Raw genomic sequence first — 56,265 nt, 5'->3', positions numbered from 1 at the left:
GCGGCGATGAACTACACCGACCCGGTCACCAAGATCACGATCCTGCCGCGCGGCAAGGCCCTCGGCTACACGATGGTGCTGCCGCTCGAAGACAAGTACTCCGTCACGCGCAACGAGCTGCAGGACCAGCTCACGTACGCGATGGGCGGCCGCGTCGCCGAGGAGATCGTGTTCCACGATCCGACCACCGGCGCCTCGAACGACATCGAGAAGGCGACCTCCATCGCCCGCAAGATGGTCATCGAGTACGGCATGACGACCGAGGTCGGTCCGGTCAAGCTCGGATCCGAGGGCGGCGACATGTTCGTCGCGCGCGACATGGGCCGCGGACGCGAGTACTCCGAGAAGGTCGCCGAGCGCGTCGACGCCGAGGTGCGCGCGCTCATCGAGCAGGCCCACGACGAGGCCTACGAGGTGATCAGCGCGAACCGCGACATCCTCGACCGTCTCGCCCTGGCGCTGCTCGAGGAGGAGACCCTCGACCACAATCAGATCGCCGAGATCTTCACCGAGATCCGCAAGCTCCCCGAGCGCCCGCTGTGGCTGTCGAGCAGCGACCGCCCGGTCTCGGACGTGCCGCCGATCGAGGTTCCGAAGAAGGTCGTGCCGGTCGCGGCATCCGTCGAGGAGCCCTCGGCGACCGCCCGCGCGCAGGAGCCGTCAGGAGCCACGAACCCGCGTCCCGCGACGGCCTGATCGTGGGCGTCGACAGGACGCGGATCGAGCGGCTGACGCGTGAGCTGCTCGAGGCGATCGGCGAAGACCCGGATCGTCCGGGACTGCGCCAGACGCCCACGCGCATGGCCGAGCTGTACGCGGAGTTCTTCGGCGGCGTCGGCGAGGATGCCGCGGCTCCGCTCGAGCGCACGATCAGCGTGACCCGGGGGCCCGCCCCCGACACGCTGCCCTCGGGCGCGGTGCTGCTGCGCGACATCCGCTTCCGTTCGGTGTGCGAGCACCACCTGCTGCCCTTCGCCGGCCGGGCCCACCTGGCCTACCTCCCGGGGGAGCAGGTCGTGGGTCTGGGTGCGCTGGTGCGGGTCGTCGAGATCCTCGCCGCCCGCCCGCAGGTGCAGGAGCGGCTGGGCGAGCAGATCGCCGACACGATCGCCGAGAACCTCGACACCCGCGGCGTGCTCGTCGTGCTCGACGCCAGCCACGGCTGCGTGACGATGCGAGGCGGACGCCAGCCCGAGGCATCCACCCTCACCATCGCCGCCCGCGGCGTCTACGAGGACCCGATCGCGCGCGCCGAACTCATCGCCCTCATCGGTCCGTCGTCCGGCGCGCTCTCGTGACCGGCATCTGGGGCATCGTCAACGTCACTCCCGACTCGTTCAGCGACGGCGGACGCTACCTCGACGTCGATTCGGCGGTCGCGCGGGGACTGAAGCTGCGCGCCGACGGCGCCACAGTGCTCGACATCGGCGGGGAGTCGACGCGTCCCGGCGCGGAGCGTGTGGATGCGGCCACCGAGCAGTCGCGCGTGATCCCGGTCATCGAGCAGCTGGCCGCGGCCGGCGTCGCCCTCAGCATCGACACGATCAACGCCTCGACGGCGTCGGCGGCGGTGCGCGCCGGGGCCCGCATCGTCAACGACGTGTCGGGTGGGCTCGCCGATCCCGAGATGCGCGCCGCCGTCGCCGAGTCCGGTGCCGACTACGCGATCGGGCACTGGCGCGGTTTCTCCGACGACATGTACGCCCGCGCCGACTACCATCGCATCGCGCGCGAGGTCGCCGGAGAGTTGCAGGAGCGCCTGGGCGAAGCCGCGGCGGCTGGCATCGCACCGTCGCGGGTGATCCTCGACCCGGGCATCGGATTCGCCAAGGCGGGTGCGCAGAACTGGGATCTGCTGCGGGGACTCGACGACATCGTCGCCCTGGGACCCCGCGTGCTCATCGGCACCTCGCGCAAGCGGTTCCTGGCCGAGACGTTGGGCCAGGCGGATGCCGACGTCACCGAGCAGCGTCGCGACCTCGCGACCGCCGTGACCAGCGCTCTCGCGCTGCGCGCCGGCGTGTGGGCGGTGCGCGTGCACGACGTCGCCGCGACCCGCGACGCGCTCGCGATCGCGCACGCCTGGGAAGGGCGCTGAGCGCCGGCCGCTGCGTCGTCGGTGCTCCCGCGTACGCTGGGGTGATGGACTCCCTCGATGAGATCGTGCTGACCGGGCTGACGGTGTTCGGCCGGCACGGTGTGTACGACCACGAGCGCGCCGACGGGCAGGAGTTCACGATCGACCTGCGCCTGCGTCTCGACCTCGCCCCGGCCGCGGCATCCGACGACGTGGTCGACACGGTGCACTACGGCGAGTTGGCCGAGAAGGTGGCGGCGATCGTCGCGGGAGAGCCGGTCGACCTGATCGAGACGCTCGCGTCGCGCATCGCCGACGCCGCCCTCGGCGACGAGCGGGTGCACGACGTCACCGTCACGGTGCACAAGCCGCACGCCCCCATCCCCCTCACGTTCACCGACGTCTCGGTGGTCCTCACACGCGGGCGCATCACGGCAGGAGGCGTCGCATGAGCCGCAACCTCACCCGACCGCCCGAGGTTCCGCTGCCGGGTCCCGGTCGCGAGCCGGTCACCGCCGTCGTCGCCCTCGGAGCCAACCTCGGCGACCGGCACGCCACGATCACCGCCGCGGCCGAGCGCATCGCGCGCCTTCCCCTGGTCACCGACGTACGACTCTCTCCGCTGCACGAGACCGTCGCCCTGCGCGTCGACGGGCCCGACCCCGACGCGCCGGGCTACGTGAACGCGGTCGCCCTGGTGACCACGCGTCTCGCCCCCGAGATCCTGCTCGGCATGCTGCATGCGATCGAAGACGAGAACGGGCGCGAGCGCCACGAGCGGTGGGGCGACCGCACCCTCGACCTCGACCTCATCGCGTACGGCGACGAGGTCTCCGACGACCCGCGCATCGTGCTGCCGCACCCGCGTGCGTTCGAGCGGCTCTTCGTGCTCGACCCCTGGCTCGACATCGACCCCGACGCCGAGCTCGCAGGTCACGGCCGCATCGCCGACCTCGCCGCCGCGCTGCGCGCGCAGGGGGAGTGATGCAGCGCACTTCCGCCGGGCTCCTCGTCATCCTCGCCGTCGTCGGCGCCGGTCTCGGGTTCCTCCTCGATCAGCTGCTGACGGCGATGGGGCGCGCGACCTTCACCCCTTCGATCTTCCTCCCCGTGCTGCTCGTGCTGATCGCGGCGGCGGCGCTCGCCGTCGCCTGGCCGGTGCGGCGCAGCGTGCGCACCGGCATCCGCATCGATCCGTTCCGTGCGCTGCGCGCCGCGACGCTCGCTCGCTCCTCGAGTCTGCTCGGAGCCCTGCTCGCGGGCTTCGGCGCCGGCCTCCTGGCCTTCCTCCTGACACGGCCGATCGATCCCCCGGTAGGGTCGACAGTGGCGATGATCGCCCTGATCGCGGGAGCAATCGTGCTCGTGGTCGCCGCCCTCGTCGCCGAACAGTTCTGCACCCTGCCGAAGGATCCTGATGACTCAGAGCCCAGAGAACGCGCCCCTGAACCCGGCCGAGGGCACTGACCTCGCCGCCCTCGACCAGGGGGTGTACACCTCTCTCCGCACGGCGCGCAGCGAGGCCCGCCTCGAGCTCGACGGCACCTGGCACCAGATCTCGCCGCGCTACGCCGTCTCGCAGCTGCTGCAGAACGCGCTCCTGCTCGTCGTCGTGATCGTCGCCGCCGTCGTGCTCGCGCTCGTGCTGCACCAGAGCTGGGTGTGGATCCCCGGCGCCGCGCTGACGCTGCTGATCGTCGTGACGATGATCATCCTGCCGCGGCAGGCGCGGGCGATCGGCTACATGCTGCGCGCCGACGACATCGTTTTCCGCAAAGGCATCCTCTGGCAGCGCATGATCGCCGTGCCCTACGGGCGCATGCAGCTCGTCGACATCACGCAGGGTCCTGTCGACCGCGGCTTCGGCATCTCGCAGCTCAAGATGGTCACCGCCGCCGCCACCACCGGCGTCCAGATCCCCGGCCTCACGCAGGCCGCGGCCGAGGCGCTGCGCGACACGCTCATCGAGGTCGCCGAGACCCGCCGGACCGGCCTGTGAGCGAGCCGCAGTTCCCCGCCCCGCCGACGCCGGCGGACGCCGCGCCCGCCGGGAAGGCGGATTCGTCGAACCTCGCCGACGGCGAATGGCATCGGATGCATCCGCTCACGCCCCTGTTCAAGGGCGGGCTGGTGCTGCTGATCGTCGCGGGCATCACAGTCGCGAACCTGCGCGACCGGGTGATCGCCTGGTTCGTGAACATCACGACGCCGAGCGACACGCACTACAGCGACTACTCCTCGGGCGACCCGGTCGACTGGGTGCTCGAGAACAACCTGATCCTCATCGCCCTTCTGGCGGTGCTCGGGCTCCTGATCGTGCTGGTCGCGATCTTCTGGTTCGTCTGGCGCTTCCAGCAGTTCCGCATCACCGGCGACCACGTCGAGGTGCGCAAGGGCATCATCTTCCGCTCGCACCGCCGCGCCCCGCTCGACCGCGTGCAGGGAGTCAACCTCACGCGGCCGTTCCCGGCGCGCATCATCGGCCTCGCCAAGCTCGAGGTCGTCGGCGCCGGAACCGACGCGAACGTCGAGCTCGAGTACCTCGCCACCCCGCGGGCCGAGGCCGTGCGCGCCGACATCCTGCGCCTCGCGTCGGGCGTGCGTGCGGCGCGGCAGGCCGCGGCATCCGGTGCACCCGCCGGGCCGACGACCACCCGCGCCCAGCTCGTCGACTCGATGAACCACGGCGTCACGGGACTCATCGCCGGCGTCGATCTCGAAGACGTGGCACCCGAGAGCGTCGTGAAGATCCCGACCGGCCGACTGGTCGGCTCGCAGCTGCTCGCGGGCGTGCTGTGGTTCGTCTTCTTCGCGCTGATCTTCGGCATCACGATGGGGTTCATGTTCTTCGGTGCCCTGCTCGACGGAGACGTGGGCGGGAGCTTCATCTCGCTGGGGCTCGCGCTCGGCATCGGCATCCCCCTCGTCATCGCGGTCGTGGGTATCACCTGGGCGCAGATCTCGAAGTCGCTCCGGTACTCGATCGCTCCGACGCCCGACGGCGTGCGCATCACCTACGGTCTGCTCACGACGGTCACCGAGACGCTGCCCCCGGGCCGTATCTTCGCGGTCGAGGTCACGCAGTCATTGCTGTGGCGCCCGTTCGGCTGGTGGTCGATCAAGATCAACCGCATGAGCGGCAAGAGGTCCGCGCAGCAGTCGTCGGGCAGCGCGCAGCAGTTCAACATCGTGCTGCCGGTCGGCAAGCGGGCAGACGTCGAGCGGGTGCTCGGGCTGATCCTGCCCGACGTGCCGGCGGCCGACATCCCGCTCATCTGGGAGCACGGCATCCTCGGGCCCGTCGAGGGCGACCCGTACCGCACCATGCCGCGTCGCGCCGGATGGCGTCGCCCGCTCTCGTGGAAGCGCCACGGCTACACGGTCACCGACTTCGGCCTGATCCTGCGTCGCGGCGTCATGTGGCGCAAGCTCGCGGTGTTCCCGCTCGCGCGGCTGCAGGGCGTCTCGCTCTCGCAGGGACCGATCGATCGTGCGCAGCGCGTCAGCGGCGCGCAGGTGCACACGGTTCCCGGTCCGATCCACGGCATCCTCTCGGGCCTCGATCGCGACGAGGCCCTCGCACTGATCGGCGACGTCTCGAGCCGGGCCGCTGCCGCGGCTGCGCGCGACACCTCGCACCGCTGGAGCGAGCATGCAGGAGAAGCGGATGCCGCGGCCGCGGGTGCGCCCGTGCCGCCGCCGTATGCGCCGGTGCCTCCGCCGTATGCGGGGCAGCCCGGTGCGGATGCGGGTGCACCGCCGGTTCCGCCGCTGCCTTCGGGTGCGCCGCCTGCTGCTCCGGCGCCGCCTGCTGCTCCGGCACCGCCTGCTCCTCCGGCGTCGGCTGCTCCTCAGCCGCCGGCACCGCCCGCGCCTGCCGCCCCTCCCGCACCTCCTGCGTCGACGGAGGAGTGACGTGGTGGAGCGCGACGGACGCCTCGGCGTCGGCATCATCGGCGCGGGTCTCGTGGGGCCCGTCATCGGCGCGGCCCTCGGTGGCGCCGGGCATGCGGTCGTGGGGATCACGAGCGGATCCGACGACGAGCGGGCTTCGGCCGTTCTGCCCGACGTGCCCGTGCTCGACGCACTCGAGGTCGTGCGCCGCGCCGAGCTCGTGGTGATCGCGGTGCCGCACGACCAGTTGGAATCGCTCGTCGCCGGTATCGCCGAGGTCGGCGGATGGCAGATCGGCCAGCTCGTGCTGCACACCGACCCCGCCTTCGGTATCGAGGTACTGCGTCCCGCCGCCGCGAAGGGGGCGATCCCGCTCGCCGTACACCCGGCGATCACGTTCACCGGAACCTCGATCGATCTGCGTCAGTTGCGGGCGGGGTTCGCGGCGGTCACCGCTCCCGCGGCCGTCCTGCCGATCGCCCAGGCCCTCGCCGTCGAGATCGGTTGCGAGCCGGTCGTCGTGGCCGAGGCGGATCGCGCCGCCTACGCCGATGCGATTCAGACGGCCACCGAGTTCTCGCGCTCGATCATCGGACAGGCCACGGGTCGCCTCCGCGAGATCGGCATCGACAACCCCGGCGGCTACCTCTCGGCCCTCGTGCAGTCCACCGTCGAACGGGCGCTGCGCGAAGCATCCGATCCTCCGCCTTTGCTCTGACGGGCGCCCGCGAACGCGTGAGGGGCCACAACACGCCGCGAGGGGCGGGTGGGGCAGGGCGTGTCTTGACCCCTCACCCCAGGGAACGCGCGCTTCCGAAAGCCAGGGCGACCACCTCCCGAGCGCGAGGGGCCACAACACGCCGCGAGTGCGGCGTGCGGTGCGGCGTGTCTTGACCCCTCACAAGTGAGGGGAGTGAGGGGAGCGCGAGGAGCGGGTCAGCGTCCGCCGGAGAACCCGCCTCCGCCTCCGCCGCCGGAGAACCCGCCGCCGCTCGAGCCGCCGAAGCTCGACGAGCTGCCGGTCGACGGGGCCGTGTACGACGATGCCGATGCGGTGGAGACGGCGAAGGCCGCGAGTGAGGTGCTCAGGTACGGTGAGCGACCGTCGCCGATCCAGCCGGGACCCCGCTGCTCGTATGTGTAGGCGTGCTCGAGCACCTCGCCCCATTCGTCTTCCATGCCGAAGAGCATCGCGTAGGGGAGCAGACGCTCGTAGAGCACGATGACGTTCGCGCTGCCGTCCTGCCGGCGCTCCGCCCCCGTGTACGACTGCAGCATCTGCAGACGGTCGGCCTCGGCGACGCGGATGAACTCGCGCACCCCCTGCAGATACTCGTACTGCCGGGCACCCTCCGCGGTGAGCATGACGTGCTTCGAGAATGCGTAGAGGCTCGCCAGGAGCACGAAGAAGGCCCCGAAGGCGACGACCACGAGCGCCGGAATCGCTCCGACCCGACCGGTGGCGACGCCCCAGATCGCCACCGCCAGTCCGATCGCGGCGACGGCGATCGCGATCCACTGCAGGATCACGGCGCCGCGGGCGCGCTCGCGCACGGTGAGCCCGCGGGTCTCGGCCTGCTTCTTGCCCAACGCCTGCAGCACGCCCATGCGCGCGGCGAAGGTCTCGCTCGCGGCGGGGATGTCGACGACGCCGGTGTCGTCGGTGCCGAGGAACAGGTTGTCGACCGCATCCGCGTCGAGCTGGTCGGGGAGACGTCCGTCGGGAAGGCGTCGCAGCCGCGGCCGCTCGGGCTCGGCGCCTTCCTCGATCCGGAGCACGCCGCGGACGGCGAGGTGCACGATCTCGGCGGGGATCACGGCCTTCGCGCCGGGAAGGATCGCGGCCGCGAGCAGCGGGGGCATCGCATCCGGCACGTCGTACTGGGCGACGACGATGCCGGTGGCGGTGCGTCGCCTCTTGCGCACCGCCGAGACGGCGAACCAGCTCGCGACCGTCAGCCCCAGGCTGCCGACCGCGGCGAACATCGGTGCGACGTCGGTGACCGGGTTCGGGGTGCGGGCAGCGGGTTGCGTGACGGTACCCGCGTCGAAGCCGATCGCGACGGTCACCCCGTCGCCGGCGGCGCGTTCGCCCGATTCGACGCGGAAGAGGGCGCCGTCGGCGGTGTCCGTCGGGCCTTCGAGCGTGCATGTCTCCGACGACCCGGAGTATCCCTCGTAGCAGCGGCTGGCGCCGGTGAGGGCGGCTGTCAGGGTGTCGTCGAAGAGGATGTCGGCACGGAAGGACTCGATCGCCTGCGTGCTGTCGAGGGGGAGGAGGTCCCAGTAGAACTCGTCGACTCCGGTCTCGGCGGCGAGGACGACGTCGCGCATCTCGTACTCGATCACGTAGGTCTGAAGCCCCTGCACGTAGTCGTCGTCGCCGGTGAGCACGTAGAGCACGCCATCGTCGGTGTCGGTCTCGTAGGGAACGTCGGCGCCCGTCTCGTCGGTGACGGAGAGGATGCGGGTGTCGATGCCCGCGTTCTCGTAGGAGGTGGCGAGGCCGCGGACGATTCCGCGGTTCTGGTCGAAGTCGGGGAATCGGGCGACGAGCTCCTCGGTGACGTGCATGGTGGCTCGGCCTTCGTCGTCGACGCCCACCGTGTAGGTGGCGTCCCACGACGCGTAGGAGAAATCGTCGACGTCGGCGGAGACGGATGCTCGGGCGCTCGCGGGGCTCGATGCGAGCAACACGAGGCCGGCGACGGCGGCGGTGGTGGCGAGGGCGCGGAGGATCCGTGGGGCGGCCATTCTTCGAGGCTACCCAGCCTCGGCCTCGGATCGGCCTACGGCCTCGGTAAACTGGAACGACTTTTCCAAGGAGCCCCGAATGATCGACGCGTCCGCCGCGCCCGCGCAGAACCCCACCGACCCTTCGAACACGGAGCTCGGCGAAGACGAGATCCACGAGCAGAAGGCCGTGCGTCTCGCCAAGCGCGAGCGTCTGATCGCGAAGCGGACGGATGCCGGTGGCGGGGCGTTCCCGGTCGGTGTCCCGGTGACCCACACGATCCCGGCGCTGCGCGCCCAGTACGGCGAGGGTGGTGCCGACGAGCTCGAAGCGGGAGCCGAGACCGGCGTCGTGGTCGGCGTCGCCGGCCGCGTCGTGTTCAGCCGCAACACCGGCAAGCTCTGCTTCGCGACCCTGCAGGCGGGTGACGGTTCGCGTATCCAGGCGATGATCTCGCTCGCGAACGTCGGCGAGGAGTCGCTGGCGGACTGGAAGGAGTACGTCGACCTGGGAGACCACGTCTTCGTGCACGGCGAGGTCATCTCGAGCCGCCGCGGCGAGCTGTCGATCATGGCCGACGGCTGGGAGATCGCATCGAAGGCGATCCTGCCCCTGCCGAACGCGTACGCCGGGCTGAGCGAGGAGGGTCGTGTCCGCAGCCGCTACCTCGACCTGATCGTGCGCGAGCAGGCCCGCCAGACCGTGCGCGCCCGCGCCGCGGTGAACGCGAGCCTGCGGGCCACGTTCACCGGTCACGACTACCTCGAGGTCGAGACCCCCATGCTGCAGGTGCAGCACGGCGGGGCATCCGCTCGCCCGTTCATCACGCACTCGAACGCGTTCGACACCGAGCTGTACCTGCGCATCGCCCCCGAGCTGTATCTCAAGCGTGCGGTCGTCGGCGGCATCGAACGCGTCTACGAGATCAACCGCAACTTCCGCAACGAGGGCGCCGACTCGACGCACAGCCCCGAGTTCGCGATGCTCGAGGCCTACCAGGCCTACGGCGACTACGACCAGATGGCCGCTCTCACTCAGGAGCTCGTGCAGAACGCGGCGATCGCGGTCGCAGGTTCCACGACGGTGACCTGGGCCGACGGCACCGAGTACGACCTCGGCGGCGAGTGGGACCGCGTCTCGATGTACGAGTCGCTGTCTGCCGCTGCCGGACGCACGTTCACCCCGCAGGACCCGGTCGACGATCTCATCGCCTTCGCCGAGGCCAACGGCGTCGATCTGCCCGCCCAGGCGACCCACGGCAAGCTCATCGAGGAGCTGTGGGAGCACTTCGTGAAGGGTGACTTGGTGCGCCCCACGTTCGTCATGGACTTCCCCATCGACACCTCGCCCCTCGTGCGCGAGCACCGGTCGATCGACGGAGTGGTCGAGAAGTGGGACCTGTACATCCGCGGCTTCGAGCTGGCGACCGGGTACTCCGAGCTCGTTGACCCCGTGATCCAGCGCGAGCGTTTCGTCGAGCAGTCCAAGCTCGCCGCGCGCGGCGACGTCGAGGCGATGCCGATCGACGACGAGTTCCTGCGGGCGCTGGAGCACGGCATGCCGCCGTCCGGTGGCATGGGCATGGGCATCGATCGCCTGCTCATGGCGATCACGGGTCTCGGTATCCGCGAGACCATCCTCTTCCCGCTGGTCAAGTAGTCCGCCCCGCGGTGCGTCGGAAGGTCCATTCCGGCAGCACTGCGGCGTGGATCATCGATCCCACGAGCGCGGCGAGTCCGTAGTCGGGGTCGATCTCGCGCACCAGGTCGAGGTAGTGCGCCGCGTGCGTGGACCGGCCGAGCGCCCACGAGAGCCACGCCGCCGCGGTGAGCGGGGCGGGGCGGGCGGCACGCGGTGCGCGCGACGCGGCGGTGCGCACGACGTCGAGGGCGAAGCTGAGCCGATCGGGGTCGGGTGTCGGACCGCGCCCGAGGAAGATGTCGCCGAGCTCGTCGGGGATCGACCGGCCGTGCTGGGCGAAGTCGAGCTGCGCCCCGAGCGATCGTCGACCGGAGGCGTGGTCCGACGCCCACTGCAGCAGTGCCACGTCTCGGTAGACGGGGCGCTCGAGGCACCACAGCAGCGCGGCGACCGCAAAGGGCGGCAGATCGCCACGGGAGTCGAGCAGCTGCTCGTAGAACGCGGGGACGTCGTCGAGGATCGCGAGGGCGGCCAGGGCCTCGGGGTTCTCGTCGTCGGACAGCGACGACGCCGGGCGCCCGAGCAGCTCGGAGAGGTCGCGCAGGGCCCGCCCGACGCGCTCCTTCTGCGCGAGATCGGCGACGGGGAGCACGGCACCGGAGTTCTGATCGCCCGAGACGTCTCCGATGCCGGGCACCCTCTCGGCGCGCACCGGCTCGACGGGATGCAGAAGAGGTTCCTCTTCGAGGTAGCTCGCCCATCCGCCGGGCGTGACGCACAGCGCGTCGACGATGCGGAGGCCGGCGTCCTCGGCGCAACCGAGCAGTTCGTCGAGGGCGACGGCGTGGGGGAGGACCCACCCGTCCGGTGTGCTCTGAGCCGCCTCGTCGACGTAGGCGACGACGGCGACCGCGTCGATCGCGGCCACGCGTGAGACGAGGCCGATCGCGGTATCCGCGTAGTGCTCGAGCGGCACGTCGTCGCGGGGGAGGTCGATGCGCATCGCGCCGTAGGCGCGGGAGCCCTGGAACGGGAGCATGACGATGCTGCGCCGGGGCGTGAAGCCGGCGAGGAGGGGGACGATGCCGAGGAACTCGGCGGAATCTGCGGCACGGAGGACGGTGTTCATGAGGCGAGTGTGCCCGGTGGCGGCATCCGCCCGTTCCGGAAAACCGGGCCTGTGGAGGGATTGCCCCGCCCTTCGGATCGGCGCAGGAGGAGTGAGGTCGCGTACCATGGGGGTATGGACAACTTCTGGGTCGCCGCCGCGTGGTCGATCCTTCCGACCCTCGGGGTCAGCGCCATCTTCTTCATGGTGCTCCGCGGCATCCTGCGATTCGACCGCACCGAACGCAAGGTGCACGCGCAGATCGAGGCGGAGGAGCGCGCGGCCCGCGGTCTTCCCCCGCGCTCCTGAGGCACTGTCCCACCCATCCGCTACTGTGAAGCGAACACCGCCGGACGGTGATGCGCGACGGAACCTTCATCGGTGAGGTCCGTCAGGAAGAGAGCAGTATGACCGCGGAGGGCGTCGCCTGGGCGATCACGGCGTTCCTCGTGGTGCTCGATCTGACCATCCGCATCACGGCGATCATCGTCATCCCGCGCAACCGCCGCCCCACGGCTGCGATGGCCTGGCTGCTGGCGATCTTCTTCATCCCGTTCGTCGGGGTCTTCCTGTTCCTCGTGATCGGAAACCCGCGACTGCCGCGCGCCCGCCGCCGCAAGCAGGACCAGATCAACGAGTACATCGCCGCGACCAGCGAGCACCTGCACTTCGGAACCCTCCGTCCCCACGCGCCGGACTGGTTCGGTCCGCTGGTCGAGATGAACCAGCGCCTCGGCGCTCTGCCGCTCTCGGGCGACAACGGAGCGCACCTGATCTCCGACTACCAGGAGTCGCTCGACGCGATGGCCGACGCCATCCGCGAGGCGAAGGACTACGTGCACGTCGAGTTCTACATCCTGCAATCGGACGCCTCGACCGACAACTTCTTCCGTGCGCTCGAGGAGGTCGCGGCGCGCGGCGTCTCGGTGCGGGTGCTGCTCGACCACTGGGCCAACCGCTGGAAGCCGCGCTACAAGCAGACGATCCGGCGCCTCAACGCCATGGGCGCCGACTGGCACCTCATGCTCCCGGTGCAGCCGTTCAAGGGCCGGATGCAGCGCCCCGATCTGCGCAACCACCGCAAGCTGCTCGTGGTCGACGGCGTGACCGCCTTCCTCGGCTCGCAGAACGTCACCGACTCGACCTACAACCTGCCGAAGAACATCAAGCGGGGCCTGCACTGGGTCGACCTGATGGTGCGCCTCGACGGGCCGGTCGTGCTCAGCGTCAACGCGATCTTCCTCAGCGACTGGTACAGCGAGACCGACATCGTGCTGGAGGAGATCGACATCGCCCACGCCGACATCGGATCGGGGGACCTCGACTGCCAGGTCGTGCCCTCGGGCCCCGGGTTCGAGGTCGAGAACAACCTGCGTCTCTTCCTCGGCCTGCTGTATGCGGCGAAGAATCGCATCATGATCGTGAGCCCGTACTTCGTGCCGGACGAGGCCCTGCTGCTCGCCGTCACCGCGGCCGTCGACCGCGGTGTCGAGGTCGAGTTGTTCGTCTCGGAAGAGGGCGACCAGGCCATGGTCTACCACGCGCAGCGCAGCTACTACGAGGTGCTGCTCAAGGCGGGCGTGCGCATCTGGATGTACCGCAAGCCGTACATCCTGCACACCAAGAGCCTGACGGTCGACGACGAGGTCGCGGTCATCGGCTCGAGCAATATGGACATGCGCTCGTTCGGTCTCAACCTCGAGGTCTCGATGCTCGTGCGCGGCGAGGAGTTCGTCGCCGAGATGCGCGAGGTCGAAGACACCTATCGGTCGCTCAGTCGGGAGCTCACCCTCGAGGAGTGGATGCAGCAGCCGCTGCGCTCGACCGTGCTCGACAACCTGGCGCGCCTCACCTCCGCCCTGCAGTGATCGCTCCCGACTTCCGATGGAATATCGCCACCGGTACCCTGGGGGCATGGTCACTCCCTCGCGCGTCGTCGCCGTCCTCTCCGCTTTCGCTGCGGCGCTGCTGATCGCCGGGTGCACCGCCACCCCCGGATCGACCTCCCCCACGAGCACACCCGGAGCATCGACCGCGCCCGGGGCCGGCGATGACGACTTCGCCGACGTCGAGGCCGCACTGCTCGACGAGGGCCGCATGTTCGCCGTCGTCACCTGGGGCTCCTCGACGTGCGTTCCGCAGGTCGACACGGTGACCGCCGAGGGCCAGAACGTCTCGGTGACGCTCGTCGACGGCGCAGCCGACCAGGTCTGCACCCAGGACATGGTGCAGCGCGCCAGCATCGGCGGCCTGCCCGCCGGAGTCGACCCGACGAAGGACATCACGCTGCAGGTCACCTACGGCGATATCTCGGATGACGCCGAGATCGGCGGGGCACCCGTCACCGGCGTTCCCGGGGAGTCGACCGAGTACCAGCCCTCCGCCGGATGGTTCGACGACGGCAGCCTCGTGCTGCTCACCTGGGGCTCGTCGGGATGCCCGCCGGTCGTCGAGTCGCTCGAGGGTTCGGGCAACGCGGGCACGGCGACCTTCGTCACCGACGACACCCAGATCTGCACCATGGACATGGCGCCGCGTGCGACGATCCTCTCGTTCGGCGACGACGCGGTCGATGACGACGGCTTCACCCTCACCCTCGTGGGCGGTGGCCTCGACGGCACGGTGTCGGTGCTCGCCGACTGACACCGCCGGCTGAGCGCATCGCCGGCGGAGCACCTCGCGGCGGAGCACCGGAAGGAAAGCCGCGTGTCAGAGCGCGTCGACCGGATGCCCCTCCGGTAGCGCGAGCAGCAGCGCGCTCGGATCGACCCGGCACGTGATGCGCACGGCATTGCCGAACTCGTCGCCGTCGAGCTCGACCGGCGTGGGCACCGACGTCGCAGCCTCCGCGGCGAGGCCCTGGAAGTAGTGCACCGCGGCATCCTTCCCCCGGCGCTCGAGGATGCGCCTGCCGGCGGCGAAGCGCCGCAGCACCGAGTTCTCCCACCAGATCCTGCGCCAGACGTTGAACCAGCCGAACGCACCGGAGGGCCGGATCACGGCGACGTCGAGGGTTCCGTCGGAGATCGAGGCATCCGGCACCAGAGCGATGCCCGCGGGCAGGGTGCCGCAGTTGGCGAAGAGGATGCTGTGCACCTTCGTCGAATGCAGGCGGCCGTCGTCGATCTGATACACCGAGCGGAAGGGCGAGGCGTTGGCGAGCGAGCGCGCGGCGCCGTCGACGTAGGCGATCCACCCGACCGACTTCTTGAGGTCCGGGCGGGTGTTCGCGATCATGTCGGCGTCGAGTCCGATTCCGGCCAGCACCACGAAGGCGTGCTCGCTCTCGTCACCGCTCTCACGTGTGATGCGCGCCCATCCGATGTCGATCGCGTGGCGGGATCCGGTCAGCGCCGCACGGATCATGTCGTCGGGCGAGCCCAGCGGCAACGCCAGGTTGCGTGCGAGCAGGTTGCCGGTGCCGCTCGGCAGGATCGCGAGGGGAACACCGGTGTTCGCGATGGCCTCGGAGACCGCGCGCACGGTGCCGTCGCCACCCGCGACGAGCACGACGTCGACCCCACGGGCGAGAGCCTGCGCCGTGGCACCCTGCCCGGCATCCTGGATTGTCGTCGGATAGAACGCCGGATGCTCCCACCCTTCGGCCTTCGACAGCTCGCGCACGGCAGCGCGCAGTCTCTTCTCGTCGACCTTGATGGGGTTGTAGACGAGCGCGGCCTGTCGTCTCGCGGCCGGGGGCTTCGTCATGGCGATACTCTATTCCCGGCATGTGTCATGCAGGTGACACGGGGACGGGTGCCCGAGCGCTCTGGGGAGGGGCCGGAATGGGTGCGCAGGCGAAGAGCGAGTCGATCGGCGATGCGCGTGCACTGCTGACCGAGATGATCACGGACGAGCCCGATCGGCTCCGGCGCCGCAGCATCTCGCTCGGCGTGCCCGTGGACGATGCCGACGATGCCGCCCAGATGGCGCTCTTGCGCGCCTGGAGATCGGTCGCCCACCTGGAGACTCCCGAGCCGGGAAGGGTGTGCTCGTGGCTCGACGCGATCGCGCGCAACGTCGCGATCGACCTCTCCCGTCAGCGGGCACGCCGCCCGCAGACCGAGCTCGACGACGAGATGCCCGACGCCGTGAACGTGGCCGGAGCCGCCGAGATCCGCGTGATCCTCGACGGTGCGCTCGCCGCTCTGCACGACCTCCCCGACTCGCTGCGGGAGCCATTGCTGCTCACCGCCGTCGACGGGTTGTCGGCCGGCGAAGCGGCGGAGCGCCTCGGCATCGACCCCGCGGCGGTCCGCCAGCGCGTCGCCCGCGCACGCAAGGCGCTCGGCGCCTGCCGGCAGAGCGGCATGGGCGCAGACTGACGGGTTCTTCTCGGCCCGGGGTGACGCCCTGGTCCGCCCGTCGAGACCCATCGAGCCCGCCGAGACCCACCGTCGTTGACGTCGGCACCGATGGGTCTCGACGCGCATGGTGGGTCTCGACGGGCTCGCAGGATGCCGCGCTGCGCGGGTCAGACGGTGCCGAAGGGGTTGTCGACCGCGTAGCGCCAGCCGTGCTCCTCATCGAAGACGGCCACGTCGGCGGTCGTGCCGGCGAGGGCGATCTCGGATCCGTCGGGACCCGTGCCCGTGATCGTCCAGTCGGCGATCGCGAGGCCGGTGCCGGCGCTCTCGAACACGTGGCGGACGGTCATCGAGATCGGCAGGTCGAGACCGAGGAACTGCTCGAGCGCGCCGCGGACGGCCGCCTCGCCGGTCACCGGGGTGCCGGGAGCCGGGACGAAGACGACGTCGGCGGTGTTCAGGGCCATCAGGCCGTCGAGGTCGCGGGCGTTGAAGCGGTCGGCGAAGGCCAGGTTCAGCTGGTCGAGCGAGGTGACACGGGTGGTCATGGGTATTCCTTTCACAGCGGCGATCGGCCGGATGCCGACCACCGAGGAGAAAGACGCTGCACGCCCCCGGGTGTGACATCCGGCGAGCCTGAGGGGGTGGGAGACACCCGTAGAATCGTGGAATGATCGACCTCGCTCTTCTCCGCGACCACCCTGATCTCGTCCGCCGCTCGCAGGCCGCGCGCGGCAACGACCAGGCCACCGTCGACATCGCACTCGAGGCCGATCGATCGCGCCGCGCGGCGCTCGCCGCGTTCGAGGAGTTGCGGGCCGAGCAGAACGCGTTCGGCAAGGTCATCGCGAAGGCGCCGAAGGAGGAGAAGCCCGCGCTCGTCACGCAGGGCAAGGAGCTCGCCGAGCGCGTCAAGCAGGCGCAGCAGGTCGCGAACGACGCCGGAGAGGCAGCATCCGCCGCCCTGGCCCGCATCGAGAACGTCGTGATCGACGGCGTGCCCGCCGGTGGCGAGGCCGACTTCGTCGAGCTGCGTCGCGTCGGCGAGGTGCCCTCGTTCGACTTCGAGCCGCGCGACCACCTCGAGATCGGCGAGATCCTCGGGGCGATCGACATGGAGCGCGGGGCGAAGGTCTCGGGCGCCCGCTTCTACTTCCTGCGCGGCATCGGCGCCCGTCTCGAGATCGCGCTCATGAACCTCGCGCTCGACAAGGCGCTGCAGAACGGCTTCGTGCCGCTCATCACGCCGACGCTCGTACGCCCCGAGATCATGCAGGGCACCGGCTTCCTCGGAGAGCACGCCGACGAGGTCTACCACCTCGACAAGGGCGACGACCTCTACCTCGTCGGCACCAGCGAGGTCGCCCTCGCCGGATACCACAAGGACGAGATCGTCGACCTGTCGGACGGCGCGCTGCGCTATGCCGGCTGGTCGACCTGCTACCGCCGCGAGGCCGGATCGCACGGCAAGGACACCCGCGGCATCATCCGCGTGCACCAGTTCAACAAGCTCGAGATGTTCGTCTACACGGAGGCGGAGGATGCCGAGGCCGAGCACCTGCGCCTCGTCGCGCTGCAGGAGGAGATGCTGACCTCGCTCGGCCTCGCCTACCGCGTGATCGACGTCGCCGCGGGCGACCTCGGATCGAGCGCCGCGCGCAAGTACGACATCGAGGCCTGGGTGCCCACGCAGGGCGCGTTCCGCGAGCTGACGTCGACGTCGAACTGCACGACCTACCAGGCGCGCCGCCTCGACGTGCGCCACCGGCCGGTCGTCGACGGGGCGGACTCCGGTTCCGCACCGAAGACCCAGCACGTCGCGACGCTGAACGGCACGCTCGCGACCACCCGCTGGATCGTGGCGCTGCTCGAGACGCACCAGCAGGCCGACGGCTCGGTGCGCGTGCCCGAGGTGTTGCGCCCCTACCTCGGCGGGCTCGAGGTTCTGACGCCGGAGAACACGAAGGCGACGTCGAAGGTCACCGCATGACCTCGCCCTGGCTCGTCGCGCTCGACGTCGACGGCACCATCCTGCTCCAGGACGAGACGATGAGCCCGGGCGTGCCCGAGGCCGTCGCGCGCCTTCGCGATGCCGGTCACGTCGTGACGATCGCCACCGGCCGCAGCTGGATGGCCACCCGTCGGTACGTCGAGCAGCTCGAACTCGACGCCGAGTACGTCGTCTGCTCGAACGGCGCGGTCACGATGCGCCGCGTCGGCGACGACTGGGAGCGCTGGAACGTCGAGACCTTCGACCCCTCGCCCGCGCTCGCCCTTCTGCGCGAGCGCCTGCCGGACGCCCGCTACATGGTCGAGCTCGCCTCGGGCCAGCGGCTCTTCACCGACCAGCTCGACGACTGGACGCTCGACGGCGGCCGGCGGGTGAGCTTCGAGGAGCTCGCGGCCGAGCCCGTGTCGCGCATCGTCGTGGTCTCGCCCGGCCACGACGAGGAGGACTTCCATCGGCTGGTGGCGGATGCCGGCCTGAACGAGGTCTCGTACGCGATCGGGTGGACGGCCTGGCTCGACATCGCCCCGCAGGGGGTCGACAAGGGCACTGCGCTGGAGCGCGTGCGCGAAGAGCTCGGCCTCGTCGGGGAGCGCGTGCTCGTCGCGGGTGACGGGCGCAACGACATCGGCATGTTCGGCTGGGCGCGCACGCTCGGCGGGCGCGCGGTCGGCATGGGGCAGGCGCCGGCCGAGGTGAAGGATGCGGCATCCGAGATCACCGACGACGTCGTCGATGGCGGGCTGGCGAGTGCGCTGAATACACTTCCAGCGCCCGCCCAGGTCAGCGCGGGAGAATAGAACTCGGCTAGACTCACGGCTTGTCGGCAGATCCGTCTGTCGGGAGGGTTGTCCGAGCGGCCGATGGAGCTGGTCTTGAAAACCAGTGGGCAGAGATGTCTCGTGGGTTCGAATCCCACACCCTCCGCTTCCTGAGCCCGGTGCCCCCTCACCGCAGGCAGAACCGAAAGGCACCGTGTGACCGAGAACACCCGACGCCGTCGAACGATCGCGCGCCACGGCCAGTTGCACTCGCCGGGACCCCTCAGCCAGCTGCTGAAGTTCATCGCGATCGGACTCGCGGTGGTGCTGGTGAGCGGTGTGGGCGTTGCGGCGTACGTCGTATACGACCTGCGCAGCACGCAGCTCGCGAACTCCGTCGAACTCGAGGGCCAGTCGGCCGATGCGGTTCCGCCGGACATCAGCGAGTACGAGGGTGGATTCAACTTCGTGCTCGCGGGTGTCGACACCTGCGAAGAGGCGTACGCCGGCTATTTCGGTGACCGCTGCAGCGGCAACGACTCGGAGGGCAACCTCAACGACGTCAACCTGCTCGTGCACGTCTCCGACAACCCCCGCCGCATCACGGTCGTCAGCTTCCCGCGCGACCTCATGATCCCCATCCCCGAGTGCACCGACGACGACGGCAACGTGCACTCCGCGATGAGCAAGCAGCCGCTCAACGTGGCCTACAGCGACGGCGGTCTCAACTGCGTCGCGAAGACGATCTCCGAGCTCACCGGTCAAGAGGTGCAGTTCGCGGCATCCGTCACCTTCGGCGGCGTGATCGAGATCACGAACGCGATCGGCGGCGTCGATGTGTGCCTCGCGAACCCGATCCGCGATCGTTACACGGGCCTCGACCTCACGGCCGGCACCCACACCGTGCAGGGCCTCGAGGCGCTGCAGTTCCTGCGCACCCGTCACGGCGTCGGCGACGGCAGCGACCTGGGCCGTATCGGCAACCAGCAGCAGTACATGTCGAGCCTGGCGCGCAAGCTCATCAGCGGCGAGACCCTCGGCAACGTGGGCACCATGCTGAAGCTCGCGAACGTCGGTCTCAGCAACCTCGAGACGAGCACGACGCTGAACGACCCGATGACGATCGTGCAGATCGCCCTCGCGGTCAAGGAGGTCCCGTTCGAGGACATCGTGTTCGTGCAGTACCCGACGGGCACCGACTCGCAGAACGCCAACAAGGTGGTGCCGAACTACACGGCCGCCGGCGAGCTCTTCGACGCGATCGAGGCGAACGCGCAGCTGCAGATCACGCACCAGAACACCAGCAACGACGGTGTGATCGTGCAGGAGCCCACGCCCGCCGAGACGACCCCCGAGGAGACGGCCCCCACCGAGGAGACGGCTCCGACCGAGGAGGCTGCTCCGACCGAGCCGGCGACGCCCGACAACGTCGTGGCGCTCCCCGACACCATCAAGGGCAACTCGGCCGCGCAGCAGACCTGCTCGAACGGCAACGTGCGCTGACCGACGTCGGGCAGTGTCCGGACCGACCGATCAGTCGCCGCGCAGCGATTCGACCATCCCGCGGAGCATGCGGAACGCCACGTCTTGATCGTGCGCGCTCATACCCGAGAGCATCCGCTTCTCGACCGCCCGCACCGCTGCGGTCGCGCTCTCGAGCCGCTCGCGGCCCGAAGGAGTCAGATCAGTCGGGAGCGCTTTGCCGACGGGAGCCTCCGTTGCCCGCACGATGAGGCCCTCGCGCTCGAGCTGCTGCAGCAGGACGTTCATCGACTGCCGAGTGACGAATGCTCCGCGCGCGAGGTCGGAGTTCGAGAGGCCCGGCCTCTGGGCCAGCAGCTCGAGACAGGAGTAGCGCGTGATCGTCATGTCGAGCGGTCGTAGAGCCTCCTCCATCGCGCCGCGCAGGGCGCTCGCCGCTTCTTTGAGCAGATACCCGAGCGAGGTCCGCAGGTCGATGCCATCTTGACTCATGTCAGCATTCTGACATAGAGTGATGTGTGTCAGAAAACTGACACACATCGAAGGAGTATCCCATGCCTGTCACCGGCCCCGACTTCATCTCCCTGCAGGTGCGCGACCTGAACGGATCCCGGGCGTTCTACGAGCGATACCTGGGTCTCGTACGCTCTCCCGCCGGACCACCGCATGCCGTCGTCTTCGCCACGGCGCCGATCGCTTTCGCGCTTCGCGATGTCCTCCCCGATTCCGGCCTCGTGGCGGCCCCGCACCCCGGCGTCGGGGTAGCCCTGTGGATGCACGCGACGGACGTGCAGGGGATCCACGATGCCCTCGTCGCCGACGGGCACAGGATCGTCACCGCGCCCATCGATGGCCCGTTCGGGCGCACCTTCACCTTCGCCGATCCCGATGGCTATCACGTGACTCTCCACGATCGCGCCTGAGTGATCGCGTCCGGTTCGTGGGATGCCGCGGAATCCGTTACGATGGCTAGGTGCATCCGAGCTTTCGGGCGAGGATGCCTGGAGACGTCGCATAGTCCGGCCTAGTGCACCACCCTGCTAAGGTGGAGACCTCTTTAAGGGGTCCAGGGGTTCAAATCCCCTCGTCTCCGCAGCGAAGCCCCCGAGTGATCGGGGGCTTTTTCGCGCTCTCCGGTGGAGTCGTGCCGCCGATCCATACCAAAGGGTACGGGCCGATCCTTTGGTATGGATCGTGGGTGCGACCCGATCGAATCCGTCCGGACTGATCGGGTGGGGGGAGCCGGACGCGCGGGATGCTGGGGGCATCCACAGAGGAGGAACGCATGATCGGCACGCTGAATGCTTTGGTCGACCTGGTCGAGAGCACCGACGTCGATGATCTCGATGTCGCCGGATTCGCTCGCGCGCGCGGCACCACGGAGTACCACCTGCGCCGGATGTTCTCGACGCTGGCCGGCATGCCGCTGTCGGAGTACGTGCGACGTCGCCGCATGGCTCGGGCAGGCGCGGAACTCGTCGCCGGGGCATCCGATCTTCTCGATGTCGCCGTGCGGCACGGATACGGCTCGGTCGAAGCCTTCGCCCGAGCGTTCCGAGCCGTGCACGGGATCGGACCTGCCGATGCGCGCCGTGACGGCGGACCTCTTCGCACACAACCCACGCTCCGGTTCCGCCTGAGCGTTGAAGGGAGCACTCCCATGCACGTCACCATCACCCATCACCCCGCGATCGTCCTCGTCGGGCACGCGGTCGACGTCCCGCTGATCCACCGCGGGGTCAACCCGCGCATCCAGGAGCACATCGCCGCGATCGCTCCCGAAGAGCACGCGCGCCTCAAGGCGCTGTCGGATGCCGAGCCCACCGGCATCCTGGCCGTCACCGCCGACGTCGAGCCCGACGCACCCGAAGGCAGCCCCCTCACCTATCTGCACGGCGTGGCCAGGAAGGAGTCGTCGCCCGTGCCCGCCGACCTCGATGCGATGCCGCTGCCCGCCGGCTCCTGGGCGGTTTTCGCGGCCGACGGGCCGTTCCCCGAGACGCTGCAGAACCTCTGGGCGGCGACGGCGACCGAATGGTTCCCCTCGAACCCGTGGCGACTGCGGCCCGGACCCTCGATCGTGCGGTACCTGGAGTTCACCGGCACGCACGCGTCGTGCGAGCTCTGGTTGCCGATCGAAGAGGCGTGAGCGGGTCTGCGCCGCGCGTCAGCGACCCGATGCGCCCAGCGCGGCGACCAACTCCTCCGTCGTCGTGACCTCGGCCAGCAGGGGAACGATCTGCGCGAGGTGCGCTGCACCGACGTCCGGGCGGAAATCCATGACGGCATCCGTCGGGAGCGCCACCGAGTAACCGAGCGCGTAGGCGTCTCGCGCGGTCGATTCCACCCCGATGCTGGTGGCGACGCCGGTCACGACCACCTGCGTCACCCCGCGGCGGGAGAGCTGGTCGTGCAGGTCGGAGCCGGCGAACGCGCTCCACGGTGCGCGACGGATGCGGATGTCGGCGGCATCCGTCACCAGCGAGGGGAGGGGTGCATCGCCGTCGGCGGGCACCGTCGATACCCCGTGCGCCTTGGTCATCTCGGTGCGCCCGGGCACCGACCCGCTGACCGTGGCGACGACCACCGGCTGACCGGATGCCCGGAACGCGGCGGCGAGCGTGTTCGTGTTCGCGACGACCCGCTCGAGGGTGTCCTGCTCCATGCGGGGCGCGGTGGCGACCTGGAGTTCGACGACGATCAGCGCGACGTTCTCGTCGAGGGGTGCGAGCGGCATCAGTCGTTCTCTCCGCCGAAGGTGACGACGACCTTCTCGGCCTGTCCGGGCGTTGCGGCGAGGGCGAGTGCGTCCTGCACGCGGTCGAAGGGGATCTCGTCGCTGATGATCTGCGCGTACTTCTGCCAGTTGTCGATGATGTCGTCGGTCACCTCGAAGATCTCGGTGGGGTACCCCATCGACAGACGGATGTCGAGCTCGGTGGTCAGGAGCCCGCCGAGGTCGATCTCGACCGGAGCCTTGTGCACGGCGACCACGCTGAGCACGGCGCGCTTGCCGGCGACACCGAGCACCGTCCGGATCACCTGCGGCGCACGCGCGGCGTCGATGTATCCCTCGGTGGAGGAGCGCTCGCCGCGCAATCCGATGCCCGTCGACCGGCCGTGCAGCTCGATCAGCCGCGCGGCCACGTCTTCGGCGCGGGAGTCGATGACGGCATCCGCTCCGAGCGCCAGCGCCTTCTCGAGGCGGTTGGGCACGATGTCGATCACGACGACGTGCGCGACGCCGCGACGCTTGAGGCTGAGCAGGGCCCCGAGGCCGATCGGGCCGGCGCCGAAGATCGCGATCCGGTGCTCCGGCGCGGGGTCGAGGCGGTTGACCGCGTGGCGGGCGACCGCCATCGGTTCGTTGAGCGCGGCCACGCTGAACGGCACGTGCGGCGGGACGACCCGGAACTGCTCACCCGGCTTCGCATCGAGCAGCACCACGTACTCGCTGAGCGCGCCCTGCGCGCCGCCGGAGCCGAGCAGGCCGTCGACGGTGGCCATGACGTTGATGACGACGTGGTCGCCGACGGTGACGCCCTCGACCTCGGCGCCGACCTCGACGACCTCGCCTGCCGGTTCGTGCCCGAGCGGCGTCGCGCCCTGGCGCGGAGGGATGCCGCCATAGGTCGTGTACATGTGGTCGGAGCCGCAGATGCCGCAGGCGCGCACGCGCACGAGCACGTCGCGCGGGCCGGCGGTGGGGGCGTCGACGTCGACGACGGTCGTCTCGCCGGGGCCGGTCACCAGTACTGATCTCATCGGGGGCTCCATTCGGGTCGGAAGTTCACGCGGCACTTATGTTACACATGTCACATAAGTAGCGGAACACCTTCGGTACTCTCGACTCATGGCGGAATCTCGGATCGGGCGGCCCCCGGATCAGCGCACCCGCGTGGCCGCGCTCCGCGCCACCCGCGAGCTCCTCCTCGCCCGCGGCTACGAGGGCGTCGCGATGAGCGACATCGCCGCTGCAGCCGGCGTGCCGCGCCAAACGCTCTACCGCCGCTGGCCGACGAAGCAGGCGCTCGTCGCCGACTGCGTGCTCGACGACGTGCTGCCGGTCGAACTGGTCGTCGTCGCCGCGACCGGCGACCTCCGCGCCGACATCGACCTCTGGCTGCAGAGCTCGATCGCCTCGATCGAAGCGGATGCCGACGCCGCACTGTTCCGGGCGCTGCTCGTGGCCTCGGCATCCGATGAATCGGCGCGGCAGCGCACGGTCGACCACTTCCTCGCTCCGCTGCGGAGTGCGATCGAGCGTTCGTTCGCGGCGGCGGGGCGTGAGGGGCACGAGCTCGTCGCGGATGCGCTGCTCGGGGCGATGGTCGCGGCGATCGTCTCCCGCGATGCCGAGGCGCTGCGCCGCGTGCGGGACCTCGGCGACCTGCTTACCCGCGGATGACGGAAGGACTCGCGATGCCGGCCACCGATCTGAAGAAGACGCTCGACGCGTACCAGGCGAAGCGCGGGGTGTTCCGGCTCGTCGACGTGCCGCCGATGCAGTACTTGATGATCGACGGCGCCGGCGATCCGAACGTGTCGCAGGCCTACGCGGATGCCCTCGCCGCGCTGTATCCGATCGCCTACGGGGTCAAGTTCGCGAGCCGCGCGCAGCTCGGCGTCGACACCGTCGTCATGCCGTTGGAGGGCCTCTGGCATGCCGAGGACATGGCGTCATTCACCTCGCGCCGTGACAAGTCGACGTGGCTGTGGACGATGATGATCATGGTTCCCGACCATGTCACCGCCGAGATGGTCGAGGCGGCGCGCGGCAAGGCTTCGGTGAAGAAGGATGCCTCTCCGAGCCTGTCGGCCGTGCGGCTCGAGACCTTCGACGAGGGGCTGTGCGTGCAGACGCTGCACGTGGGGTCGTACGACGACGAGGCGCCCGTGCTCGAGGATCTGCACCACCGCTTCATCCCCGGGAACGGGTTGGAGATGCGCGGCATCCACCACGAGATCTACCTCAGCGACGCGCGCCGGGTCGAACCGGCCAGGCTCCGCACGATCCTGCGGCAGCCGGTGGCTCCCGCGGGTCCCTGAGCGAGCGAAACGAGACGAAGGGCCACCGCCCGCGCTCACGCCGTCGCGGGCTTCTCGCTCCACAGCAGCAGGAAGGCGCCGAGCCCGATCATCATGCCGCCGCCCGTGGCCGACATGGTCGAGAGGCGGCGCGGTGAGCGGCCGAACCAGTCGCGCGCCGCGCTCGCGAGCAGCACCCAGATCGCGTCGCAGCTGACGCCGATCGCGACGACGATGACGCCGAGCACGAAGAGCTGCAGCGGCACGGAGCCCGCGTGCAGGTCGACGAACTGGGGGAGGATCGCGAGGAAGAACGCGATCGACTTCGGGTTGGTGAGCCCCACGATGAAGCCTTCGACGAGCAGCCGGGTGCCGGACTTGCGCGTGGCTGGTGCGGTCGCGGCTGCGGCGGCATCGTGCCGGTGCCGGATCGCCTGGATGCCGAGGAACACGAGGTAGCCGGCGCCGAGCACCTTCACGATCGTGAACAGGATCACGGACTGCGCGATCACCGTGCCGACGCCGAGGGCCACGGCGAGCACCAGCACGATCGATCCGACGGCGGTGCCGAGGATGCTGAGGAACCCGCCGACCCGGCCCAGAGCGATCGATCGACCGATGGTGAAGAGCACCGTCGGCCCGGGGATCACGACCATCACGAACGCGGCGACGACGAACGCGAGCAGCGTCTCGGGAGCGAACATGGGCCGATCCTAAAGGCATATCAATATGCTCTCCACAGATGCGGTTCATCTGTCTTCATCTGGGGTCGATCTGTCGTAATCTCACCTTCGAGATCGGAGGTTCGAATGGTTGATGATGGATGGTCGGTGTCGCCCGAGCAGGTATCGGTCGTGCTGCAGAACGTGGACGTGGCGGGGGAGCCTCTGGGGCAGGCGGTGAAGGATGCCCAGGCTCTCGCCGAGCGTCGCTCCGACCTCATCGTGACCGGGCGCACGACTCTCGCCGAGGCTTGGGACGACTTCCTCGAAGTGCGCGCACTGGTGCCGGGGAAGGCGATCACCGCAGTGTCGAATGCGGCGGCCGCGGTGGTGGAAGGCGTGCTCGCGATCACGGCGGGTGATGAGGTCATGGCTGAGACCTGGCGCTCAGAACACCCGGGGATCTTCGAGGGGCAGGTGAAGATCTCGTGAGCGCCTTCGTCTCGCACACGTTGCGCGAGGTGCCCTCCTCGACGGCGATGTCGGCACTCGGCACAAGCGCCGAATCGCTCGGAACCCTGGTCGTGGAGACGATGGATGCGGTCAGAACCCAATGGGTGGAGCTGGAAGGCGCGTTCACTCTCATTCCGGCAGGCGACACATCCGGAGCGATGATGACGCCGTCGGAATCCTCGAAAGGGTTCCGCGATGCGATGGACGCCGCGAAGAAGGCTCTGGCGGATGCTGCCGGCGACGTGTTCGCCGTGCTCGAGCAGACGCGCACCGAGCTACAAGGGACGATCCAGAATCTCAACGAGCGGCATTACTCGCATTCCCTGATCCTCGATCAGGAGATCGCGACGTTCCAGGCCGACCCTGGGAACGACCCGGTGATCAACGGGAGGAACCATCCGGAGACGGATGCGTACGACACGGCGAAGGTGAACCTCGGGTTGCTCGATCAAGAGGCGGAACGGCTCGCCTTGGAAGTCGAGATGTTCAACCGCTCGGTCGATCAGGCAGAGCAAGACCTTGCCGACAAGCTGCGCGGGATCGAGGGTGGCGATGAGATCTATCAATCCTCGGGGAAGGCGGTGACGACCGCGCAGACGGCTTGGGGGCTCATCCCACCCGGCCCCTCGTCGGGGCCCGGCACGGCGCCGGCCGTGGTGTCGCTCGGTGACTACCTCGATCTCGCCATCGCCCGTGCGGCAGCAGACCGCATCAACTGGTTCACGACGGCGGGGGAGAAGGACGTCTCTGACTGGTTGGCCGCCCACCCTGAGTTCTTCGCGGCTATCGGGTTCATCCCTCCCGCGAAGGCCAACGAGATCTGGGATCGTCTCCGGAACCGGTCGACAGCGGATGCCTCGGGCAAATGGGTCACCGGCCCGTTGGCCACCCTCTGGGATAGAGCGCCCGCGTCGATCGGGAATCTCAATGGTGTCAAGACGGCGGATCGCGTGCCGTGGTCGACGCGCGAGGTCGAGCGGTTGCTCGATGATCCGACGCTGACGGACGAACAGCGTACGAAACTCAACCTGCTCAAGCGTCAAACCGAGGAAGGACTGAGGATTCTCTCCACGTTCATCGATGAGACGGGCGATGTCCGAGCCTCCCTCGTTCGGGGCGACCCCGACACGGCTGACCAGGTCATTACGATCACGCACGGCATCCAGACCGATGTCGGCACACTCGGTGAGTGGGGCCAGATCGCGCGAGATGTGTATGACTACACGAATCAGCAGGTCGACTTCCGCCATATCGATTCGTCAACGGCGGTGATCCTCCAGATGGAATGGGACTCCGGCGACATGTGGTCTGTGTGGGCAGACGAATTGCCGAGTAACGGCGCCAGTCGCATCGCAGCCCTCGTCGAGGGGTTGCGCCACGTCAACCCGAGTGCCTGGCAAGAGGGGTGGGCTCACTCTCTTGGCACGACGGCGGTCATCCTGAGCTCTCAACAGTCGCCTGGTGTATTTGACCACATGACTCTTTTCGGGTCAGCGGGGCTGACTCCAGAAGGTAATGCTGCGATGGAAAACGCGATCGCTGAGGGAGACGCGACGGTCTCGGTTACTGGCGCCAGCGCCGACTGGGTCGCGATCTGGGGGAGGCCCCCGGTGCTATCCACGCACTCTGAAGACCCTGCAGGTAGCGAAGGGGTCGAGATCTTCGATTCGAACGGCGGAGTCGTGACCGACTACGTGACACCAGACCTCCGGCCTGTGATCGGCTTGCCGACAGGCGGGCATAACGCTGGTGCGTCTACGGAAATGCTCTATCGCTTCCACCGGGCTCCGGGCTTTTTCCTCTCGCTCGCCCCCGAGGACAGCGTTGGATACCTCGACCCACGTGGTCAATCGTTCCTTCAAGCCGTCGCAGACTATGCCGAGCGAGTTGAGGAACGGCAATGAGTGGATCACGAGTTCAATCTCGACGGGCCCGCGCACGGTGGTGCGTGGCCACGACCATAGGAGTTGCGATGATGACGCTAACTGGCTGTGCTCCGAGTGGGCCTGAGCTTTACCTAGAGGCGAAGGATGCCTACTCGTCGATGCGCGAGAAAGTCGCCGAGTTGCAACTACATGTTTACGACGGGGAGTGGGATCTCCCCGGGTGGGGGATAGCCCCCGAGGCATGTGGGTCTGGCGGGTATCGATTTTCGTTTACGCGAACAACTCCCCTTGAAGACGGGTGGTGGCTCCCGCAAAACACGACCGAGGGCAAAGTCGACGCGCTCATGCACTGGCTGGATCTGAACGGGTGGTCAGATGTGCGAATGCTCACCTACGGCGGCGGAGTCACCGCCGTCAACATCGAGGCGACGTACCCTGAAGCGCACGTACAGGACATCCTGATCACGGTGACCGCGGGACCCGCGAACGACATCGTGCACATCAAGGTGACCGGCACCTGCGAGCCTGGGAATGACTCCGAGCTCTGGGAGCTGATGTTCCCTGACGGCTACCCGGGATCGAACGCTCCGCAGTCTGTGCATCCGTCGGTGGAGCCTCCGTTCGGTGACGGAGCTCCGACTTCGACGCCCGAATCGTGATCAACAACAATGAGGCATCGATCATGATCTCTGCCACGACCCCAGACTCGCCAGTGCCGCCGATGAAAGCGCCGAAAAAGCGCGATAGGGCGGAGACCTTCGGTGCGATCGTGGTGTTCACACCACTGATCGTCACCGCGGTGTCGTTCATCATCCTGGCCGTGCCGGTATACGGCATCATCGGATTCGTCCTCTTCGGCTATCTTGCGATGGCCTGGTGGGTGTTCGGTGTGGCCTCGCTGTTGGTTCTGTTCTTCGCGCTGTGGGGCAACCGGCGGGCGGCGCTCTATGGGGCGCTCGGCATGCTCGAATCGATATCGACAGCGGTTGTCCTGTTCATGGAGTGGGATTCCGGTGCGTGGTACACCGTGCAGGGAATGAAGGAGCCCGTCTTGGGGGCGGATCGGGAGGCGGCTCTCGTCGCAGGGATGCGCTTCGTCAACCCGGATGCATGGCAGGAGGGGTGGGCGCACTCTCTCGGAACGACTATGGTCACGACCAATCAGATCCATAACCCCGGGGTTTTCGATCACCTCACGCTCTTCGGCTCGGCGGGTATTACCGAGAGCGCGGCAAAGGCACTAGCGGCCCAGATCGCCGACGAAACAGTCTCGGTCTCCGCCGCGTCTTCTGGTCTTGATCCGATCGCGTGGATGGGACGCACGGATCTCTCGACCCATCCTGTCGACCCAAAGACAGTGGAGGGAGTCACCGAGATCGGCTCGCACGGGGGAGCCGTCGAGAATTACCTCAACGCAGACGGGCGAGAGGTGACAGGAGCCGCGACACAGGGGCACAATGCGGGCTCTTCGACCGAGATCATCTATCGCATTCACCGGGCGCCGTACTGGCATCTGGGATTCATCCCCGAGGAAAGCGTCGGGTACCTGGATCCCCGCTCAGAAGCCATGATGCAAGCTGTGGCCGATTTCGCCGAGCGCGTCGAGGCGCGCCAGTGAAAAGCGGATCGCGGTGCCGACGTCGTCTTCTCGCAGCACTCACGCTTTTTTCGACAGGAGCAATTCTCACGATGACTAGTTGTGCGCAGACGGGCGTGACTCTGTACGAGCACGCTCGCGAAACCAATCTCACGATGAAGCAGGAGCTGTCCGAATTGCAACTCCACATCTTCGACGGTGAGTGGACGGTAGGGGAGTACGGCGACATACCTAATGGATGCGGGGCAAACGGATACAACTTCTACGTTCAGCGTGGAACGCCGCTCGAGAGCGACTGGCGGATGTCGGCACCGACAGCCCCGGACATGGCGGACGAGCTGATGGATTGGCTCGAGGGCCGTGGGTGGACGGGAATCGTCGGACGGACATACGCCGCTGGAGTCTCATCCGTCACCGTTGAGGCGGAGAAGAGATCGAGTTACATCGATGACTTACTCATCACGATCTCCAGTGGCGTGGAGAACGACATTGTCACGATACGCGCCACGAGTACGTGCGAAGCAGGAGACCGTTGGGAACTCAGAGAGCTCATGTTTCCGGATAATCTATTCGACTACGACGTCGTTGAGCGGGAGCATCCTACGGAGACTCCCAAGTTCGGCATGGCAACTCCGGCCCCAACCGCTTCGCCCGAATCATGATCGAGGACAACGGGGGTGCACCGCCGACTACGCCCGTCCAGTCGCCGACAGCGCCGAAAAAGCGCGACAGAGCCGAGACCTTCGGCGCGATCGTGGTGTTCACGCCACTGATCGTCACTGGGTTGTCGTTTGTCATCCTGGCGGTGCCGATCTACGGCATCATCGGGCTCGCCATCTTCGGCTATCTCGCGATGGCCTGGTGGGTGTTCGGTGTGGCCTCGCTGTTGGTCCTGTTCTTCGCGCTGTGGGGCAACCGGCGGGCGGCGCTCTATGGGGCGCTCGGAGTCCTCGAATCGCTGGTGCTGGGCATGATCCACTCACAGTTCCCGGGCGCATGAGCGACGACCTCGAACGCACCGCAGCAACCGAGCATCCCTACGTTCCGAACTCGGCGCAACGAGAAAGAGCACGGTCGGCGGCATGGGGCTCCATGCTCGCGGCGCTGTGCCTGTGGTTGGCATTCCCACTCTGGACGGCGTGGTCGGCGTACCTGAACTTCGTCCCGATCTGGCAGTACGTGCAGTACGGGGTGTCGATCGTGCTCGCCGCATTCATCTACAAGAACGTGCACTTCCGTACTCGATTCGGATCGCTCGCGACCAAGATCTTCGGCGCGATGGGAGCGCTCGCCATCGCGGCGCTCGGTCCCGTCCTGCTCCTCTACATGCTCGAGCATCCCTGGGGGTGGTCCTGAGCGGCTTGGATCGAGCTGTGGATAACTTCCGATGGTGTTCCCGGATCACAAGCACACTGTTTCGATGCGCATGACAGATCGGATTCTTGTCGTGTCCGCCAAGCGGACGGAGGTGCCAAGTCGGCGCGGCTTCCGCGGCCGGGCGATCATCGCTTTGTTTGGACTGTTGCTGGCGGTGCTGTCCATGGCGGGATGTGCGCCATCGGGTATAGCTCTGTACGACCAAGCGCGAAGTATCAACTCCTCAGTCAAGAAAGAGATCTCGTTACTGCAACTGAGGATCCTGGACGGTGAATGGGACGTGCAGAAATACGGCGACATTCCGAGCAAGTGCGGCAGCGACGGCTACCGATTCGCGTTCGGGCGCTCGACGCCCCACAGCGATGGCTGGCGCTTGCCCGACGGTTCACCCGACCAGACGATCGATGCCTTTTCCGAGTGGTTCGGTGAGCACGGATGGTCCGGAATCGGAGTGCGTACATTCTCCGGCGACGTGCAAGACCTCGTTCTGGAGGCGCGCAAGCCTTCTGCGCACATCGAACTAGTCGTCATCACCGTTGCGACTGGAAAGTCACGGGACTGGATCGACATCGACGTTACGAGTACCTGCGAGCCGGGAAGCGAGGAAGAGCTCGTCGACCTCATGTTCCCGGCTGGGCTGAACGGGCGGGACTGGTCACAGCCGGAGCATCCGTCGGCTGAGCCGAAGTTCGGCTTCGTCACTCCGACTCCGACTGCAACTCCATGATTCGCGAACGCCATCCGACGAACGATCCGTTCAACAGCGCTGCACTGCCGCCGCGGTCGCACCTCGCCGCCGCGTGGGTCGAAGACGGCCCGCTCCTCTTCGCGCGGATCGTCTGGTTCACGCCATTCATCGCGTTGGCAAGCGTCATCCTGATGCTGATCATCCCGGTGACCGGTTTCGTCGCGCTCTTCGTGCTCACGGCTCTCATCAAGACCTGGTGGATCGGGGGGATACTGGCGGTGCTGGTGATCCTGCTCGCGGCCCGCCGCGACGCTCCTGCCGCACGACTCGGCCGCCTGGCACTGGCCCTTTCGCTCGCTTTCGCCGCACTCGGCTTCCTCATCTTCCGGTGACGGCGCCCACCGAGCATCTGTCCGCCACGCGCCGCCGCAATCGCCCCACAGAGCGGAACCGAGACGAGCCGAACACGAGCGCATCGTTCCGGCCGGCGGCGGGCGACAGTGCGTCGGGCATGGTCTCCTCTTCTCCACGCGGAGCGCGGTCGCTCCACCCGTTCTGACCGGACACCGCGGCGATCTGTGACGCCGAGCGCGATGAAGAGAACTGCCGATGCTAACCGTTGGCATGCCGCTCTGGCAATGGCATTCTCCGATTCCCCGCGCGCGCCTATCGTCGACACCACAAACAGAATCACAGGAGCCCGCATGACTGCACAGACCCGCACATCCCCCGGCTCCGCATGCGGCGGTGACGAGCACGGACTCGTCCACTCGCCTGCCGCCGACACCCCGGCCACCGCAGACGCTCCGAGCGAGGTCTCGTACGAGCGCGTCGACCCCGACCGCTACGTCGTGCTGCACGACGGCCCCGTCGGCTTCGTCGAGGTCGTGCCGCCCGTGTTCGTCTGCTACGTCGGACACCCCTACGCCCAGGCGAGCGAGATCGCCCAGGTCCACGACTTCCACCGCGCCGTGGAGATCGTCGCCGAAACAGCCGCGTCACCGCGTGCGCCTAAGATCACGGCATGAGCCTCGAGATCTGGCCGGGAACGCCCTACCCCCTGGGGGCCACCTACGACGGACAGGGAACCAACTTCGCCCTCTTCAGCGAGTGCGCCGAGAAGGTCGAGCTGTGCCTCTTCGACGCCGATGGCAACGAAGAGCGTGTGGAGCTGACCGAGGTCGATGCGTTCGTCTGGCACGGTTACCTGCCGGCGGTGCAGCCGGGGCAGCTCTACGGCTACCGCGTGCACGGCCCCTACGACCCCACCGAGGGTCAGCGGTTCAACCCGAACAAGCTGCTGCTCGACCCTTACGCCAAGGCCGTCGCGGGTGAAATCGACTGGGGGCAGTCGCTGTTCGGCTACGACTTCGGCGACCCCGACTCCCGCAACGACGAGGACTCGGCCGCGTCGATGGCGAAGGGCGTGGTCATCAACCCGTTCTTCGACTGGGCGGGCGACCGGCTTCTTAAGACACCCTACGCGCAGACCGTGATCTACGAGGCGCACGTGAAGGGCCTCACCGTTCAGCATCCCGACGTGCCCGACGACCTGCGCGGAACGTACGCGGGTATCGCGCATCCCGCCATCATCGACCACCTCGTGCGCCTCGGGGTGACGGCGATCGAGCTCATGCCGGTGCACCAGTTCGTGCACGACTCGGTGCTCCAGGACAAGGGCCTCACCAACTACTGGGGTTACAACACGCTCGCATTCTTCGCGCCGCACAACGACTACGCCTCGAACGGCCAGCAGGGTCAGCAGGTGCAGGAGTTCAAGGCGATGGTCCGCGCCCTCCACGCCGCGGGCATCGAGGTCATCCTCGACGTCGTCTACAACCACACCGCCGAGGGCAATCATCTGGGGCCGATGCTCTCGATGCGCGGGATCGACAACCGGGCGTACTACCGGTTGGAGGAGGACAAGCGGTACTACACCGACTACACCGGCACGGGCAACAGCCTCAACGCCGGCAGTCCGCACGCGCTGCAGCTGATCATGGACTCGTTGCGCTACTGGGTGACCGAGATGCACGTCGACGGGTTCCGCTTCGATCTCGCCTCGACCCTTGCCCGCGAGTTCTACGACGTCGACCGGCTGGCGGCGTTCTTCGAGCTCGTGCAGCAGGATCCGATCGTCTCGCAGGTGAAGCTGATCGCCGAGCCGTGGGACGTCGGCCCCGGCGGCTACCAGGTGGGCAACTTCCCGCCCCAGTGGACCGAGTGGAACGGCAAGTACCGCGACACGGTCCGCGACTTCTGGCGGGGAGAGCCGCAGGCGCTCGGCGAGTTCGCGTCGCGCCTGACCGGCTCGGCCGACCTCTACGAGCACTCCGGCCGTCGCCCCGTGGCCTCGATCAACTTCGTCACCGCGCACGACGGCTTCACCCTGCGCGATCTCGTCTCGTACGACGAGAAGCACAACGAGGCCAACGGCGAAGACAACAACGACGGCGAATCCCACAACCGCTCCGACAACAACGGGGTGGAGGGGCCGACCGACGACGCCGACGTCAACCGCCGCCGGGCGCGCCAGCAGCGCAACTTCCTGGCCACGCTGCTGCTCTCGCAGGGCGTGCCGATGATCGCGCACGGCGACGAGTTGGGCCGCACGCAGGGCGGCAACAACAACGGCTACGCGCAGGACAACGAGATCACCTGGGTCGATTGGGATGCCGCCGACCGGCCCCTGATCGAGTTCACCGCATCCGTCGCCCGACTGCGGCACGAGCATCCGACGTTCCGACGCAGCCGCTTCTTCGACGGGCGCCCCGTGCGCGACGAAGACGGCGAGCGCGTGCCCGACGTCGTCTGGCTGCGGCCGGACGGACGCCCGATGAAGCCCGAGGACTGGGACTCCGGATTCGGACTCTCGGTCGGCATGTTCCTCAACGGATACGGCATCCGCGAGAAGGACGTGCGCGGGCGCCCCGTCACCGACGTGAACTTCCTCGTCTACTTCAACAGCGGGGATGCCGCGGTCGACGCCGTTCTGCCGCCGGCCCGGCTCGCGAAGGGCTGGGAGATCGTCGTCGACACGGCGGGTCAGTCGATCGAGGGCGCGACCCTGCGTCCGCGCGACGACCTCATCCTCGAGGCCCAGTCGCTGCTCGTGCTGCGCGAGCGCCCCGAGGCGGAGATCGACACCGACGACTCCGTCGAGGCATCGTTGCGCGCGCAGACCGAGCACGTCGAGGCGGTCGAGGCGGCTGCGGTCGAGGCGGCTGCGGCCGCATCCGCCGCCGAGGCCGATGACGCTCCGACCGAGGCACCGGACGAGGAGAACCCGTGACCCGTCGCCCCCTCTCGACGTACCGCCTGCAGATCACCTCGCGCCTCACGCTCGACGAGGCGGCGCGCGTCGCGCCGTACCTCGCCGCGCTCGGTGCGGACTGGGCGTATCTCTCGCCGTTGCTCGCCGCGACTCCGGGATCCGACCACGGCTACGACGTCGTCGATCACTCGCGGGTCGATCCGAGCCGCGGGGGAGCCGAAGGACTCGAGCGCTTCGCGGCCGCGGCGCACGGAGCGGGCCTGGGCATCCTGATCGACACGGTCCCGAACCACATGGGGGTCGGCGTTCCGCGCGCGAACCCGTGGTGGTGGGACGTGCTGCGCCTCGGTCGATCGTCGTCGCACGCGGTCGCGTTCGACATCGACTGGCGACGGGGCGACGACCGGGTGCGCCTCCCGATCCTCGGCGCGGCGCCCGCCGACGTGGTGGCGTCGGGCGACCTCGTGGTCGATACGACTCCGCAGACGGATGCTCCGGACGGCACCCTCTCCTACTTCGAGCACGTTCTCCCGCTGGCCCCCGGCACGGCCGCGCTCGCCGACGATCTGCCCGCCCTGCTCGCCGCGCAGCACTACGAGCTGCGGTTCTGGGAGGACCAGAACACCGAACTCAACTACCGGCGGTTCTTCGCGGTGCCCGAGCTCGCCGGCATCCGTGTCGAGCTCCCCGATGTCTTCGCGGCGTCGCACCGCGAGATCGTCCGGTGGATCACCGATGGCCTCGCCGACGGGCTCCGGGTCGACCACCCCGACGGCCTGTCGGATCCGGGTGGCTACCTCGAGAACCTGGCGGATGCGACGGGCGGGGCGTACGTGCTCGTCGAGAAGATCCTCGAGCCGGGCGAGGCGCTGCCCGACTGGTGGCGCACCGACGGCACCACGGGGTACGACGCCCTGGGTGAGATCGACCGCGTGCTCATCGACCCGGCCGGTGTCGCGGCGCTCGACGCCCTCGATTCCCGCCTACGCGCCGACACCGGCCTGCCCGAGGCGGAGTCGTGGCACGACCTGACGCACACGACGAAGCGGATGATCGCCGAGACGATCCTGCAGTCCGAGGTACGACGCCTCGTGCGCAGCCTGCCGTTCGGCATCGTCGACGCGGATGACGCGCTCACCGAGATCGTGGCGTGCTTCCCGCTGTATCGCCCGTATCTGCCCGCGGGGCGCGAGCACCTGGACCGGACGCTCGCCGAGGCATCCCGGCGCCGACCGGATCTCGCGGGGCCGATCGCCGAACTCGCCCCGCTCCTCGCCGACACGGCGCTCGAGATCGCCGACCGCTTCCCGCAGCTGAGCGGCGCGGTGATGGCGAAGGGCGTGGAAGACACGGCGTTCTACCGCTACACCCGCCTCGGTACCCTGACCGAGGTCGGCGGCGACCCGTCGATCGCGGCGCTGACCCCGGCCGAGTTCCACGCGGCTCAGCAGGACCGCCTCGCCGCCTGGCCGCACTCGATGACGACGCTCTCGACGCACGACACCAAGCGCTCGGAAGACGTGCGGGCGCGGCTGTCGGTCCTCGCCGAGATGCCGCAGCGCTGGGCCGATGTGCTCGCCGATCTGCGCGCGATCGCCTCGACCGGTCACGGCCCTCTCGACTCGCTGCTGTGGCAGGCGGCGGTCGGCGCCTGGCCGATCACCTCCGAACGTCTGCGCGACTACGGCCTCAAGGCCGCGCGCGAGGCGGCCGAGTCGACGACCTGGCAGCACCCCGACGAGGACTTCGAGCGGGGCGTGATCGCCATCGCGGATGCCGCGAACGGAGCCGCCCGCGAGACGCTCGAGGGGTTCGTCGCCGAGATCACCGGCTTCGGTCGGTCGAACTCGCTGTCGGCCAAGCTGCTCCAGCTCACCGGTCCCGGCGTGCCCGACGTCTATCAGGGCAGCGAGCTGTGGGATCTGTCGCTCGTCGACCCCGACAACCGACGCCCGGTCGACTTCGCCGCGCACGCGCAGCTGCTCGGAGCGCTCGACACCGACGTGGCGCACGGGCTCCTCCCGGCGGTCGACGGCACGGGTCTCGCCAAGATGCTGGTCACCTCGCGCGCCCTCCGGCTGCGACGCGACCACTCCGAGCTGTTCACCCGCTACCGTCCGGCCGAGGTCGTGGGCGACGCATCCGCCCATGCCATCGCGGTCGACCGCGGCCGCGTCACCGTCGTCGCGACCCGCTTGCCCGTAGGTCTCGCGGCGCGTGGCGGCTGGGGCGACACGCTCCTGATGCGCCCCGACAGTGCGGCCACCGATGTGCTCACCGGCCGCCGCATCGACCCGGGCCCCGTGCGCCTGGCCGAGCTGCTCGACACCTATCCCGTCGCCCTGCTGATGGAGGCACGATGATCGAGGTCTGGGCGCCGCGGGCGCAGCGACTGCGGCTGCGCCGCTGGGCGGATGCCGCGGCATCCCCCCACGACACCGAGCTGGCCTCGGCATCCGACGGCTGGTGGCGCGCCGACGTGGCGCTCGCCGAGGGCGACCGCTACGGCTTCGTGATCGATGACGCCGACGAAGCCCGCCCCGACCCGCGCTCGCGTCGTCAGCCCGACGGCGTGCACGGCCCGTCGGCGGCATTCGACGCGTCGACCTTCGCCTGGACGGATGCCGCGTGGACCGGCCGCCCCCTCGCGGGCGGCGTGATCTACGAGCTGCACGTCGGCACGATGACCCCCGACGGCACCCTCGACGCGCTGATCGAGCGGCTCGACCACCTCGTGGATCTCGGCGTCACCCACATCGAGCTGCTGCCGGTCAACGCCTTCAACGGCCTCTGGAACTGGGGCTACGACGGCGTGCTCTGGTACGCCGTGCACGAGCAGTACGGCGGCCCGCGCGCCTACCAGCGGTTGGTGGATGCCGCGCACGCCCGCGGTCTCGCCGTCATCCAGGACGTCGTCTACAATCACCTCGGTCCGAGCGGTAACTACCTGCCCGAGTTCGGTCCGTATCTGCGCGACGGTCAGCGCAACACATGGGGCGACTCGATCGACCTCGATGAGCCGGCGGTGCGCGAGTACATCATCGAGAACGCGCTGATGTGGCTGCGCGACTTCCACGTCGACGGGCTCCGCCTCGACGCGGTGCACGCTCTGCACGACGAGCAGCCCGTGCACATCCTGCAGGAGCTGGCCGAGCGGGTCGATGCGTTGTCGGCGCATCAGCAGCGGCCGCTCACTCTGATCGCCGAGTCGGACCTCAACGACCCCACGCTCATCCTCCCGCGCGAGGCGGGCGGCTACGGGCTCACGGCGCAGTGGTCCGACGACTGGCATCACGCCGTGCACGTGGCCCTGACCGGTGAGACGGCGGGCTACTACGAGGACTTCGCCGCGGCGGATGCCGTCGCCAAGGTCACCCGCGGAGGGTTCTTCCACGACGGCACGTTCTCGTCGTTCCGCGGGCGTCCGCACGGCCGACCGGTCCCCGACACGGTCCCCGCCTGGCGACTGGTGACCTTCGCCCAGGACCACGACCAGATCGGCAACCGTGCGGCGGGCGACCGGCTCTCGCAGACGCTGTCGCCGGGGAGGCTGGCGGTCGCGGCCGTGCTCACCCTCACCGCTCCCGGAACTCCCATGCTCTTCATGGGAGAGGAGTGGGGAGCCTCCACGCCCTGGCAGTTCTTCACCTCGCACCCCGAGCCCGAGCTCGGTCGCGCGACCGCCGAGGGCCGCATCGCCGAGTTCGCCCGTATGGGCTGGGACCCCGATCAGGTGCCCGACCCGCAGGACCCGGAGACCTTCGAGCGCTCGCACCTCGACTGGGCCGAACTCGACCGGCCCTCGCATGCCGGGCTGCACGCGCTGTACCGCGATCTGATCGCGCTGCGCCGCGCCCGACCCGAACTCACCGACCCCGATTCGTCGCGCAACCGCGTCACGGTCGAGGTGAGCGCGAACTCGGCAGGCAACGCGCCCGACGCCCGTGTCTACCGGATCGACCGCGGTGCGCTGGCGGTGCTGGTGAACCTGTCGCCCGAGCCCGCGTCCTTCGCGGTCGGCCCCGGTGACGAGGTGCTCCTGGCGACGGGCGAGGCGCTCATCGTCGACGGAGAGATCACGGTCCCGTCCGAATCGGCGGCCGTCGTCGCTCCCCCCGAGGGCCCGGAGGCCGTCTCGGGGTGAGAAGCTAGAAGGATGAGTACGTCGTCCCTCACCGCCCCGGCCACCCCGCTGAGCGACGACGAGGTGCGTCGGCTGCGCGAGGACTTCCCGATCCTCGCGAGCACGGTGAACGGGCATCCGCTCGCCTATCTCGACTCGGGCGCGACCTCGCAGCGGCCCTTCGCGGTGCTCGACGCCGAGCGCGAGTTCGCGACCACGTTCAACTCCGCCGTGCACCGCGGAGCGCACACCCTCGCCGCCGAGGCCACCGAGCTCTTCGAAGACGCCCGGGCCACGGTCGCCCGCTTCATCGGGGCCGACGACGACGAGATCGTCTGGACCTCGAACGCCACCGAGGCGCTGAACCTCGTCGCCTACTCTCTCTCGAACGCTTCGATCGGGCTCGGAGGAGCGGCGGCCGAGCCCCTGCGACTGCGGGCGGGCGACGAGATCGTCACGACCGAGATGGAGCACCACGCCAACCTCATCCCGTGGCAGGAGCTCGCCGCGCGCACCGGTGCGACCCTGCGCGTGATCCCGCTCGACGACGACGGGGCGCTGCGCCTCGACACCCTCGCCGAGCACATCACCGACCGCGCGAAGCTCGTCGCCGTCACCCACGTCTCGAACGTGCTCGGCGTGATCAACCCCGTCGAGCAGGTGATCGCCCGCGCCCGCGAAGTCGGTGCGCTCGTGATGCTCGACGCCTGTCAGTCGGCCCCGCACCTGCCGCTCGACGTGCGCGCCCTCGACGTCGACTTCGCCGTGCTCTCCGGCCACAAGATGCTCGGACCCACCGGTGTCGGCGCGCTCTACGGCCGCCGCGAACTGCTCGAGATCATGCCGCCGTTCCTCACCGGCGGCTCGATGATCACCACCGTCACCACCACCGAGGCCGAGTACATGGCTCCGCCCCAGCGCTTCGAGGCCGGCACGCAACGGGTCTCTCAGGCGATCGCGCTCGCCGCGGCGGTCGACTACCTGACCGAGATCGGGATGCCGCGGATCGCCGCCCACGAAGCCCAGCTCGGTGCGCGCCTGCTCGACGGACTCGGCGCGATCGATGGTGTGCGAGTGCTCGGCGCGGGCATCGCTCTGCGGCGCGTGGGGCTCGCGAGCTTCGACGTCGCCGGCATCCATTCGCACGACGTCGGCCAGTTCCTCGACGACCGCGGCATCGCCGTGCGCGTCGGACACCACTGCGCCCAGCCGCTGCATCGCCGTCTGGGCGTGACCTCGTCGACGCGGGCCAGCACCTACCTCTACACCACCGACGCCGAGGTGGATGCCGTGATCGACGGCGTCGCCGCGGCCATCGACTTCTTCGGAGCACGCTCATGACGTCCGGCGACCTGCAGAACCTCTACCAGGAGCTCATCCTCGACCACTCGCGCACGCCGCACGGCTTCGGCCTGCGGGGCGAGATCCTGGCGCAGTCGCACCAGGTCAATCCGACCTGCGGCGACGAGGTCACCGTGCAGGTGCACCGCGCGGCTGACGGATCGATCGAGGCGATCGCCTGGGAGGGGCACGGCTGCGCGATCTCGCAGGCGTCCGCGTCGTTGCTCGCCGAGCTCGCCGAAGGGCTCTCGGTCGACGATCTCGACGTGCGCATCGCGGCCTTCCGCGAGGCGATGCGCTCGCGCGGAAAGATCGAGCCCGACGAGGAGCTGCTCGGTGATGCCGCGGCTCTCGGCGGGGTGTCGAAGTACGTGGCGCGTGTGAAGTGCGCGATGCTCGCGTGGGTCGCCGCGGAGGATGCCCTGCAGAAGTCGACGCTGTCACCCTCGGTGTAGGGCGCGCCGACGTCATCCGGGGACTTCTCGGAATACCGGCGGGCGGTGGGCGTTGGCCCCCTGTATGACCACTATCGGAATCATCGGTGCAGGACACATCGGCGCTCAGGTCGCTCGCGCGGCCGTCGCCACCGGCTACGACGTCGTGATCGCGAACTCGCGCGGACCCGAGACCCTCACGGATCTCATCGACGAGCTGGGCCCGAAGGCGAAGGCGGCGACCGCGGTCGACGCGGGCGCGGAGGGCGATGTCGTCGTGGTGACGGTGCCGCTCAAGGCGATCGGTGACGTGCCGGTCGAACCGCTCGCCGGCAAGATCGTGCTCGACACGAACAACTACTACTTCGAGCGCGACGGCCACATCGACGCACTCGACAAGGGCGAGACCACGACCTCCGAGATCGTGCAGGCGCACCTGCCCACCTCGCGCATCGCCAAGGCGTTCAACCACATCATGGCCGCCGACATCACGTCCGATGGAACCCCGGCCGGTACGCCGGACCGCCGCGCGCTCGCGACCGCGGGCGACGACGAGGCCGTCGCGTTCGTCACGAAGTTCTACGACGAGATCGGATTCGACACCGTGAACATCGGACCCCTCAGCGAGTCGTGGCGGGTCGAGCGCGACCGCCCGGCGTACGTCGTGCGGCAGAACGCGGCCGAGCTCGAGGCGAACCTGGCGAAGGCGAATCGCCTGCCCTGAGTCGAGATCGATTTCACGATGGGGGACGGATGCCGCGGCATCCGTCCCCCATCTCATTCAGGTGAATATTCTCGCCCTGGGATACCAAAGTTGGCGATTTCGCTCTGCGAGTGCAAGACTGCCGGAATGACGGGGGCGGGGGCTACCGAACTGGAGTCGGTGCGAGTGACGCGCATACTGCGCGATGACATCGTGCTGGGTCGGCGTGCCCCGGGTTCGCGACTCGTCGAGCGTGACATCGCCGCCGAGTTGCACGTCTCGCGGCTGCCGGTGCGCGAAGCCATCCGCGTTCTCGTGTCGGAGGGCGTCGTCGTCGCACGGCCGCGCACGTGGGCCGTGGTGCGCGAGTTCACGCACCAGGACATCCAGGACTTCGCCGAGGTGCGCGAGGCGATCGAGACCCTGATCTTCGTGTTCGCCGCCGAGCGCCACGACGAGGACGGCATGGAGCGCATCCGCCTCGCCTACGAGCGTGAGATGGCGGCGGCCCTCGCGGGCGATGCCGAAGGTGCGCGGATCGCGGCGGGCGAGTTCCACGAGATCGCCGCGCGCCTCGCCGGCAACGACATGCTCAACGAGCTGATCAGCGTCTTCCTCACGCGGCTGCAGTGGTTGTTCGGGCAGCACGACGACCTCCTGGCGATGGCCGAGGAGCACCGCATCATTCTCGAGGCGATCGAGGCCCGCGATTCCGACGCCCTGCGCACGCTGATCCCGCAGCACCTCGCGAGCGGGCGGCTCGCGGCCGAGCGGCGGTTGGCGCGCGGCGTCGAGGTCTGAGGGGCGGCGGCTGCGCTCGTGCGTGGCGGCGGCTGCGCTCGTGCGTGGCGGCGGCCCGGCGTTCATAACTCCGGAAGAACGAGGGTTTGCATCGCGGGACGACCGCTTCGGGCCAGTTCGAGCTGAAACCTCCGGAGTTGTGAACGGCCGGTCCGCCGCACTTCGCCCTCACGTCGCCCCGGCACACCGCTATATTGGGCCTGTTGGGTGTGTTCGCGTTCTCTGGGGAGCGGTATGCGAGGCGTAGCCGTCGTCGTCGGGGGTCTGTTGTTGATCGGGGGAGTGACGATCGTCGTGCTCGCCGACCAGCAGCGCGCGGCCGAGGTCGCCCAGCTCCACGAGCGCGTCGAGCAGACCACTGAGCGTCTCGACGAAATCGGTGACGACAACCTCGGCCTCGCCGTCCGGCTCACGGCCCTGCGCTCGCAGATCGCCGAGCAGGATGCCGAACTCACCGACACCACGGGATTCATGCAGTGATCCGGCGCGCGATGGCGGTGACGATCGCTGCGGCGATCCTGGTGGGCGGCGCCGTGGTCGATCGAGCCGCCGCTCTCGAGGCGGAGCGCGCCGAGACGGTCGCCGAACTGATCGCCGTGACCGAGCAGGCGAACACCTCTGCCGCGCGCACCGCCTATCTCGAAGGGGCCGTCGAACGCGCCGAAGAGGATGCCGCCGACCGCGACGCGGTGCTCGAGGTGCGCCCCGCCTTCGTCGATGAGATCGCCGCTCTCTCCACGGCGTTGGAGGGCGCGGACGGCAAGGTCGACACGGCGGCGCACCGGGCATCCGCTCTGAATGCGCAGCAGACGGTGCTCGCCGAGCGGTCGGATCCCGCGGTGGTCGTCGCGGCCACCGCCACTGTTCACGCGCTCACCGAGAAGGTGGGCGAGGAGGTCTCCGACTGGCAGGCGGCGCAGATCGTCACCGCGGGTCCTGCCGGGCCGGCCTGGAGCACGAGCGGACCCGACGGGTACGCGCGCGTGCGCGCCGCCCTCGACCAGGTGGGCGGGGCGGGCGTGGGCCTGTACGAGTCGTCGTCGTGCGCGGGCGGCACGGCCCCGGCCTGCGCGAACAGCGGAGGCTACATCAAGTACCGCGCCGACATCGCGAACTGGAGCACCGGGCGCCTGCAGTGGGCCATGGCGCACGAGCTCGCGCACATCTACCAATTCCAGGTGTGGGGTGCGCTCAACGCCTCGGGCTCGTACCAGTCGATGTTCGGGGGAGACCCCGAGTTCCTGGCCAACTGCATGGCCGTCGTGCGCGGGTACCCGGGCGATGTCGGGTGCAACGGCGATCAGCAGGCGTGGGCATCGGGCATCTGGGTCGGCGCGGTGGGCTGACGGCCGGTCGCTGGCTCAGTCGATGGGTGTCGTCGTGTCGATGGCCTCGCGCAGCGGCCCGCGCATGACGCGCCAGTACCCGGCAGGGGAGAGGCGCGTGAGCACGTCGATGAGCCGGGCCTCGCGGCCGATCATGGTGCGCGCCCGGCGATGGACGGTCGCGCGCACGATGCGCGCCGCGGCATCCGCGGGTTCGGTGTGGTACATCGCGGCCTGTGCGGCGGCGGCCCGATCGGCGATGGCCGGCGGGATCGCGGCGGCGTACCGACCGTGCAGGATGATGCCCGTGCGCACGCCCGCCGGATACACCGCGCCGACCGACACCGTGCTGCCCTCGAGCTCGTGCCGCAGCGCCTCGGAGAACCCGCGCACGGCGTACTTGCTCAGCGCGTAGGGGATGCGACCGGCGGGTGCGGCGAGGGCGTAGACGCTCGCGAGGTGCGTGATGTGGGCGGCGGGGGCGCGGCGCAGCGCGGGCAGGAGCGCCTTCGTGATCGACACGGTGCCCCAGAGGTTCACGTCGGTGAGCCAGCGCATCTCCTCCATCGTGAGCTGGTCGATGTCGCCGAGCATCGACGACCCCGCGCAGGTGATGAGCGCGGTGATCCGAGGGTGGGCGGCGGTGATGTCGGATGCCGTCGCGAACACCGCGTCGTCGTCGCGAAGGTCGACCACGTGGATGGTGACGGGTGGGGCGCTCGGGTTGCGCGGGCCGGCGAGCTCGGTCGAGAGGGCCTGCAGCGCCTCGGCGTTGTGGTCGATGAGGGCGAGGTGCGCGCCGGCGGCGGCGAGCTGGCGGGCGACCTCGGCCCCCATACCGCTGGCCGCGCCGGTGATGACGGTCGTGCTTCCGGGCAATGTCAGTGGCCGCATGCATACTCCTCGAGGGCGAGCCGAGCGGGCTCTTGCCCATTCTGGCCGAGGCTGCGCGCGGGCGATACGGGTACGCTCAAAGGGAGGAGGTTCCGGTGGGACGAACAGCGGATGCCATCGCCGAAGGCGTCGCGATCGCGACCGCTGCGGCGCGCCTCGCGATCAAGAACCACATCCTCGTCGGGACGATCGCCGAGGACGGGATCTTCGACACCGAGAAGTACATCGCCGACGCCCGTGAGGCGTTGCGAGCGATGGCCGAGGAGTCCGAGGCGGCGGCTGAGAACGTCACCGCCCTGCGCAAGCGGGCGCGTGGTCGGCACTCCGATCCGCGCGGCACGCACGACTACCGCGACCGCGATGTGCGCAACCTTCGGCGGCGGGCGAAGCAGTCGAGCGGCGTCGCGGCGAAGCTGCGCGAGATGATGGACGACCCCGAGCAGCTCGGCGCGATGGTCGAAGAGGCGCGCGAGGGTGCGTGGTCCGACGTGCGGCACAACCTCGACCGTCGACTGCGCGTCGAGGGCATGCGTCCCGATCAGGATCCTGACTACTCCCGCATGCGCGAGGCGCGGATGCAGGCGCTGCGGCTCGTCGATCTGCAGGCGCTGTCGTCGCTGCAGCGCGCCAAGGCGAAGCGCAAGAAGAAGGAGAAGGACGCCGAGAAGGAGTCCGCCGAGACCGCCTGAGGGGCTCGTTTCGCTTTCGCGTCGAGTCTCATGTAGGCTATTCCACGGCCCGCTGAGCGGGCTGGGCGCCCGTAGCTCAATGGATAGAGCATCTGACTACGGATCAGAAGGTTAGGGGTTCGAGTCCCTTCGGGCGCACAGCAGATGAAACCCCCGTCGCGAGAGCGGCGGGGGTTTTCTCGTACCCCAGGGAGTGTCTCGCGGGGGACCCTTCGACAGCCTCAGGGACCCAGTCTCTTCACCGGGTCGCTCTGCCTCTGCACTGGGTCGCTGAGCCCGTCGAAGCGTCCCGCCCCCGCACAACTTCGGAGTTCTGGCGCGACGCGCCGGTCGAGGAATCCGTTCGTCCGGCGTGTCGAATCGGATCTCCGAAGTTGTGCCGGGGGAAGAGTGTCTTGTGGGGGACTCTTCGACAAGCTCAGGGACCCACCCTCACCGGGTCGCTCCGTCTCTGCACTGGGGCGCTGAGCCTGTCGAAGGATTCCGCCCCGCACGAACTCGAAATTCGCCACGGATAAACGCCCGCACCCGATATACCAAAATGCCAAAAGGGGCGACCCGAGAAAGTGCTCGTGCTACCGCCTAGACGAGGAACTCGGCGTTTTATGACGCGAAAACGGAATCTTTTTTCTGGGCCCGGCGTGTCGCGCAATTCAGCTTGCAATTGCGCGAAGACATAGGCCACTGTGAATCCCCAGAGCGGCGCATATGAGGCGCCTGTGAGCATCCGGGGGGGATGACTTTGCCCAAGTACATGGTGCGACGTGTTGTCGCGCGCGCAATCGTCGGAGCAGTAGCACTGGTGTCGTTGATGTCGACACCGGTCATGGCGCAGGCAGTCGAACCCGCCTCCGCCGACACGGTGATCGCGAGCGTCGCGGCCGCTCCGGTGGTGTTCGCCTCGGCGGACGAGAAGGACTCCGACGGCGACAGCATCCCCGACGTCGTCGAGCGCGAGGTCTGCGGCACCGCGACCTGCGCGATCGGCACCGAAGACCGCGACGCCGACGGCATCCCCGACTGGACCGAAGTGCTCTCGTGCGGCAGCACCACGTGCGCCTCGCCCACGGCCGACCGCGACAAGGACGGCATCCCCGACTTCGCCGAGCGCCTCGTCTGCGGCACCGACACCTGCTCGAACTCGCTCGAAGACGCCGACGGCGACCGCATCGGCGACTGGGTCGAGTTCGTGATCTGCGGCACGCGCACCTGCGCCGACGGCTCGGAGGACTACGACGGCAACGGCGTCTCGGATGCCGCGGAGCTCGCCGCCTGCGTCGTGCGCGTCGACGACCTCGCCATCACCGGTGGCACGATCGCCCTCTGGATCATCATCCTCGCCGTCGTGCTGATCGGCGGCGGCCTCGGACTCTGGATCTGGCAGCGCCGCCGCAACGCCGCCGCCACGGCGGACATCGACTCGGGTGATGACGCGGATGCCGACACCGACACGGATACCGACACGGATGCCGCTGCGCCTACCGAGACCGACACGGATGCCGACGCGGACTCCGACCTCGACGTCTTCGACGAGCCCGCCGCAGAAGCCGACACCTCCCCGGACGCCGAAGGCACCGACCCGACGCCCGACACGACGCCCGACACCACCCCCGACACGACGCCCGACACCGACGACTCCACCGAGGCTGGTCGCTGATGTGGTCGAGGTCCGTCGCGGTCAGTGCGATCGCGGCGCTGGTTCTCGGTGTCGGCGCCGTGGCGCCCGCACCGTTCACGCCCCAAGAGCTCATGGAGCAGGCCCGCTCCGAGGTGCTGCAGAAGGTCTACGCGGCCGCCGGCCTGAACGCCGACGGAGAGCTCGACGACACCGATGACACCACCGGCACCGCCACCGAGACCCCCGCCCCGGCGGCCCCGCCCGTCCAAGGCGGAATCTCCACGACCACCAGCGCCACCACCCACACCTCCACCGGCACCTCGAAGCCGATCAAGACCTCGGCTGCGGCATCCGATCTCGCACCCGGCGAGCCGACCGACATCGCCTCCGACGCGCTCGGCGTGCAGGCGACGTTCTCGGGCCACGACCTCGAGGCTCCCGTCTCGCTCAGCCTCACCGAGGCGCCGTCCGAGGCGCAGGCGCGTCGCTCGGCCGTGGTCGACACCTCGGGTGTGGTGGTGAGCGATCCGGTCGAGATCGTCGCGCTGAACGATGCCGGCGAGAAGGTCACGAGCTTCCCCGCCGAGCTGATCGATCTGCCCAGCGACGACCCCGAGCACGGCCCGGTCGTCAAGGACGTGATTCCGGGCATCACGCTCGAGTTCGACGTCGACATGGCGCGCGTCGAAGAGGCCGAGGTCGAGACCTCGACCCTGCGCATCTACACGCGATCGACGCCCGACGAGCCGTGGACCGAGCTGCCGTCGTACTTCGACGCCGAGACGCAGACGGTCAAGGGCGAGTCCGATCACCTGTCGCAGTTCGTCGTGATCGGCACCCCGTTCCCGGTTCCGCCGGGGCCGGTGGTGGTGCTCGACCCCGACAACGACGAGGGCGTCGTGCAGACGCCGGCTCCGGCGACCGAGTTCCCGTACAACTGGAACCTCGTGCAGGGGCTCAAGAGCTACCTCGAACTGCAGTGCAAGGCCCGAGTCGTGGTCACGAACGCGGCCGGCATCCCGTTCGTCTCCCGCGACACACGCGCCGGAGTCGCGGCATCCGCCAACCCCGTCGCCACCGTGAGCTTCGGCTTCGCGACGTGGAACGGGTACGCGTGGGGCAACGAGGCCGAGGGCGGCACGATGGCCTACTCGCGCGGCTCGGGCGCCGACAACCAACTGCGCGACTCGTTCGTCACGCACATGCCGACCTACACGGGGCGTCCGTCGAACATCGAGCCGTCGAACGCGAACTTCCCGTTCGCGCAGTTCGGCGGGGTGCCGGGGGCGTACGCGCACGTCGAGACGCTGTTCCTCGACCACAACTACGACCGCCCGGTCATCGATCAGGGCTTCGGCAGCATCGTCGACGGCACGTTCCGCAGCCTCGGCGGGTACCTCGAGTCGATCGGCTTCGACTGCACCGACCCCGTGCTGGGCGGCTGGCCTTCGCCGCCGTCGCAGGCCGAGCTCGCCCGCTGGCGCCACCTGGGCTACCAGAACTACCAGACCTACGGCGCCGACCCGGTGTCGTTCTCGACCGGGAACCTGGTCGAGTCGTTCCCGCTGTTCGACCTGGCGGGCCCCGGCGCGCAGTCGATCGCGGTGAACCTCGTCTACAACGCGCAGGACGGCCGGCTCTCGCGGGTCGGTGCGGGCTGGACGTTCGGGCTGGGTGCCCGGGCGCAGCGCTTCGACGACGACTCGGTCATGGTCGTGCGTGGTGGTGGTGCGTCATTCGTGTTCGCGAGCGACGGCGCCGGTGGCTACACGGGTGAGGAGGGGCTCGGCCTCACCCTCACCGAGGGCGGCGCGGGCCAGCTGAACCTCACGAGTGACGAGGGTGAGACCTGGGTCTTCGACGCCGCCGACATCTGGGGCATCGGCGAGCTCACCCGGCACGTCGACCGCCAGGGCAACGCCACGACCCTCACGTACGGGGCATCCGACCCCGACGTGCACCAGTTCACGCCGCTGACCTCGATCACCGACGCCGCCGGGCAGACCATGCAGGTCGCGAGCGACGGCGTCGGCCGCATCACCGGTTTCACGCTGCCCGACGGTCGCACCTGGTCGCTGGCCTACAACGACGCCGGCGATCTGATGTCGATCACGAGCGCCGACGGCACCGTGCAGTCGTTCACGTACGACGCCGAGCACCGGATGCTCACGGCCACCGACGGCAACGGCGTCACGTATCTCGTGAACGAGTACGACGCGGCGGGCCGCGTGGTGCGTCAGCTGGATGCCGAGAGCAACGTGCGCACTTTCGCGTACGCCGACGGCAAGACGACCTACACCGACAACGAGGGCGGCGTGGCCGTGTTCGAGTACGACGACAAGGCCCGCATCACGGGCATCGTCGACACCGCTGGTGAGAAGGCGACGTGGGAGTTCGACGACGTCGGCAACGTGTCGTCGCACACCGACGAGGCCGGTCGCACGTGGGAGTACACCTACGACGATGACGGCAACCTGCTCGAGGAGGTCGACCCGTCGGGCACCGTCACGAGCTACACGTACACCGATGGCGGCGACGTCGAGACGGCGACCGATCTCGACGGCGACCGCACCGAGACCAACGTCTACAACGCGCAGGGCCTGATCACCGAGGTGCAGCAGGCCGACGGCGCGTCTGTGCGGTTCGAGTACAACGCCGCGGGTGACGTGACGCGCAGCATCCTGCCGTCGGGAGCCGCCACGACCTATGCGTACGACGCGCGGGGCAACCTGGTGTCGTCGACCGATGCGATCGGGCGGGTCACGACCTATGCCTACGACGCGAGCAACCGCCTCACCGCGGTGACCGATGCGGCCGGCGGCGTCTCGTCGTTCGCCTGGGATGCGGGCGACCGCCTCGCATCGACGACGGATGCCGAGGGCGGGGTCACCACCTACGCCTACGACGGCAACGGGCAGCTGACGGCGGCGACCGACCCGATGGGCGCGGTCACCGGTTACACGTGGGATGCGCTGGCGCGCCTGGTCACGGTGACCGACCCCGAGGGCGGTGCGTCGACGTTCGCCTACGACGGGGAAGACAATCTGACGGCGTCATCGGATGCCGAGGGCGGAACCACCGCGTTCGTGCTCGACGAGGCCTACCGCACGGTGGGTGTCATCGACCCGAACGGCGGGGAGTGGGAGCGCCGGTACGACGAGACCGGGGTGCAGACGGCATACGTCGATCCTCTCGGTGCCGAGACGACATCGACGATCGACGATCTCGGTCGCCCGGTCACGACCACCGACGCCACGGGTGCCGCGTCGTCGGTGGAGTACGACGCCGCCGGACGCGTGGTGTCGCAGACCGACGCAGCGGGCGGCGTCGCGACCTACGAGTACGACCCGATGGATCGGGTGACGCTCGTCACCGACCCGGCAGGGTTCGAGACCGAGTACCTGTACGACATCGACGGCAACCTCATCGGGGTCGTCGACCGCAACGGCAATCCGACGCTCTACGAGGTGGATGCCGCCGGCCAGGTGCTGCGTGAGACCGATGCCACCGGTGCGGTCACCGAGTTCTCGTACGACGCCGTGGGGCGGATCGCGAGCATCCTCGATGCCGACGGTCGCACGACCGCGATCGAGTACGACCGCAACGGGCAGCAGACGGCGTTCGTCGCGCCCGGTGGGGCGCGCACGACCTACGCCTACGATGCCGCGGGGCGCCTGGTGTCGCAGACCGATGCGCTCGGCGGGGTCACTACCTACGCCTACGACAAGGCATCGCGCCTGGTGACGGCGACGGATGCCGCGGGCGGCGTGAGCACGTACGCCTACGACAAGGCCGGCCGGCAGACGCAGGCCGTCGATCCGGTCGGCGAGGCGACGGCCTTCTCGTACGACGAGGCGGGTCAGCTCGTCGGGGTCATCGAGGGTTACGAGCCCGGGGCGGATGCCGCCGCCGATGTGAACGTGAAGACCGCGTACGCGTACACCGCCACGGGTCTCCTCGAGAAGATCACGAACCCGCTGGGGGCGGAGACGACCTTCGCGTACGACGCGGCGGGGCGTCAGACGACCGAGACCGGTCCGACGGGCATCGAGACGAAGACGGCGTACGACGACGCCGGTCGCGTCGAGCGGGTGTCGAACCCGGCTGGCCTCATGGCCGCGTACACGTACGACGTGCGCAGCGACGTCGAGACGCTGGTGCGGTCGGACGGCGAGGTGTCGTTCGAGTACAGCGGCGAGCAGCAGCCGATCGTGATGGACGACCCGACCGGCACGACCGGGTGGGTCTACGACGAGGTGGGTCGTCTGCTCCAGCAGACCGACACCCGGGGGGACACGCTCACCTCGACGTACACGCAGGCGGGTCTGCGCGAGTCGCTGACGTATCCGGATGGCACCGAGACGGCGTACACGTTCGACGCCGCGGGTGATGTGGCGACGCAGTCGACGCCCGAGGGGGTCGTCGAATACGCGTGGGATGCCGAGAGCCGGTTGACGGGCATCACCCGCCCGAACCAGGTGACGAGCTCGTTCGAGTACGACCCGCTGGGTCAGGTCACGCGGGTGCTGCACGAGACGCCCGAGCCGGAGCCGGTGCCTGCCGAGCCCGAGCCGGAGCCGTTGAAGACGGATGCCGTGGAGTGCCGTGCCGTGGGCACGTATCTCGCCGAGCGGCAGGCGCCGACCGCGGGTGGGCAGAAGCCGTGCGTGAAGACGTGGGACTATCTCGAGCGGCGCACGCTGCCCGAGGTGGAGTCTCCGGTTCCCGCCGGTGCGTCGCTCGAGTACACGTACGAGTACGACGCCGCGGGCAGTGTGACGGGCTCGGTCCGCACGATCACGGGTCCCGAGATCGCGGAACCGTCGGTCCCTGAGCCTGTCGAAGGGCCCGACACCCCGTCCACACCGTCGGTCCCTGAGCCTGTCGAAGGGCCCGACCCCACGCAATCGGTCGACACTCTCTCCCACACCTTCACCTACGACAACCTGGGCCGCCTGACGCAGTCGGAGGCATCCGATGGTGAGACGAACGCGTACGGTTATGACGAGGCGGGTAACCGCACGTCGTGGGATATTACGGGCGCCGAGGCGGGGGAGTCTCACCTGACGGCGGAGTTCAACGCCGCAGGTCAGTTGCTGTCGACCAAGACGACCGGTGCGAACGCGGGTTCTGCGTCGTACTCGTTCGATGGTGCGGGTAACCGGTCGTCTCAGACGGTGAACGGTGTTCCGACGTCGTTCGGTCATGATGCGGCGGGGCGGTTGTTGTCGACGCAGACGCAGGGCCGGTCGACGTCGTATACGTATGACGGTTTGGATCGTCGGACGTCGGTGACGGATGAGACCCGGTTTGGGTCGGATACGACCGGGACGACGTGGGATGGTCTTGATCCGGTTGCGACGGATAGCGGGTTGCACGGGTCGACGGATCTCCTTCGGGATCCGACGGGTGAGGTCGTGTTCCAGTCGGGTGCGTACGACGATGCGTGGGTGTTGGGTGATGCGCGTAATGCGACGGCGACGGTGGATGCCGGGGGCCGGATCACGGATCTCGTGGATTATGCGGACTTCGGTGCTGCCGGGTTCGAGTCCACGGGGTGGGCGTCGTTGGTCGGTAATGACGGGCAGCCGGGCGATGCGACTCTCGGGCTGGATCACTACTACGCCCGTGACTACGACACCGCGACCGGGTCGTGGGTGCAGCCGGATGAGTGGCGCGGGCTGCTGGTGCGCCCGCAGTCGTTGAACCGGTTCGCGTACGTCGAGAACTCGCCTGTGGCGTTCAGTGACCACCTTGGGTATGCCTCGAAGAAGGGTGGGCTTGCGGCGGGGTTCGGCAAGACCAACGTGAAGAAGTCGACGACGAAGGGCGGGCTCGCTGCCGCATCCGCGGCGATGAACATGAATTCATTGGCGAACTCGCTCTCGAAGGTGGTGAAGTCGCTGCCCAAGGGCAAGGTCTCGAACCCGTCGGGTGAGTCGGATGACTGGACCGCAGCGAGCCACCCGCCGTGTGTTTACTCGTATGAAACCTGTGCGGGCCCCGTTCCTTTGTCGTCCCAGGGTGGGCCGTTCTCCGCAAGTCCATGGACATCGGAACAATGGGCCGCGGCCGGTTGGATCGTCGGTGGTGCGCTTCTTGTCGGGCTCGGAATCGCGTGTATTGCCGCCACAGCAGGCATCTGCGGCGCAACGATTCTCGCATCGGCAGGTGCCGTCGCTGTGACGAGCGCAGGCACGACCGCCGCCGCCGGCGCCGTCTCGATTTCCGCAGGAACGATCCTCGGCGGCGTTGCAATCGTCGGCGGGGCAGCCGCGGTGGGCGACGGCGCCCAAACGATGTTCAACGAAACGCCGAGCGGCAATGGCGCTAACGCAGGTGGATCGAGGCCTTCGTCGCCGAACCAGCTCAATCAACAAATCAATCGAGGTCAAGCTCCCTCCGGCATCCGACGAGTCGACACAGGTAAGGTGACGGGCGAGCAGCAGCACGTCCATTTCTCGAACGGAGCGGCTTTGAACGTCGACGGCACGTGGAAGCACGGTGTGGCGAACTTGACGCGTGACCAGATCGCCTGGTTGCAGCGGAACGGATGGGTGATTCCACGTGGCTAATTCGCGAGTCCTCGAATGGATTGCTCATGCGAGCGATGAGCTGAACCAGTCCCGAGGGACTTTCGTCAGTGCCCACGCTGACGAAATCTCCGGCGTGGACGTCATGTCACGAGTCGCGGTTCTCGACCTCTTTTCGCTTGTAGCGCGAAATCGTCCCTCTTCGTCGCATGCGCGGCTCGCCCTTCCGTACGGGTACTCGTCCGACGTCGACACCAACTTGCCTGACTTAGCAATGCCAGCACGAGACACGTCAGACGAGCCACCGTCGATCTACTTGTTTGCGGATGGATTCTTCTCGTTCCCCAGCGATCGAGAAGAATATCGATGCCCCTACCCTCGGACACCATGGGGCGACTCGTACTCCGCCGAGTACGTTTGCTCGCGCTCCATGCGGGATCGCGCGCTCAGTTGGGAGTTTTCACGGACGGTGTGGGTGCGCCACGCCGGGAGCGGGGAGTGAAATCAACGTGCAAGTCGGTTGTGCTGGCTGGCACAGTCGGAGGCATCCGATGGTGAGACGAACGCGTACGGCTATGACGAGGCGGGTCAGGCGATCGATCTCATCTACGAATCGGGATACGAAGAAGAGCTCGTCGAAGTCGTCGGCAGGCTCGATGAGATCGGCGACCTCGTCGATGGAGCGGTCTCGAAAGCGGAGATCGACGACCTCGTGCGTTTGATCGGGATGTAGCGCCACGCGAAGCATGACGAACGAACTTGGGGCGATCTGGATGCGGGGACTCGCGTCATAATCTGCGGGGTTCATCGTCTTCTCTTTGAGGGCTCCGATTCGGAGCCTGTGGAGGGGGAAGGTGCGAATGAACGAGGACCGGACGACGCTGAAGATCTCCGTAACGGAGGGAAGCTCGTCTGAGATTGGGTTCGAGCCGATCGGGACGTCGTTCGTTGTGGAGGGGGGAGATTGGTTGACGCTGGAGCTTCCCGTGAGTGCTATGGCCGGTGTCGAGATCGTCGTGTGGCCAAACGGAGTCGCGGTGTGGGTGCCCTTGCCCGGCGACTATCTGGTGCGCGACTCCTCCGGGAACGAACTGGATCGCCTGTGAGGGTCGCGATCACGGAGGGTGCGTCTGGCGTGCATGCCGCGCAATCCCATCGCGCCTACGACCTGCTTGAGAGGTGGTGACAGTGGAGATCGACATTCGAGCACGTCGAATAGATGCGATCGATACACAACAGGGCGTGACCCTCGTGCTATCCGGACGAGCCGCCATCCGCATTGAATGCCCTTTCGAGCTCGCAGAATCAGCGGTCGCGTCGACGATGATCGATCCTGAGAACCTCGGTGCCGACCTGCGACTCGGGGTGATTCTCCACGGCCGAGTGATCGAAGCAGCCACCGCTGACGAAGAAACCGGAAAGCTCTCGATCAGGTTCGTCGGCGGTCTTGCTCTCACGGTCGCGCCAGATCCTCGCTTCGAAGCCTGGTCGGCGGGCTGGTCGGACGGATCGATGGTCGTCGCACTTCCGGGCGGTGGGGTGAGCTCCTGGGGTGCGCGGAGATGATGCCCCAGCTCCGGCTCGTTCCTGCGAGCCACGTAGGGGGACGAGACGGAATGTCTCTACTGTTTCGAACACGACTTCCCTCCGGCGGTGGTGCAGTGGTTGCTGGAGAGAGGGAGGAGAGCACTGTGAATGCTTCGACCCGTGGTGCGCGGTTTCTCGAGATCGTCGGCGGACTCCTGCTCATGTTCATTCGCGGCATCCTGTTGTGGCTGGTCATCCCCATCGCGTTTCTGGCCTGGGTCCTCGTGCACGGTTGGGCGCAGCACACCCGGTTGCGGCATGCGCTCGCTTGGTACGACTTCAACACTGTGTCGCTCCTGATGAACGGTCCTCTCCGACTCATGTTTCGGGCCGAACAGCGACCGCCTTTCGTCGGTGTCTCTCATATGGGGAAGGGCGAGTGGCATCGAGTCAGCCTGAACGACTTGCTCTAGTTCAGCGTGGAGTAGCGCGGGATCTCTCGAAGTCGCGTCATGATTCGTGCGCTCGGTCGTCTCTTCAGTGGAGTGGCGGACGCCGCAACGCAGGGCTGCGAACGCTAGGCGCGTTCAAGGTGATCGGAGGAAGAGTGAGCGCCCGCAGGCGAAACGCGTATCGGTGGTTGAACCTCCTCCTGTTCTTCGCGGGGGTCGCGCTGATGGCGCTCGCGTACTGGCTGGATGTCCGCGATGGAGTTCCGACTACGAGGCGGGAAGACCAACCGTTCGAGGTCACCGTGGCCGGCGGCCTCGGCATCATCGCGCTGGGAAACGGGCTCTACAGATTCTGGAAGAGCTTCAAGAGCGATGACGAACAAACGAAGGGGTGAGGGGCGCGCATGATCCAATCCGGACTGGCATTATTCGTCGTGCGATCGATGGAGACGCCACTGGAATCGATCACGGAGGTGCTCGGCATCCAGCCCACCGGAGTCATCCCCAGAGGCACAGTTCTGCGCTCGGGGCGCGTGCAGGAGTGCAACGTCTGGTGCATCGACTCCGACCGGATGGACAACACCGAAGACGACCGAACCGGCACGGTCGCGTTGCGCTGGTTGCTCGATGCCTGCCGTCCCGCAGCGGGGAGGGTGCCTCGGCTTCCGGCGGACTGTGAGACCCGCATCTGGTGGACGGCCGACTCCGACTCCACCCAAGGCGGATTCGTGCTGCCGGTCGAGCTGATGGCGCAGATCGCGGCACTGGGCGTCGACCTATACACGACG

58 protein-coding genes and 3 tRNA genes (2 of these 61 running past the window's edge) are annotated in these 56,265 nt (G+C 68.5%); 52 read left to right on the top strand and 9 right to left on the bottom strand.

What is annotated here, in order from left to right; translation table 11 throughout:
• The 9 genes in view from ftsH to WFJ97_RS07395 are tightly spaced (at most 44 nt apart) and all read left to right on the top strand, a layout consistent with a single transcriptional unit that may run on beyond the window.
• Positions 1–696 carry the 3' portion of an ATP-dependent zinc metalloprotease FtsH gene (gene ftsH / locus WFJ97_RS07435; RefSeq protein WP_247623475.1) on the top strand. Its footprint begins 1,302 nt before the window's first position, so only the last 696 of its 1,998 coding nucleotides appear in the window; its start codon lies beyond the left edge, outside the window; its stop codon occupies positions 694–696.
• A gap of 2 nt (positions 697–698) precedes the next feature.
• The gene (folE, locus tag WFJ97_RS07430; protein WP_336641004.1) at positions 699–1,298 is read left to right on the top strand and encodes a GTP cyclohydrolase I; all 600 of its coding nucleotides are present in this window, start codon (positions 699–701) and stop codon (positions 1,296–1,298) included.
• A complete protein-coding gene (gene folP / locus WFJ97_RS07425) occupies positions 1,295–2,098 on the top strand; it encodes a dihydropteroate synthase (protein ID WP_336641003.1) in 804 nt (267 codons plus the stop codon). The genes folE and folP overlap by 4 nt, the downstream gene beginning before the upstream one ends.
• Positions 2,099–2,142: 44 nt before the next feature.
• A complete protein-coding gene (gene folB / locus WFJ97_RS07420) occupies positions 2,143–2,529 on the top strand; it encodes a dihydroneopterin aldolase (RefSeq protein WP_336641002.1) in 387 nt (128 codons plus the stop codon).
• Positions 2,526–3,062, top strand: a complete 537-nt coding sequence (gene folK, locus WFJ97_RS07415; RefSeq protein WP_336641001.1) for a 2-amino-4-hydroxy-6-hydroxymethyldihydropteridine diphosphokinase — start codon at positions 2,526–2,528, stop codon at positions 3,060–3,062. The genes folB and folK overlap by 4 nt, the downstream gene beginning before the upstream one ends.
• Complete coding sequence (locus WFJ97_RS07410; RefSeq protein ID WP_336641000.1) at positions 3,062–3,544, top strand: DUF3180 domain-containing protein; 483 nt, start codon at positions 3,062–3,064, stop codon at positions 3,542–3,544. Before folK ends, WFJ97_RS07410 begins: the two co-directional genes overlap by 1 nt.
• Positions 3,495–4,076 carry a PH domain-containing protein gene (locus WFJ97_RS07405; RefSeq protein WP_247632930.1) on the top strand — a complete coding sequence of 194 codons (582 nt, stop codon included), beginning with the start codon at positions 3,495–3,497 and terminating at the stop codon, positions 4,074–4,076. The genes WFJ97_RS07410 and WFJ97_RS07405 overlap by 50 nt, the downstream gene beginning before the upstream one ends.
• Entirely contained in the window at positions 4,073–5,992 is a 1,920-nt protein-coding gene (locus WFJ97_RS07400) for a PH domain-containing protein (RefSeq protein ID WP_336640999.1), read from the top strand. The genes WFJ97_RS07405 and WFJ97_RS07400 overlap by 4 nt, the downstream gene beginning before the upstream one ends.
• A gap of 4 nt (positions 5,993–5,996) precedes the next feature.
• Positions 5,997–6,689: a DUF2520 domain-containing protein gene (locus WFJ97_RS07395; protein ID WP_336641868.1), complete on the top strand. Its 693-nt coding sequence runs from the start codon at positions 5,997–5,999 to the stop codon at positions 6,687–6,689.
• Positions 6,690–6,907: 218 nt separating this feature from the next.
• On the opposite strand, the gene WFJ97_RS07390 is transcribed toward WFJ97_RS07395, so the two are convergent.
• On the bottom strand, positions 6,908–8,725 hold the full coding sequence (locus tag WFJ97_RS07390; RefSeq protein ID WP_336640998.1) for a DUF2207 domain-containing protein: 1,818 nt from the start codon (positions 8,723–8,725) through the stop codon (positions 6,908–6,910).
• Positions 8,726–8,804: 79 nt separating this feature from the next.
• On the opposite strand from WFJ97_RS07390, the gene lysS reads away from it, so the two are divergent.
• Positions 8,805–10,364, top strand: coding sequence for a lysine--tRNA ligase (gene lysS / locus WFJ97_RS07385; protein WP_336640997.1), 1,560 nt, complete (start codon positions 8,805–8,807; stop codon positions 10,362–10,364).
• On the opposite strand, the gene WFJ97_RS07380 is transcribed toward lysS, so the two are convergent.
• Positions 10,357–11,475, bottom strand: a complete 1,119-nt coding sequence (locus WFJ97_RS07380) for a DUF4192 family protein (protein ID WP_336640996.1) — start codon at positions 11,473–11,475, stop codon at positions 10,357–10,359. The two genes, lysS and WFJ97_RS07380, sit on opposite strands and share 8 nt — an antisense overlap.
• A 114-nt stretch (positions 11,476–11,589) precedes the next feature.
• On the opposite strand from WFJ97_RS07380, the gene WFJ97_RS07375 reads away from it, so the two are divergent.
• The 3 genes from WFJ97_RS07375 (at position 11,590) to WFJ97_RS07365 (ending at position 14,097) form a co-directional block, all read left to right on the top strand.
• A complete protein-coding gene (locus WFJ97_RS07375) occupies positions 11,590–11,763 on the top strand; it encodes a hypothetical protein (protein ID WP_247623465.1) in 174 nt (57 codons plus the stop codon).
• Between the two features lie 98 nt (positions 11,764–11,861).
• Positions 11,862–13,322, top strand: coding sequence for a cardiolipin synthase (gene cls / locus WFJ97_RS07370; protein ID WP_247623464.1), 1,461 nt, complete (start codon positions 11,862–11,864; stop codon positions 13,320–13,322).
• Positions 13,323–13,368: 46 nt separating this feature from the next.
• Positions 13,369–14,097, top strand: coding sequence for a hypothetical protein (locus tag WFJ97_RS07365; protein ID WP_247623463.1), 729 nt, complete (start codon positions 13,369–13,371; stop codon positions 14,095–14,097).
• A gap of 66 nt (positions 14,098–14,163) precedes the next feature.
• On the opposite strand, the gene WFJ97_RS07360 is transcribed toward WFJ97_RS07365, so the two are convergent.
• On the bottom strand, positions 14,164–15,162 hold the full coding sequence (locus WFJ97_RS07360) for a diacylglycerol/lipid kinase family protein (protein WP_247623462.1): 999 nt from the start codon (positions 15,160–15,162) through the stop codon (positions 14,164–14,166).
• Positions 15,163–15,239: 77 nt separating this feature from the next.
• Between WFJ97_RS07360 and WFJ97_RS07355 the strand changes: the two genes are divergently transcribed.
• Entirely contained in the window at positions 15,240–15,779 is a 540-nt protein-coding gene (locus tag WFJ97_RS07355; RefSeq protein ID WP_336640995.1) for an RNA polymerase sigma factor, read from the top strand.
• Positions 15,780–15,928: 149 nt separating this feature from the next.
• Here WFJ97_RS07355 and WFJ97_RS07350 read toward each other — a convergent pair whose 3' ends face one another.
• A complete protein-coding gene (locus tag WFJ97_RS07350; protein WP_247623460.1) occupies positions 15,929–16,309 on the bottom strand; it encodes a YybH family protein in 381 nt (126 codons plus the stop codon).
• A 122-nt stretch (positions 16,310–16,431) separates the two neighbouring features.
• Between WFJ97_RS07350 and serS the strand changes: the two genes are divergently transcribed.
• The 4 genes from serS (at position 16,432) to WFJ97_RS07330 (ending at position 20,033) form a co-directional block, all read left to right on the top strand.
• Positions 16,432–17,751 (top strand): serine--tRNA ligase, encoded by a 1,320-nt coding sequence (gene serS / locus WFJ97_RS07345; protein ID WP_336640994.1) that lies wholly within the window; start codon positions 16,432–16,434, stop codon positions 17,749–17,751.
• Positions 17,748–18,569, top strand: coding sequence for an HAD family hydrolase (locus tag WFJ97_RS07340; protein WP_336640993.1), 822 nt, complete (start codon positions 17,748–17,750; stop codon positions 18,567–18,569). Before serS ends, WFJ97_RS07340 begins: the two co-directional genes overlap by 4 nt.
• Positions 18,570–18,611: 42 nt before the next feature.
• Positions 18,612–18,696 (top strand) — tRNA-Ser (locus WFJ97_RS07335).
• A 50-nt stretch (positions 18,697–18,746) separates the two neighbouring features.
• On the top strand, positions 18,747–20,033 hold the full coding sequence (locus tag WFJ97_RS07330; protein ID WP_247632921.1) for an LCP family protein: 1,287 nt from the start codon (positions 18,747–18,749) through the stop codon (positions 20,031–20,033).
• A gap of 30 nt (positions 20,034–20,063) precedes the next feature.
• Here the strand turns inward: WFJ97_RS07330 and WFJ97_RS07325 are convergent, their stop codons facing one another.
• Positions 20,064–20,504, bottom strand: coding sequence for a MarR family winged helix-turn-helix transcriptional regulator (locus WFJ97_RS07325; RefSeq protein WP_336640992.1), 441 nt, complete (start codon positions 20,502–20,504; stop codon positions 20,064–20,066).
• A 62-nt stretch (positions 20,505–20,566) separates the two neighbouring features.
• Here WFJ97_RS07325 and WFJ97_RS07320 point away from each other — a divergent pair, with 62 nt between their 5' ends.
• The 3 genes from WFJ97_RS07320 to WFJ97_RS07310 all read left to right on the top strand — a co-directional run bounded on the left by WFJ97_RS07320 (position 20,567) and on the right by WFJ97_RS07310 (position 22,161).
• Entirely contained in the window at positions 20,567–20,935 is a 369-nt protein-coding gene (locus tag WFJ97_RS07320) for a VOC family protein (RefSeq protein WP_336640991.1), read from the top strand.
• 80 nt (positions 20,936–21,015) lie between these two features.
• Positions 21,016–21,105 (top strand) — tRNA-Ser (locus WFJ97_RS07315).
• A gap of 192 nt (positions 21,106–21,297) precedes the next feature.
• Positions 21,298–22,161, top strand: a complete 864-nt coding sequence (locus WFJ97_RS07310) for an AraC family transcriptional regulator (RefSeq protein WP_336640990.1) — start codon at positions 21,298–21,300, stop codon at positions 22,159–22,161.
• 18 nt (positions 22,162–22,179) lie between these two features.
• Here the strand turns inward: WFJ97_RS07310 and WFJ97_RS07305 are convergent, their stop codons facing one another.
• Both WFJ97_RS07305 and WFJ97_RS07300 read right to left on the bottom strand, forming a co-directional pair.
• Entirely contained in the window at positions 22,180–22,749 is a 570-nt protein-coding gene (locus WFJ97_RS07305; protein WP_336640989.1) for a cysteine hydrolase family protein, read from the bottom strand.
• Complete coding sequence (locus WFJ97_RS07300; RefSeq protein ID WP_336640988.1) at positions 22,749–23,777, bottom strand: zinc-dependent alcohol dehydrogenase; 1,029 nt, start codon at positions 23,775–23,777, stop codon at positions 22,749–22,751. Before WFJ97_RS07300 ends, WFJ97_RS07305 begins: the two co-directional genes overlap by 1 nt.
• Positions 23,778–23,865: 88 nt before the next feature.
• Between WFJ97_RS07300 and WFJ97_RS07295 the strand changes: the two genes are divergently transcribed.
• Both WFJ97_RS07295 and WFJ97_RS07290 read left to right on the top strand, forming a co-directional pair.
• Entirely contained in the window at positions 23,866–24,420 is a 555-nt protein-coding gene (locus WFJ97_RS07295) for a TetR/AcrR family transcriptional regulator (RefSeq protein ID WP_336640987.1), read from the top strand.
• Positions 24,421–24,434: 14 nt separating this feature from the next.
• On the top strand, positions 24,435–25,061 hold the full coding sequence (locus WFJ97_RS07290) for a GyrI-like domain-containing protein (RefSeq protein WP_336640986.1): 627 nt from the start codon (positions 24,435–24,437) through the stop codon (positions 25,059–25,061).
• Positions 25,062–25,096: 35 nt separating this feature from the next.
• Here the strand turns inward: WFJ97_RS07290 and WFJ97_RS07285 are convergent, their stop codons facing one another.
• Entirely contained in the window at positions 25,097–25,744 is a 648-nt protein-coding gene (locus WFJ97_RS07285) for a LysE family translocator (protein WP_336640985.1), read from the bottom strand.
• Between the two features lie 105 nt (positions 25,745–25,849).
• On the opposite strand from WFJ97_RS07285, the gene WFJ97_RS07280 reads away from it, so the two are divergent.
• From WFJ97_RS07280 to WFJ97_RS07190, 19 genes are all read left to right on the top strand, one after another.
• Positions 25,850–26,194: a hypothetical protein gene (locus WFJ97_RS07280; protein WP_336640984.1), complete on the top strand. Its 345-nt coding sequence runs from the start codon at positions 25,850–25,852 to the stop codon at positions 26,192–26,194.
• Complete coding sequence (locus WFJ97_RS07275) at positions 26,191–28,119, top strand: alpha/beta hydrolase (protein ID WP_336640983.1); 1,929 nt, start codon at positions 26,191–26,193, stop codon at positions 28,117–28,119. Before WFJ97_RS07280 ends, WFJ97_RS07275 begins: the two co-directional genes overlap by 4 nt.
• A gap of 68 nt (positions 28,120–28,187) precedes the next feature.
• Complete coding sequence (locus WFJ97_RS07270; protein ID WP_336640982.1) at positions 28,188–28,760, top strand: hypothetical protein; 573 nt, start codon at positions 28,188–28,190, stop codon at positions 28,758–28,760.
• Positions 28,757–29,719: a hypothetical protein gene (locus WFJ97_RS07265; protein WP_336640981.1), complete on the top strand. Its 963-nt coding sequence runs from the start codon at positions 28,757–28,759 to the stop codon at positions 29,717–29,719. The genes WFJ97_RS07270 and WFJ97_RS07265 overlap by 4 nt, the downstream gene beginning before the upstream one ends.
• 134 nt (positions 29,720–29,853) lie before the next feature.
• Positions 29,854–30,360: a hypothetical protein gene (locus tag WFJ97_RS07260; protein WP_247623405.1), complete on the top strand. Its 507-nt coding sequence runs from the start codon at positions 29,854–29,856 to the stop codon at positions 30,358–30,360.
• A complete protein-coding gene (locus WFJ97_RS07255) occupies positions 30,357–30,698 on the top strand; it encodes a hypothetical protein (protein ID WP_336640980.1) in 342 nt (113 codons plus the stop codon). Before WFJ97_RS07260 ends, WFJ97_RS07255 begins: the two co-directional genes overlap by 4 nt.
• Positions 30,695–31,054 (top strand): hypothetical protein, encoded by a 360-nt coding sequence (locus tag WFJ97_RS07250; RefSeq protein ID WP_336640979.1) that lies wholly within the window; start codon positions 30,695–30,697, stop codon positions 31,052–31,054. The genes WFJ97_RS07255 and WFJ97_RS07250 overlap by 4 nt, the downstream gene beginning before the upstream one ends.
• 64 nt (positions 31,055–31,118) lie before the next feature.
• Positions 31,119–31,802, top strand: a complete 684-nt coding sequence (locus WFJ97_RS07245) for a hypothetical protein (RefSeq protein WP_336640978.1) — start codon at positions 31,119–31,121, stop codon at positions 31,800–31,802.
• Complete coding sequence (locus tag WFJ97_RS07240) at positions 31,799–32,155, top strand: hypothetical protein (protein WP_336640977.1); 357 nt, start codon at positions 31,799–31,801, stop codon at positions 32,153–32,155. Before WFJ97_RS07245 ends, WFJ97_RS07240 begins: the two co-directional genes overlap by 4 nt.
• A gap of 312 nt (positions 32,156–32,467) precedes the next feature.
• Positions 32,468–32,791, top strand: a complete 324-nt coding sequence (locus WFJ97_RS07235; protein ID WP_247623400.1) for a hypothetical protein — start codon at positions 32,468–32,470, stop codon at positions 32,789–32,791.
• Complete coding sequence (glgX, locus tag WFJ97_RS07230) at positions 32,788–35,055, top strand: glycogen debranching protein GlgX (RefSeq protein ID WP_336640976.1); 2,268 nt, start codon at positions 32,788–32,790, stop codon at positions 35,053–35,055. Before WFJ97_RS07235 ends, glgX begins: the two co-directional genes overlap by 4 nt.
• Entirely contained in the window at positions 35,052–37,400 is a 2,349-nt protein-coding gene (gene treY, locus WFJ97_RS07225; protein ID WP_336640975.1) for a malto-oligosyltrehalose synthase, read from the top strand. The genes glgX and treY overlap by 4 nt, the downstream gene beginning before the upstream one ends.
• Positions 37,397–39,181, top strand: a complete 1,785-nt coding sequence (gene treZ / locus WFJ97_RS07220) for a malto-oligosyltrehalose trehalohydrolase (protein WP_336640974.1) — start codon at positions 37,397–37,399, stop codon at positions 39,179–39,181. The genes treY and treZ overlap by 4 nt, the downstream gene beginning before the upstream one ends.
• 12 nt (positions 39,182–39,193) lie before the next feature.
• Entirely contained in the window at positions 39,194–40,501 is a 1,308-nt protein-coding gene (locus tag WFJ97_RS07215) for a cysteine desulfurase (RefSeq protein WP_336640973.1), read from the top strand.
• Entirely contained in the window at positions 40,498–40,956 is a 459-nt protein-coding gene (gene sufU, locus WFJ97_RS07210; RefSeq protein ID WP_336640972.1) for a Fe-S cluster assembly sulfur transfer protein SufU, read from the top strand. Before WFJ97_RS07215 ends, sufU begins: the two co-directional genes overlap by 4 nt.
• 64 nt (positions 40,957–41,020) lie before the next feature.
• Positions 41,021–41,659 carry an NADPH-dependent F420 reductase gene (locus tag WFJ97_RS07205; RefSeq protein WP_247623394.1) on the top strand — a complete coding sequence of 213 codons (639 nt, stop codon included), beginning with the start codon at positions 41,021–41,023 and terminating at the stop codon, positions 41,657–41,659.
• Between the two features lie 165 nt (positions 41,660–41,824).
• Positions 41,825–42,439, top strand: a complete 615-nt coding sequence (locus WFJ97_RS07200) for a GntR family transcriptional regulator (RefSeq protein WP_247632882.1) — start codon at positions 41,825–41,827, stop codon at positions 42,437–42,439.
• Positions 42,440–42,673: 234 nt separating this feature from the next.
• Positions 42,674–42,919, top strand: a complete 246-nt coding sequence (locus tag WFJ97_RS07195) for a hypothetical protein (RefSeq protein WP_336640971.1) — start codon at positions 42,674–42,676, stop codon at positions 42,917–42,919.
• On the top strand, positions 42,916–43,785 hold the full coding sequence (locus tag WFJ97_RS07190; protein WP_336640970.1) for a hypothetical protein: 870 nt from the start codon (positions 42,916–42,918) through the stop codon (positions 43,783–43,785). Before WFJ97_RS07195 ends, WFJ97_RS07190 begins: the two co-directional genes overlap by 4 nt.
• A 15-nt stretch (positions 43,786–43,800) precedes the next feature.
• On the opposite strand, the gene WFJ97_RS07185 is transcribed toward WFJ97_RS07190, so the two are convergent.
• Positions 43,801–44,658: an SDR family NAD(P)-dependent oxidoreductase gene (locus WFJ97_RS07185; RefSeq protein ID WP_336640969.1), complete on the bottom strand. Its 858-nt coding sequence runs from the start codon at positions 44,656–44,658 to the stop codon at positions 43,801–43,803.
• A 95-nt stretch (positions 44,659–44,753) separates the two neighbouring features.
• Here WFJ97_RS07185 and WFJ97_RS07180 point away from each other — a divergent pair, with 95 nt between their 5' ends.
• From WFJ97_RS07180 to WFJ97_RS07135, 10 genes are all read left to right on the top strand, one after another.
• A complete protein-coding gene (locus WFJ97_RS07180) occupies positions 44,754–45,347 on the top strand; it encodes an asparagine synthase (RefSeq protein WP_247632879.1) in 594 nt (197 codons plus the stop codon).
• Between the two features lie 65 nt (positions 45,348–45,412).
• Positions 45,413–45,485 (top strand) — tRNA-Arg (locus WFJ97_RS07175).
• Positions 45,486–46,083: 598 nt separating this feature from the next.
• Entirely contained in the window at positions 46,084–47,004 is a 921-nt protein-coding gene (locus WFJ97_RS07170) for a hypothetical protein (RefSeq protein ID WP_336640968.1), read from the top strand.
• Positions 47,004–53,540 carry an RHS repeat-associated core domain-containing protein gene (locus WFJ97_RS07165; protein WP_336640967.1) on the top strand — a complete coding sequence of 2,179 codons (6,537 nt, stop codon included), beginning with the start codon at positions 47,004–47,006 and terminating at the stop codon, positions 53,538–53,540. Before WFJ97_RS07170 ends, WFJ97_RS07165 begins: the two co-directional genes overlap by 1 nt.
• A 478-nt stretch (positions 53,541–54,018) precedes the next feature.
• A complete protein-coding gene (locus WFJ97_RS07160) occupies positions 54,019–54,231 on the top strand; it encodes a hypothetical protein (RefSeq protein ID WP_336640966.1) in 213 nt (70 codons plus the stop codon).
• A 127-nt stretch (positions 54,232–54,358) separates the two neighbouring features.
• Positions 54,359–54,604: a hypothetical protein gene (locus tag WFJ97_RS07155; protein ID WP_336640965.1), complete on the top strand. Its 246-nt coding sequence runs from the start codon at positions 54,359–54,361 to the stop codon at positions 54,602–54,604.
• 82 nt (positions 54,605–54,686) lie between these two features.
• Positions 54,687–55,064 (top strand): DUF6188 family protein, encoded by a 378-nt coding sequence (locus tag WFJ97_RS07150; protein WP_336640964.1) that lies wholly within the window; start codon positions 54,687–54,689, stop codon positions 55,062–55,064.
• Positions 55,065–55,189: 125 nt separating this feature from the next.
• Positions 55,190–55,498: a hypothetical protein gene (locus WFJ97_RS07145; RefSeq protein ID WP_336640963.1), complete on the top strand. Its 309-nt coding sequence runs from the start codon at positions 55,190–55,192 to the stop codon at positions 55,496–55,498.
• A 167-nt stretch (positions 55,499–55,665) separates the two neighbouring features.
• On the top strand, positions 55,666–55,872 hold the full coding sequence (locus WFJ97_RS07140) for a hypothetical protein (RefSeq protein WP_336640962.1): 207 nt from the start codon (positions 55,666–55,668) through the stop codon (positions 55,870–55,872).
• 9 nt (positions 55,873–55,881) lie between these two features.
• Positions 55,882–56,265, top strand: the 5' portion of a protein-coding gene (locus tag WFJ97_RS07135) for a DUF4279 domain-containing protein (RefSeq protein WP_336640961.1). Its footprint extends 48 nt past the window's final position; only the first 384 of its 432 coding nucleotides appear in the window; the start codon lies at positions 55,882–55,884; the stop codon falls past the right edge of the window.

Source organism: Microbacterium sp. USHLN272 (assembly GCF_037149655.1).
GTDB classification, from domain to species: Bacteria; Actinomycetota; Actinomycetes; order Actinomycetales; family Microbacteriaceae; genus Microbacterium; species Microbacterium galbinum.
Note: the sequence above shows the minus strand (reverse complement) of the source record. Positions and strands in the feature narration are given on the sequence as shown.

Excerpts from the sequence above, each read along its gene's own strand:
- folB (WP_336641002.1), top strand. The coding sequence starts at position 2,143 with ATGGACTCCCTCGATGAGATCGTGCTGACCGGGCTGACGGTGTTCGGC.
- folK (WP_336641001.1), top strand. The coding sequence starts at position 2,526 with ATGAGCCGCAACCTCACCCGACCGCCCGAGGTTCCGCTGCCGGGTCCC.
- WFJ97_RS07410 (WP_336641000.1), top strand. The coding sequence starts at position 3,062 with ATGCAGCGCACTTCCGCCGGGCTCCTCGTCATCCTCGCCGTCGTCGGC.
- WFJ97_RS07405 (WP_247632930.1), top strand. The coding sequence starts at position 3,495 with ATGACTCAGAGCCCAGAGAACGCGCCCCTGAACCCGGCCGAGGGCACT.
- WFJ97_RS07390 (WP_336640998.1), bottom strand. The coding sequence starts at position 8,725 with ATGGCCGCCCCACGGATCCTCCGCGCCCTCGCCACCACCGCCGCCGTC.
- lysS (WP_336640997.1), top strand. The coding sequence starts at position 8,805 with ATGATCGACGCGTCCGCCGCGCCCGCGCAGAACCCCACCGACCCTTCG.
- WFJ97_RS07380 (WP_336640996.1), bottom strand. The coding sequence starts at position 11,475 with ATGAACACCGTCCTCCGTGCCGCAGATTCCGCCGAGTTCCTCGGCATC.
- WFJ97_RS07375 (WP_247623465.1), top strand. The coding sequence starts at position 11,590 with ATGGACAACTTCTGGGTCGCCGCCGCGTGGTCGATCCTTCCGACCCTC.
- cls (WP_247623464.1), top strand. The coding sequence starts at position 11,862 with ATGACCGCGGAGGGCGTCGCCTGGGCGATCACGGCGTTCCTCGTGGTG.
- WFJ97_RS07365 (WP_247623463.1), top strand. The coding sequence starts at position 13,369 with ATGGTCACTCCCTCGCGCGTCGTCGCCGTCCTCTCCGCTTTCGCTGCG.
- WFJ97_RS07360 (WP_247623462.1), bottom strand. The coding sequence starts at position 15,162 with ATGACGAAGCCCCCGGCCGCGAGACGACAGGCCGCGCTCGTCTACAAC.
- WFJ97_RS07355 (WP_336640995.1), top strand. The coding sequence starts at position 15,240 with ATGGGTGCGCAGGCGAAGAGCGAGTCGATCGGCGATGCGCGTGCACTG.
- WFJ97_RS07350 (WP_247623460.1), bottom strand. The coding sequence starts at position 16,309 with ATGACCACCCGTGTCACCTCGCTCGACCAGCTGAACCTGGCCTTCGCC.
- serS (WP_336640994.1), top strand. The coding sequence starts at position 16,432 with ATGATCGACCTCGCTCTTCTCCGCGACCACCCTGATCTCGTCCGCCGC.
- WFJ97_RS07340 (WP_336640993.1), top strand. The coding sequence starts at position 17,748 with ATGACCTCGCCCTGGCTCGTCGCGCTCGACGTCGACGGCACCATCCTG.
- WFJ97_RS07325 (WP_336640992.1), bottom strand. The coding sequence starts at position 20,504 with ATGAGTCAAGATGGCATCGACCTGCGGACCTCGCTCGGGTATCTGCTC.
- WFJ97_RS07320 (WP_336640991.1), top strand. The coding sequence starts at position 20,567 with ATGCCTGTCACCGGCCCCGACTTCATCTCCCTGCAGGTGCGCGACCTG.
- WFJ97_RS07310 (WP_336640990.1), top strand. The coding sequence starts at position 21,298 with ATGATCGGCACGCTGAATGCTTTGGTCGACCTGGTCGAGAGCACCGAC.
- WFJ97_RS07305 (WP_336640989.1), bottom strand. The coding sequence starts at position 22,749 with ATGCCGCTCGCACCCCTCGACGAGAACGTCGCGCTGATCGTCGTCGAA.
- WFJ97_RS07300 (WP_336640988.1), bottom strand. The coding sequence starts at position 23,777 with ATGAGATCAGTACTGGTGACCGGCCCCGGCGAGACGACCGTCGTCGAC.
- WFJ97_RS07295 (WP_336640987.1), top strand. The coding sequence starts at position 23,866 with ATGGCGGAATCTCGGATCGGGCGGCCCCCGGATCAGCGCACCCGCGTG.
- WFJ97_RS07290 (WP_336640986.1), top strand. The coding sequence starts at position 24,435 with ATGCCGGCCACCGATCTGAAGAAGACGCTCGACGCGTACCAGGCGAAG.
- WFJ97_RS07285 (WP_336640985.1), bottom strand. The coding sequence starts at position 25,744 with ATGTTCGCTCCCGAGACGCTGCTCGCGTTCGTCGTCGCCGCGTTCGTG.
- WFJ97_RS07280 (WP_336640984.1), top strand. The coding sequence starts at position 25,850 with ATGGTTGATGATGGATGGTCGGTGTCGCCCGAGCAGGTATCGGTCGTG.
- WFJ97_RS07270 (WP_336640982.1), top strand. The coding sequence starts at position 28,188 with ATGATGACGCTAACTGGCTGTGCTCCGAGTGGGCCTGAGCTTTACCTA.
- WFJ97_RS07260 (WP_247623405.1), top strand. The coding sequence starts at position 29,854 with ATGAAGCAGGAGCTGTCCGAATTGCAACTCCACATCTTCGACGGTGAG.
- WFJ97_RS07255 (WP_336640980.1), top strand. The coding sequence starts at position 30,357 with ATGATCGAGGACAACGGGGGTGCACCGCCGACTACGCCCGTCCAGTCG.
- WFJ97_RS07250 (WP_336640979.1), top strand. The coding sequence starts at position 30,695 with ATGAGCGACGACCTCGAACGCACCGCAGCAACCGAGCATCCCTACGTT.
- WFJ97_RS07245 (WP_336640978.1), top strand. The coding sequence starts at position 31,119 with ATGCGCATGACAGATCGGATTCTTGTCGTGTCCGCCAAGCGGACGGAG.
- WFJ97_RS07240 (WP_336640977.1), top strand. The coding sequence starts at position 31,799 with ATGATTCGCGAACGCCATCCGACGAACGATCCGTTCAACAGCGCTGCA.
- WFJ97_RS07235 (WP_247623400.1), top strand. The coding sequence starts at position 32,468 with ATGACTGCACAGACCCGCACATCCCCCGGCTCCGCATGCGGCGGTGAC.
- glgX (WP_336640976.1), top strand. The coding sequence starts at position 32,788 with ATGAGCCTCGAGATCTGGCCGGGAACGCCCTACCCCCTGGGGGCCACC.
- treZ (WP_336640974.1), top strand. The coding sequence starts at position 37,397 with ATGATCGAGGTCTGGGCGCCGCGGGCGCAGCGACTGCGGCTGCGCCGC.
- WFJ97_RS07215 (WP_336640973.1), top strand. The coding sequence starts at position 39,194 with ATGAGTACGTCGTCCCTCACCGCCCCGGCCACCCCGCTGAGCGACGAC.
- sufU (WP_336640972.1), top strand. The coding sequence starts at position 40,498 with ATGACGTCCGGCGACCTGCAGAACCTCTACCAGGAGCTCATCCTCGAC.
- WFJ97_RS07205 (WP_247623394.1), top strand. The coding sequence starts at position 41,021 with ATGACCACTATCGGAATCATCGGTGCAGGACACATCGGCGCTCAGGTC.
- WFJ97_RS07195 (WP_336640971.1), top strand. The coding sequence starts at position 42,674 with ATGCGAGGCGTAGCCGTCGTCGTCGGGGGTCTGTTGTTGATCGGGGGA.
- WFJ97_RS07185 (WP_336640969.1), bottom strand. The coding sequence starts at position 44,658 with ATGCGGCCACTGACATTGCCCGGAAGCACGACCGTCATCACCGGCGCG.
- WFJ97_RS07170 (WP_336640968.1), top strand. The coding sequence starts at position 46,084 with ATGACTTTGCCCAAGTACATGGTGCGACGTGTTGTCGCGCGCGCAATC.
- WFJ97_RS07165 (WP_336640967.1), top strand. The coding sequence starts at position 47,004 with ATGTGGTCGAGGTCCGTCGCGGTCAGTGCGATCGCGGCGCTGGTTCTC.
- WFJ97_RS07155 (WP_336640965.1), top strand. The coding sequence starts at position 54,359 with ATGAACGAGGACCGGACGACGCTGAAGATCTCCGTAACGGAGGGAAGC.